Here is a 55,843-nt window from a genome sequence, read left to right as displayed (position 1 = left end):
GTGTTAGCGGCGATATCTGTGGTGTTGGCCGTGGTACGGGTGTCAAGGTCTAGCTATTGGCGGTGTCGATAGCGTTCTGCTTAGCGGTATCAGTATATGATTTACTGTCAGCTGTGCTGTTTGCGATATCTTGAGATAAACCAGTTGCAACATCGTCTACGTGATTGCTCAAATCGTTAATAGAACTGGTGTTAGCGGCGATATCTGTGGTGTTGGCCGTGGTACGGGTGTCAAGGTCTGCGATGTCAGAAGCGTTATCGGCAATAGCGCTGGTGTTGGCTGAAATTGCTGCTGTGTTGGTTGCGACTTCCCCTTCCAGGGTTTGAGTGGCAGCTGTCACTGCATCATCAACATATTTCTCGGTTGCATTATCGTCAGGCCCAGCAAAAACAACACCCGGTAATAACGCGCATGAAACAACAATAGTAAGCGCACTACGTTTAAAATTCATAATTGATAATCTCCGTATATATATTATTGTGAAATAACAAGGCATGAGATAGGGTTACTCTAATGCTATACATCCTTGTTGATATGTTTATTAAGACTTCTGCACCTAATTCCATGCAGATTATAATTTTATGGGTTGTTAGTTCAATTGTATTATTTATTGAGGATATGATTATTTTTATTTTTTTGTTTTTAAAAACAATGGGTAGCGCATTTTTATTAAGAATTTCCTTGTTGTTTTTTTAGGATTTACGCCCAAAAACTAGATGCGGTTATATAAAACTCAAATAGTTATTGTTTTGATGAATTTATTTATTTCGTGAATTTTCTTTGCGCATTATATGTTGGTGGTGTATTTATTGTTGACTGTATAATAAGTTGGTCTGAATATGAATGTTATGTGTATATATTTGTCTTGATATATACAACTAGAAGGGAAGGTATGTGAGGTAATTGGATCTATATTAAAGGCTCTGGTATAAAACTGGATTGCACCCCAAAAGTTGGACGCTCCATTTTTTATGGCAAATCCAAAATATTCCCTCGGAACCAGAGAGGTTGTAGTCAGATGCTACCTCTCCGGTAATGATGGGACACGAAGAACCGCAGAATGCTTTGGAGTTAGAATAACGTCAGTTCCTCGCTTGGTCAGAGCCTTGCAATTACACGGTATTGACGGTGTTACCTAAAAACGACAATGATTCTCCTGAATTTCGGAAAACCGTTGTCCCGTACTGGGTTAATGTGTACAAATTCTAAGACCAGAAAGGACTTCTGAGTATAAAACGCGGCTGGGGCAAACCAATGTCAAAACAATCAATAACATCTCCACTTATCGATGCGGGATTGGAAAAGCTCTATCCCGAAGAATTACGGGCTGAACTCCGTTATTTGCAATATCCATTGCTACACCTACGAGCGGATGAGCTTTAAATTACAAAGCCTGAGCCCGGTAGGATACCGAACCCAGGCCCTGAAAGCTGCTGCCCCACTTTATGAGCGCAGACTATAACCCTGAACCTTTTGTTACGCTTCGTTTTCCGCCAGTTCACGCAGATACTGGAAGATCTGACGGGAAGATTTTGGCGGTTTGTTGCCCGCTTTTTCTTTCCTGGCGTTACGCACCAGCGAACGCAGTTGCTGACGGTCGGCGTCAGGCCACAGGTTCATCACTTCTTCGATGGCTTCATCGCTACCGTCAACCATACGGTCACGCAGTTGCTCCAGCTTATGGAAGACAACAACCTGTTGGTTATGACGGTTTTTCAGCTTGTCCAGCGCCTGACGGATAGGATCAACGTCGCGCTGGCGCAACATTTTGCCAATCAGCTGCAGCTGGCGGCGGCGTCCTTCCATCTTAATACGCTGGGCCAGCTCAATGGCGGCACGTAAATCCGCATCGAGCGGGATTTTATCCAGCGCGTTTTTCCCCAGTTCTACCAGTTCCACACCCAGGCGTTTTAGCTCCTCGGCGTCACGTTTAATTTCACTTTTACTGACCCAGATAATTTCATCGTCTTCGTCTTCGATGTCATCACCGGGAACGTCGTCGAGCCAGTCTTCGGGCTGCTTAGTCATGTCAGGCTCCTTAAAAAAAGAGGCTAATGTTACCAGTTAAGATGCGCACTGAAAAACGGTTCTCTGTTAGACTTCAGAGAAACTCTCTCTACATTATGGCATTTGCGATGAAAGTAATCTCACAAGTTGAAACGCAGCGTAAGATTCTGGAAGAAGCGGTCTCGACGGCACTGGAATTAGCGTCAGGTCAGTCGGATGGCGCGGAAGTCGCTGTAAGCAAGACCACGGGTATTAGCGTCAGCACCCGTTATGGTGAAGTGGAGAACGTAGAATTCAATAGCGATGGCGCGTTGGGGATTACGGTTTATCACCAGAACCGTAAGGGCAGCGCATCGTCCACTGATTTAAGCCCACAGGCGATAGCGCGCACCGTGCAGGCCGCGCTGGATATCGCCCGTTACACTTCACCTGATCCGTGCGCAGGCGTGGCTGATAAAGACCTGCTGGCCTTTGATGCACCCGATTTAGACCTGTTCCATCCGGCGGAAGTCACGCCTGATGAAGCTATCGAACTGGCGGCGCGCGCTGAACAGGCAGCGTTGCAGGCGGACAAACGCATCACCAATACCGAAGGCGGCAGCTTTAACAGCCACTATGGCATCAAAGTGTTTGGTAACAGCCATGGCATGTTGCAGGGCTACTGCTCTACGCGTCACTCTCTTTCCAGCTGCGTGATCGCGGAAGAAAATGGCGATATGGAACGCGATTATGCCTACACCATTGGCCGTGCGATGGGCGATCTGCAAACGCCGGAATGGGTGGGGGCCGACTGTGCGCGCCGCACGTTATCGCGCCTGTCGCCGCGTAAGCTCTCCACCATGAAAGCACCGGTTATTTTCGCCAATGAAGTGGCGACTGGGCTGTTTGGACACCTCGTCGGCGCCATTGCGGGTGGCTCGGTATATCGTAAATCGACCTTCCTGTTGGACTCGCTGGGCAAACAAATTTTGCCGGAATGGCTGACCATTGAAGAACATCCGCACCTGCGCAAAGGGCTGGCTTCTTCGCCGTTCGACAGCGAAGGCGTGCGTACGGAACGCCGTGACATTATTAAAGATGGCGTGCTGACCCAGTGGTTGCTGACCAACTACTCTGCGCGTAAGCTGGGGCTGAAGAGCACCGGCCATGCTGGCGGAATTCACAACTGGCGAATTCCGGGGCAGGGGCTAAGCTTCGAGCAGTTGCTCAAAGAGATGGGTACCGGCCTGGTGGTGACTGAGCTGATGGGGCAGGGCGTGAGCGGTATTACCGGAGATTACTCGCGCGGCGCGGCGGGCTTCTGGGTTGAAAATGGCGAAATTCAGTACCCGGTGAGCGAAATTACCATCGCCGGTAACTTAAAAGATATGTGGCGAAATATCGTCACCGTCGGTAATGATATTGAAACCCGCAGCAATATACAGTGTGGTTCGGTACTGTTACCGGAGATGAAGATCGCCGGGCAGTAATACCCGTCATACTTCAAGCTGCAGCTCGAATGATTTAGGGTATCCGGCGTTATTTTTTAATAATAAAAAGGAAGTGAGCAATGCGTAAACACCTGTTAGCGATCGTCGCGGCTTCAACGCTGGTTCTTGGTTCTTCTGCCTTTGCCGCCGATCTTGAAGACGACATGGGGATCCTCAACGACAACCTGAAGATCGTTGAAAAAACGGATAACGCGACCGAGCTAAAAGATGCGTTAACCAAAATGCGTACAGCTGCGCTGGATGCACAAAAAGGAACGCCTCCGAAGCTGGAAAGCAAATCCCCTGATAGCCCGGAGATGAAAGATTTTCGTCACGGTTTTGACACGCTGATCGGCCAGATCGACGGTGCGCTGAAACTGGCGAATGAAGGTAAAGTCTCAGAGGCGAAAGCCGCAGCGGAAGAGCTAAAAACCACCCGCAACGCTTACCATAAGAAGTATCGTTAATTTATGTATCCGGCCTGCGCAACCGTAGGCCGGATAAGACGCGACAGCGTCGCCCCCCGGCACCACTCTCACCCATAAGTAAACGTTATCCCCATCACATTATTTAACTTTTAACGCCAACCCGTTTTTCCTGCCGCTTGCGGTTTCCCTGCTATCTCGTGCGATCTCCATCACGTTATCCAAGGGGAAAATAACCAATCCCGCCCTTTTTGCGGCACAGATCACTATCGCTGCATCCCTTTCCACTTCGAAGTGGAAAACAACTCGCTACAAACTTTTAACCTCCACCACTACTTTACCCTCAGAGCCATTAGTGGGGTAAGACGAGTGAATAACGGAGCTGTAATGAATGACATGGGGGAATCGGTGGAACTGGCCGACCGCATGCTGGCGCAGGTGTATGCCTTGCTGCGTGAACGCCACATTATTCCCAACGCAGTACAGGAACAGATGCTGACATCGCACGTTCGCGCCATGGCGCACCGTTCGCTCACGGGTGAACCGCTACCTGAAGTCGATGCCAGCTTATTTGATGAAATATCTGCTGAATCAATGGCGCTTGCCCGCGACGTCGTCGCCGAGTTTGGCAATCTTCCTGAGGAAGAGGCCTGGCTGCTGTCGGTGCACTTCGAAGTCGCGAAAGACAACCTTTAAGGAGCAAAAGATGGAACAGATTACCGTAGTGATTGGCGATCGTCTGGGTAAAGGCCAGAAAGTGGCGGCAGGCGTTGAGAAAGCGGGTGGCCGTGCGGTTGTGGTACCGGGCGTTGCCGCTGATATGAAGCTGGGCGATGTGATGAAAGCGGAAAACGCCACCTTTGGCATCTCGTTCTGCGGCAGTGGCGGTGCGGGGGCTATCACTGCACAGACCAAATACGGCTACAAGGCGAAATATGGAATGCGCTCAGTTGAAGAGGGCGTGACCGCCATCAACGAAGGTTGCAACGTGTTGGGGTTCGGCTTTATGGACAAAGAAGAGCTCGGCGAGCGCCTGGTACAGGCGTGGCAAAAGAAATACGGCGCTTAAGTATGAAAGAGCAATTCACCACCACGGTGAGAGTCACTGGCAAGGGCGAAGCCAAAGCGCGCGCCTTTGCCGATGCCCTGAACCACGTTCAGGCGGCGGTGATGAAAGCGTCGCCGCATATCTTACTGCGTATTGAGCCACAGGATGTGCAGGTTGTTCAAGCGCGTGAATCGGTGCGCAAAGAGGCGTTTCTGTTCCTCTTTTTACGCCGGGAAAGACGCACCTTCAGCGTGGAGCTGGATGTGACTGTTAACGTGACTGCCATCAATCTCGACAAGGTGGATTTCGTTACGCAACGCTGATTCTTTATTAAAAGGCATAATTATGTTCCTGATAATATTAATAAAATCGCTCATTATCGGCGGCCTGGTTGGCGTTGGTGTCGGCGCTGGGGCTGCACGCATGTTTCATGCGCCTACCACTCAAGGGATGGGCGCGTTTCGTACTCTGGGAGAACTGAATTCCTGCGAAGGGGATCCGGCTTCTCACTTCTCGTTCGGCCTGGGCTTCTTCTTTAACGCCTGGGCTTCCTCCGTTGCGGCAGGGGCGTTCACGCAGGACGTCGACCATCGCATCATCCCCAACTGGGGCGCCGCCGCGCTGATGATTAAAAATCGTAACGTCGGTGAAACGCTGCACGATCCTAAGCGTATGGCGATTGCCTGCGGCGTTATCGGGATGATTGTCGTGACCTTCCTGAACCTCACTGCGTCATCGGTACCGGAAGCGTTGCAAGTTACTGCCGTCAAGGTGCTGGTGCCCGCGGCTAACCTGCTGGTTAACACCGTGATGCCGGTGATCTTCTGGCTGGCGGCGATTGATGCGGGTAAGAAATCCGGCTTCTGGGCCACCGTCTTTGGCGGCGCGGCGCAGCTGATTATGGGCAACGCCGTCCCGGGGCTGGTCCTTGGCATTCTGATCGGTAAAGGCGTTGAAGAGAGCGGCTGGAACCACGTCACGAAAGTGATGATGGTGGCTATCGTCGCGCTGTTCGTCCTGAGCGGCTTCTTCCGCGGCTTCGACATGAAGATGATCGAATCCTTCCATCTGACCGTGCCTAACTGGCTGGAACTGATCCACAACTCGCTCAGCGGCAAATAACGGAGGCCATCATGGAACAGAATAAAGGTTTTTGGTTTGCCGACTGGTCGTTCCCGATCTTCGTTGGCCTGCTCTCTTCCGGCGTCTTTGCCGGAACGCACATGTACTACCTGTATGGTATTGGCGCATTTAACGAAGTGGCGTTTGTGGCGATGCTTAAAGCGGGAATGGACACCGGCTCCTACGGCGCGGTAGCGGCTTTTGGCGCAAGTTTCCTGTTTGCCCGCATCATTGAAGGTTCGTTGGTGGGGATTTTGGACATTGGCGGGGCGATTCAGACCGGTGTTGGGCTAGGCGTTCCGGCGCTGTTATTGGGCGCGGGCATTATTTTCCCGGTCGCCAATTTTGCCGCCTCACTGGTCACCGGTCTGGTGATTGGTCTGGCGATTGGCTACATCATCATTCTGGCGCGTAAGTTCACCATCAACCAGAGCGACTCAACCTACGGTGCGGACGTCATGATGGGGGCCGGTAACGCCTCCGGCCGCTTCCTCGGACCGTTGATTATCCTCAGCGCCATGACGGCTTCTATTCCTATCGGGATCGGTTCTCTGGCGGGCGCGCTGCTGTTTTATCTGTGGCAAAAACCGATTACCGGCGGGGCGATCCTCGGCGCAATGATCCTCGGGTCCATCTTCCCGATTGCTATTAGCTAACTGTTGATTTGCAGGCCGGATAAGGCGGTTACGCCGCCATCCGGCAAAGGAGAGAGCGATGTTTGATTTACTCCTGCGCCGTGCGCGTCTGGTTGACGATACGCTGAGCGATATTGCGCTCAGGGACGGCAAAATCGCGGCGTTGGGCGACGTTGATGGCCCGGCGCTGAAAACTATCGAGCTGGGCGGTGAGTGCTACGTCAGCGCAGGCTGGATTGATTCCCACGTCCACTGTTATCCCAAATCCCCGATTTATCATGACCAACCCGACAGCGTCGGCATTGCCACCGGCGTCACTACGGTGGTGGATGCGGGCAGTACTGGCGCTGATGATATTGACGATTTTTACACGCTGACGCGCGATGCCGCCACCGAGGTGTATGCGCTGCTGAATATCTCCCGCGTTGGGCTTATTGCCCAAAACGAACTGGCTAACATGGCCAATATCGACGCCGATGCGGTGCAGCAGGCGGTGAAACGCCACCCCGATTTTATCGTCGGCCTGAAGGCGCGCATGAGCAGCAGCGTAGTCGGTGAAAACGGCATCACGCCGCTGGAGCGCGCCAAAGCGATGCAGGCGCAGAACGGCGACCTGCCGCTGATGGTGCATATCGGCAACAACCCGCCGGATCTGGATGAGATTGCCGAACGCCTGATGGCGGGCGACATCATCACCCACTGCTACAACGGCAAGCCAAACCGCATTCTGACACCGGAAGGTGAGCTGCGTGCATCGGTGACACGGGCGATTTCGCGCGGGGTTCGTCTGGACGTTGGGCACGGTACAGCCAGCCTCAGCTTTGCGGTGGCGAAACGCGCTATCGAACTGGGTATTCTGCCGCACACCATCAGTTCCGATATTTACTGTCGCAACCGCATCAGTGGCCCGGTGCATTCCTTGGCGAATGTGATGTCGAAGTTTCTCGCTATTGGCATGTCGCTACCGCAGGTCATTGAATGCGTAACCGCCAATGCCGCCGATGGTCTGCGTCTGATAAACAAGGGCCGACTGCAGGCGGGGCTGGATGCCGATCTGACCCTCTTTACGCTTAAGCGCCAGCCTGGCGTGCTGGTAGATGCCGAAAACGACAGCCTGCAGGCTGAACAACTGCTGGTGCCGCTTGCCGCAATACGTGCGGGCAAGGGCTATATGACCGAACAAGGGAGCGCGGAACATGCCTTCGATTTTTGAGAAGTACGATTTAAAACAGGTGATTAATACATCAGGCCGCATGACGGCGCTCGGCGTTTCCACGCCACGACCGGAAGTGATTCAGGCTGCAATGGCGGGGATGAATCAATACTTTGAGATGAAAGACCTGGTCAACAAAACCGGTGACTACATCGCGAAGTTACTGGATGTGGAAGGGGCAACCGTCGTTTCCTGTGCCTCGGCAGGGATTGCCCAGTCGGTGGCGGCGGTGCTGGTTAAAGACAGTGACTGGCTATTGGAAAACCTGCATGTGACGCCTGTCGATAACAACGAAATCGTACTGCCCAAAGGCCACAACGTTAACTTCGGCGCCCCGGTTGGCACGATGGTGGCGCTCGGTGGCGGCAAGTTAGTGGAAGCGGGCTATGCCAACGAATGTTCGGCGGCGCAGCTGGCTGCGGCTATTACACCGCGCACGGCGGCGATTCTGTATATCAAATCGCACCACTGTGTACAGAAAAGTATGCTTAGCGTGGAGCAGGCTGCGGTGGTTGCGCGTACGCATAATCTGCCGCTGATCGTGGATGCGGCGGCGGAAGAGGATTTGCAGTGCTACTACCGTGTCGGCGCGGACCTGGTCATTTACAGCGGTGCGAAGGCGATCGAAGGGCCAACCAGCGGTCTGGTGATTGGCAAAACGCAGTATGTTGAATGGGTCAAGCGCCAGACGGCGGGCATTGGCCGGGCAATGAAGGTCGGCAAAGAAGGCATCCTCGGTTTGACCTGCGCTATCGAACTGTACCTAAGCGCGCAGAAAGAGAGCGGTGCGGAGATGGTAGAAAAAATGACGCCGTTTATAGAGGCGTTGAATGCCCTGAATGGCGTGAGCGCTCGTGTTGTGTGGGACAGCGCAGGGCGTGACATCGCGCGCACGGAAATTAAGTTTGACGAAGCGGTAACCGGGATCGCCACCGGCGAACTGGTTGATGCGCTGAAGCAGGGGGAGTACGCGATTTACTTCCGTGGTTACAAAGCCAACGAAGGCATTATCGAGGCGGATGTGCGCAGCGTCGATCGTGCGCAGCTGGAGATTGTGGCCCGTCGAATTGGCGAAGTGATTTTGCAGGAGAAAAAAGCATGAAACTGACCCCTAACTTTTATCGCGATCGCGTCTGTCTGAATGTACTGGCCGGCTCCAAAGAAAATGCCCGGGATATTTACGCGGCGGCGGAAGGACACGTGCTGGTTGGCGTGTTGTCAAAAAATTACCCGGATGTCGCAAGTGCGGTAGCGGATATGCGTGAATACGCAGCCCTTATCGACAATGCGCTCTCCGTGGGGCTGGGGGCGGGCGATCCGAACCAGTCGGCGATGGTCAGCGAAATTTCCCGCCAGGTGCAGCCTCAGCATGTTAATCAGGTGTTTACCGGTGTGGCAACCAGCCGTGCGCTGCTGGGCCAGCAGGAGACAGTGGTCAACGGTCTGGTCTCGCCAACCGGCACGCCGGGCAGGGTGAAAATCTCCACGGGTCCATTGAGCAGCCAGACGCCGGACGGTATTGTGCCGGTAGAAACTGCGATTGCGTTGCTCAAAGACATGGGCGGTAGCTCAATTAAATACTTCCCGATGGGCGGCCTGAAGTGCCGTGACGAGTATATTGCGGTTGCGCAGGCCTGTGCCCGTTATGACTTCTGGCTGGAGCCAACCGGCGGGATCGATTTGGATAATTTCACTGAAATCCTGCAGATCGCCCTCGATGCCGGAGTGAGCAAAATCATTCCTCACATCTATAGTTCGATTATTGATAAGGTGAGTGGTAACACCCGCCCGGACGACGTACGTCAACTGCTGGCGATGACCCGGGCCTGCGTAGGCTAACTGAAAGATGAGGAAACTGACGTGCGATTCCCCAACCAACGTTTAGCGCAGCTGTTTGGCATGCTGCAAAACGAAGCGCTTCCACAGGACGAGCTGGCGCAGCGGTTGTCGGTTTCTACACGCACCGTACGTGCGGATATTACCGCGCTAAACGCGCTGCTTACTCAGTATGGTGCGCAGTTTGTTCTCAGCAGGGGCAGCGGTTATCAGCTCAAAATTGACGACCCGGCAAGCTTTCACACCCTGCAAACGCAGCAGCCCAATACGTTGCTGCGTATCCCGCGGACCAGCCAGGAACGGATACACTGGCTGGTGGTGCGTTTTCTGACGTCGGCCTTTTCACTGAAGCTTGAAGATTTAGCTGATGAATGGTTTATCAGTCGTGCGACGCTGCAAAACGATATGGCTGAAGTCCGTGAACATCTGCAACGTTATCATCTGACGCTGGAAACGCGTCCCCGTCACGGCATGAAGCTGTTCGGCAGCGAGATGGCGATCCGCGCCTGTTTGACCGATCTGCTATGGACGCTGGCGCAGCAGGATCCGCAGCATCCGTTAGTGACGCAAGAGGCGCTTAATGCCGGGATACCTGAGCAACTACAGCCGGTTTTAGAGGATATTTTTGCCCGTTTTCATATTCGTCTGACCGATGAGGGCGAGCTGTTTCTGCGCTTGTACTGTGCGGTGGCTATCCGGCGGATTAGCGAAGGGTATCCACTGCCTGAGTTTGCCGCTGAAGAAACTGAACAGGCGGTGTGCCTGGCGGCAAGAGAGATAGCGGGGATTTTGCACCAACTGGCAGACAAGCCGCTTTCCGTGTATGAAGAAAACTGGCTTCAGGTACACATTGCCGCCCGTCAGGTACAGGGGATTGCGCCCAGCGCCATTAATGCCGATGATGACGAAGCGCTGGTCAATTACATCCTGCGTTTTATCAACAGTCAGTACAACTACAACCTGTTGAATGATAAACAGTTACATGCTGACCTGCTGACACATATTAGGACGATGATCACCCGGGTGCGTTACCAGATAATGATCCCCAATCCGTTGCTGGAAAATATTAAACAGCACTACCCGATGGCATGGGATATGACGCTGGCCGCCGTCTCGGGATGGGGAAAATATACGCCGTACAGCATCAGTGAAAATGAAATTGGCTTCCTCGTGCTGCATATCGGCGTTGGGCTTGAGCGTAGTTACAACATCGGTTACCAGCGTCAACCGCGTGTGCTGTTGGTCTGTGATGCGGGAAATGCGATGGTGCGGATGATTGAAGCGGTGCTGGCGCGTAAGTATCCACAGATAGAAATCGTCGATACCGTAACGCTGCGCGACTACGAACAGCGGGAGTGCATCAGCGAAGATTTTGTCATCTCTACCGCGCGGATCGGTGAAAAAGATAAGCCTGTAGTGATGATTGCGCCGTTTCCTACCGATTATCAACTGGAGCAAATCGGCAAACTGGTGCTGGTGGACCGAACCCGTCCGTGGATGCTGAACAAGTTTTTCGACGCTGCCCACTTTCGTGTTATCGACGGCACCATGGATCAGCAAACGCTGTTCAAAACGTTATGCCACCAGTTGCAGGATGAAGGTTTTGTCGACGCGGAGTTTCTTGATTCGGTTGTTGAACGCGAGGCCATTGTCAGCACCATGTTGGGCGACAGCATTGCCCTGCCGCATGCGCTCGGCTTGCTGGCAAAGAAAACGGTGGTCTACACCATCCTCGCCCCGCAGGGTATTGCCTGGGGCGATGAAACGGCACACGTGATTTTCTTGCTCGCCATTAGTAAAAGCGAATATGAAGAGGCGATGGCCATTTACGATATTTTCGTCACCTTCCTGCGCGAGCGCGCGATGACCAGACTCTGCGCGTGTCGGAATTTCACTGAGTTCAAAGCGGTTGCGATGGAGTGCGTGAGTCGTTTTTGAGAGGCGTTTTCCAGAATTCGATGTAATGTGAATGTAATGCTAAACTGCATTACACATTCGATTCTACTGGAGGCATAATGGCCACGCTGAACGTCCGTCTGGATGAAAAACTCAAAAATGAGGCTTATGCCGTGCTGGAAAAACTGAACATTACGCCAACGGAAGCCGTGCGATTACTGTTTCAGTACGTCGCGGAAACGGGGCGAATGCCAGTGAAAACCGTTACCGTTAGCGACAGTGAAGATGCACTGATTCAGACAGTCCGGGAGAGGCTGGCCAGCCCGCAAAAGGGAATCAAGGTTAGTCTGGATGACTTATGAACTGGAATTCGACCCGAGAGCCTTAAAAGAGTGGCATAAACTGGGTGATACGGTGAAGGCTCAGTTTAAGAAGAAGTTGGCCGACGTGTTGTTGAACCCCAGAATTGACTCTGCCCGTTTAAACGCTCTTCCAGATTGCTATAAAATTAAGCTCAAGTCGTCCGGCTATCGTCTGGTGTACCAGGTTCGGGATGAGGTTGTGATCGTGTTTGTTGTCGCGGTCGGCAAGCGAGAACATTCAGCCGTTTATCACGATGCAAACAAACGGCTTTAGCGATTAACGCAAATGATGTACAACCTGGTTGCTGCTGCCGCGCCAGATTAGCGCCGGGTCTTTAAGATCCTGCACAAATTTGCCATCGACCAGCACGTTGATGAGATCCACCACCTGCATTTGCGCGGCGTTGAGTTCATCAAGCTTGTAACCGGTCCACACCCAGATATCTTTTCCCGGACACTCAGCGCGAATACGCTGTACCAATTGCAGGATATCCGGCACGTTTTGCGGATGCAGCGGATCGCCGCCGGACAGCGAAATACCCTGGCGAGGGATCCGCGTGTCGTTCAGATCGGCAACGATCTTGTCTTCCATCTCTTTGGTAAATGGCAGACCGGAGTTTAACCGCCATGTGCTTTTGTTATAGCAACCGGGGCATTCGTGCACGCACCCTGAAACAAACAGGGTGCAGCGGGTTCCTGGGCCGTTAACGATATCGACGGGATAATATTGATGAAACCTCATTTTTGCTTCTCATCCGCTTATCAATTCGCGCCATAGCTGCGTTAGCTGCATTCGTGTGCCCGAGTCACTTACTTATGTAAGCTCCCCGGGACCCACTCATTTGCTGCCTTGCTATGACGTGAATTGCGTTGCGGAAAAAATGGCCCGAAAAGCATCGCATTGCCGGGCAATAATACTGTCGAAATTAACCTATCTGCCCATTACCTAAATGCTTAACGCGGCGCTTCACTTCTTCCTGCTTACCGGCGTTAAACGGACGGGCGTCCGGGCTGCCTAAGTAACCGCATACGCGACGGGTGACCGATACGCGCGCGGCGTCGTGGTTACCACATTTCGGGCAGGTGAAGCCTTTGCTGGTGCATTCGAACTCACCGGTAAAGCCACATTCGTAGCACTCATCGATTGGCGTGTTGGTCCCGTAATACGGCACGTGCTGGTAGCTGTAATCCCACACGTCTTCCAGCGCTTTCAGGTTGTGCTGAATATTCGGGTACTCGCCGTAGCAAATGAAGCCTCCGCTTGCCAGCGGCGGGTACGGCGCTTCGAAATCGATTTTGTCGTACGGGTTTACCTTCTTCTCTACATCAAGGTGGAAGCTGTTGGTGTAGTAACCTTTGTCGGTTACGCCTGGCACCACACCAAATTCGGCGGTATCGAGACGACAGAAACGGTCACACAGGTTTTCACTGGGTGTGCTGTACAGGCTGAAACCGTAGCCGGTCTCGTCTTTCCACTGATCAACAGCCTGACGCAGACGTTCGACAATGGCGATACCTTTGGCGCGCAGCTCTTCGCTGTCGTACAGGTGCTTATCACCAAACAGCGCGTTGATGGTCTCGTGAATGCCGATGTAACCCAGAGAGATGGATGCGCGGCCATTTTTAAAGATTTCAGACACATCATCGTCCGCTTTCAGGCGAACACCGCAGGCACCTTCCATATACAGGATTGGCGCAACGCGTGCTTTCACACCTTCCAGACGTGCGATACGGGTCATCAGCGCTTTACGTGCCAGAATCAGACGGTCGTCGAGCAGTTTCCAGAAGGTGGCTTCGTCACCATGGGCTTCCAGCGCGATGCGTGGCAGGTTCAGGCTAATAACGCCAAGGTTGTTACGTCCGTCGTGAACCTGTTCGCCGTTCTCGTTTTCCCACACGCCGAGGAAGCTACGGCAGCCCATTGGGGTTTTGAACGAACCGGTGACTTTCACTACCTGATCGTAGTTCAGGATATCCGGGTACATACGCTTGCTTGCGCATTCCAGCGCCAGCTGTTTAATGTCGTAGTTTGGATCGCCAAACTTGTGGTTCAGACCGTCACGAATCGCGAATACCAGTTTCGGGAAGACGGCTGTTTTACGGTTTTTACCCAGTCCCGCGATGCGGTTACGCAGAATGGATTGCTGGATCAAACGGGATTCCCAGCTGGTCCCCAGGCCAAAACCAAAGGTGACGAATGGCGTCTGACCATTAGCGGTATGCAGGGTATTCACTTCATACTCAAGGGACTGGAATGCGTCGTAGCACTCTTTCTCGGTACGGGAATGTGCATAACCGTCAGCGTCCGGGATCTGCCACTCTTCAGCGGTTTTACGGTGTTTATTAAAGCTCTCGGTCACGAAGGGCGCGAGGACTTCATCAATACGGTTAATGGTGGTGCCGCCATAAATATGGCTGGCAACCTGCGCAATGATTTGTGCTGTGACGGCGGTTGCGGTCGAGATGGATTTTGGCGGCTCAATCTCCGCGTTACCCATCTTAAAGCCCTGTGTCAGCATACCTTTCAGGTCGATCAGCATGCAGTTAAACATCGGGAAGAACGGCGAGTAGTCGAGGTCGTGATAGTGAATATCACCACGCTCGTGTGCCTGGACGACATCACGCGGCAGCAGGTGTTGGCGTGCATAATGTTTGGCGACGATACCCGCCAGCAGGTCACGCTGGGTCGGGATCACTTTGCTGTCTTTGTTGGCATTTTCATTCAGCAGAGCAGAGTTGGTTTGCTCAACCAGACCACGAATTTCCTGGTTCAGACGGCCACGTTTTTCACGCTGTATATCACGGTCGTGGCGATATTCGATGTACGCACGGGCGAGTTGTTTGTACGGACCAGACATCAGTTGGTTTTCTACCGCGGTCTGGATCTCGTTGATATCGACCTGGCTGCGCTCATTCATCTGACTGCTAACGACTTCTGCGACGGTGGCACAGTAATCTGCGTCATCGACTCCCGCTGCTTTAGCTGCACGCAGAATGGCTTCTTTGATGCGCTCTGATTTAAACGGCACTTTACAGCCATCTCGTTTCATCACATGCGGTGTCATGATCACTCCATATTTATAAGAACAGGTTATCCACAGAGGTTGGGGAAGCGGCCATGGGTTTATTCATCTATCAGGCCAATGACTTCCCGCAATCCCGACCCACTTTATCCACAATTCCACCGCTAACCGGGGAAATGTCGTTGTAGCAATTGTAGTCGATTAATACAACATATTGGGTCGGCGTGCATTTTAAGTTCTATATGTAGTGATTTGCATCAAGGATGTTTACGATTTATTTGATGTAGCGCAAAGTAAAAACTGGAGCGTACAGATGACGGGCACTGTAGCCGATTGTAAATTGTGGCAAGAAAAATCTGATTAATTATTCAACAAAAACAGGAAGGTAAGGCAGACATCTTCGGTGAAGCCCGGTCGCGCCATACGTACCGGGCTCAAAGCCAATTGCAAGCTATTTTTGCAGCCACCAGATGGCTTCAAAAGGACGTAATGTCATATCGCCTGGCTGGCTGGCGACCTCAGCGTAGTTGTGCATCATCACCTGCCAGTTTCCCTGGGTGTTGGCGGGTTGCCAGGGCTGGAAGGTGTCGCTCAGGTTGGCAATGACCAGAAGCCGTTGCCCTTGCCACTCGCGCTGATAACACCACATGTGCGGGCTGTCAGGTAGCAGATCCTGGTAATCACCCCAGGTGAGAATCGGCTCCGCTTTACGCAAGGCGATCAGCTTCTGATAGGTATAGAACACCGAGTCGTCATCATTCAGCGCCGCTGCGACATTGATATCCGCTGCGTTGTTGCACAGATTGATCCATGGCTCACCCTGCGTGAAGCCTGCGTGTTTGCTGGCATCCCATTGCATCGGCGTGCGGCTGTTATCACGGGATTTACTGGCCAGAATCGCCAGTAATTCGTCGGCATCGCGTCCCTGCGCATTCAGCTCAGCGAACATGTTATGGCTTTCTACGTCGCGATAATCGGTTATCTGGCGGAAGTGTGGGTTGGTCATGCCAATCTCTTCCCCCTGATAGATATAAGGCGTGCCCTGCATACCGTGCAGCACCATGGCCAGCATTTTAGCGGCAGGAACGCGGTATTTCTCTTCATCGCCGAAACGCGAAACGATACGTGGCTGATCGTGATTACACCAGAACAGCGCGTTCCAGGCGATGTTGTGCATGCCTTGCTGCCAGTGGCGGAACAGGGTTTTTAGCGCCACATAGTCGGGTTTTGCTAACGTCCATTTCTCTCCATTGGGGTAATCCACTTTCAGATGGTGGAAGTTAAAGGTCATCGACAGCTCACTACCATCCTGGGCGGCATATTGCTGGCAATGTTCCAGCGTAGTGGATGACATTTCTCCCACCGTCATCAGATTGCGTGGAGTAAAGACATCGCGGTTCATCTCACGCAAAAATTCATGTGCGCGTGGACCGTCGGTATAAAAACGGCGGCCATCACCGTCTGGATCGTTCGGGAAGTCCTGATCTTTAGAGATAAGATTCACCACGTCGAGACGCAGACCGTCCACGCCGCGATCGGCCCAGAACTCGCACACTTTTTTCAGTTCAGCGCGAACCGCCGGGTTTTCCCAGTTCAGATCGGCCTGCTCCGGGGCAAAGAGGTGCAGGTAATACTGCTCGCTTTCGGCGTGCCAGCTCCAGGCGCTGCCGCCAAATTTGGAGCGCCAGTTGTTCGGGCTGGCCTCTGACGTGCCATCGCGCCAGAAATAAAACTGACGATACGGGCTGTTTTTATCCAGAGCTTCACGAAACCAGGCATGCTGGGTTGAGGTATGGTTAAACACCATATCGAGAATAATGCGGATGCCACGTGCCTTCGCCTGCGCGACCAGTTCGTCAAAGTCTGCAAGCGTACCGTAGGCCGGATCGACGGACATATAGTTAGCGACGTCATAGCCGTTATCAACTTGCGGTGAAATGTAGAATGGCGTCAGCCAGATAGCATCGACCCCCAGTTTTTGCAGGTAGTCGAGACGCTGTGTTACACCGCGCAAATCACCGGTACCGCTACCGGTGGTGTCCTGAAAACTCTTGGGATAAATTTGATAGATAACGCCGTTTTGCCACCAGTGTGGAATATTCATTGCTGTTTCCTGGAGATACGATGGGGCGCAACTGCGCCCCGAAGAAAAGTCAGACAATCTGTAAGGTGCCCTGACGGTATTTACGCTGGTAGATGAACGAGGTCAGTACCATCGGGATAACAATTGAAATCACCATCGCCAGACCAAATACCTGCCAGTACGTTGGCTGGATGGAGAGGATGCCTGGCAAGCCGCCGACGCCAATGCCGTTTGCCATCACGCCGTTCAGGCCGCACAACAGCCCGGCAAGGCCCGAACCAATCATTGCGCACAGCATCGGGAAGCGATATTTCAGATTGATGCCGTACATCGCGGGTTCAGTTACCCCCAGATAGGCGGAGATCGCAGCAGGAACGGAGATTTCACGCTCATTGTGTTTACGGCTGGAGATAATGATGCCGACCACCGCAGAGGCCTGAGCGATGTTAGACAGCGCAATCAGCGGCCATACCGGTGTGCCGCCCATGCTCTGGATCATCTGCATGTCGATAGCCAGCGTGGTCTGATGTACACCGGTGATCACCAGCGGGGCATACAGGAAGCCGAACAATGCTGCGCCAATCGGGGCAAAGCTGCCGGTCAGCAGATGGCGGACGGCAAACGCCACACCGTCGCCGATCATGCGGCCAAATGGACCGATAAAGGCATGGGCGAGGAACACCGCCAGGATCAGCGAACATACCGGGACGATGACCAGGTACAGATAATCCGGGACGATGCGTTTCATCCGCGTTTCAATAAAGCCGAGCGCCAGGCCCGCCAGCAGCGCCGGAATAACCTGCGCCTGGTAGCCCACTTTCTCGATACTGAACAGGCCGAAGTTCCACACTTCCGGTACCTGCTGGCCGAGCAAATAGGCGTTCATCAGTTGCGGAGAAACCAGCGTGACGCCCAGCACGATGCCGAGGATCGGCGTACCGCCCATTTTCTTCACCGCAGACCAACAAATCCCCACCGGCAGATAGAAGAAGATCGCTTCGCCAATCAGCCACAGGAAGTCGTAGAGCGTTTTGAGCGAGGGATGCATCTGCGCCAGCGTCTGCCCGTTGCTCATCGGCACATCGCCGATGACGTTACGAAAACCTAAGATCAAACCACCGCTGATCAGCGCAGGGAGCAGTGGGAAGAAAATCTCCGCGAAGTGAGAAATCAGCTGCTCGTGCCACTTCATGTTCTGCCGTGCCGCTTTCTTTGCCTGCTCTTTGTCGGCACTGGCTTGTCCGGTGGTCGCCAACAGCGCCTTGTAGTAATCACCTACCTCAGTGCCAATCACCACCTGAAATTGCCCGGCGTTGGTGAAGCAGCCTTTGACCATCGGTAGCTGTTCGATCTCTTTCGGTCTGGCATTCGCGGGGTGATTCAACACAAAACGCAGGCGCGTAATGCAGTGACTCACCGTGGCGATATTGTCGCGCCCGCCAACCAGCTCTATCAGTCGGTCGATATCCGCTTGTTTTACTTTGCTCATGATGACGTGTGTTCCCCGTAGGTCGGATTAGACGCTTTCGCGACGTCATCCGGCAGCTGTCTCGTTGTTGGTGCCAGAGTATATCTTCGGTGAATATTTAAAAATGGGAACGTTCCCGAAACGCAGCGAAGATCACAAATTAGTGCTCAGAAAGCGATCAGGAGAGGGTGGCGGGAATGACGATTTGCCGCAGTTCGCTGCGGCCGTTGATCTGTTCGATCAGCTGTAACGCCGCTTGCCGTCCGGCTTCAGCGTAGCCGGGATCGACGGTGATGATCTCCGGATGGAGGAATTTCATCAGCGGCGTATTACCGACGCTCGCCAGTTGCAGGTTGTCGATTCGCTGTTCCTGCAGATATTTGCTGACGCCAAGGGCAAGCGTGTCCGTTGCACAGACTAACGCGGTGGTTTCCGGGGTGATGACATCGGCGGCATGCTCATAGCCCTGCTTCATGGCAAGACCAGGCAGAGCAGCGACAGGATGCAGCTTATGTTTCTTGCAGAAGGTCAGATAGGCCTCATGACGGCGCTTACCGGTGGTGACGTCGCTATGGGGGACGCCAAGGAAACTGATATGACGATGTTCGCGATCGTACAGACGCTGCATCAGGGTATGAATGGCACCTTCGTCGTCATAACAGACGGAGGCAAAGCCTTTGGCATCCCTGGCCAGCAGCACCAGCGAGTCCTGCCAGGAGGTGAGCATGGTTTCTGTTACGCCGGTAAAACCAAACAGCACCACCCCATCAATGTTACGACGTTTGAGCATTCCCAGATGTTCTTCTACCAGTTCAGGTGAGAACTGGCTTTCCATCATAATCGGATCGTAACCCTGCTCATAGAAGGCGGGCAGCATGGTCTGCACCGCGAGGTTTTCTGAAAGAGAGTCCAGACGTGTGACGATAATCGCCACAACTTTGTCGCTTTGCCCACGCATGGCACGTGCGGAGCGGGAAGGGGAGAAACCGTGCTGATTCATCACTGCTTCAACACGTTCACGGGTGCGTTCGCTAACGCCGCTTTCGTTGTTGAGCACGCGGGAAACCGTTGATTTCCCCACGCCGCTTAAGCGGGCGATGTCTTTAATAGTCAGCCGATTTTGCATCCTGTTTTCCCGTTGCGCACTTTTTCAGTTATATCAAAGAGAGTAACTTTACTCATGTGGAGTGCAATGGGCAAAGTCTGCTTTAAACCGTTCACCCTTCAGGCGATGTGTATACGTTTGGTTTAGTTTCCGTGCTGTATCATACCGCCATAATTGTCACAAACCTTATGGTTTTCTGCGTATAATCCGCAGCGCAAATCATTCACTTACCGGAGGCTATATGGATCCCGATCCCACCCCTCTCCCTAAATGGAGAACCCCCCTTCTCCGGTAAGCCTGTCTTCACTGTCTTACCGGAGCTGTAAGACAGTGACGTTCTGACGTCCCTGTTGTGATTTTAAAATTGCCACCAGGCAAGGCTTTGCCACGCCTGAAGGATTTACTGCGCCCGCTTATACTGGTGCAGAGGGACTGCCTATGTTCAAAAATATTACCCGCCAGCTGTTTGCCCGGCTTAACCGCCATTTGCCGCATCGTTTGGTGCATCGCGATCCGTTGCCTAATGCGCAGACCGTTGCCAGCACGCCGATCCCACCGTCACTCAGTGAACATTGCCTGAAGATGGCGCTGATGGATGAAGAGGCGCTGTGGAAAACGTTTGATGCGCATCCGGAAGGATTGAATGCCGCAGAAGTGGAGAGCGCCCGCGAAAAGCATGGCGAAAACCAATTGCCGACGCAAAAGCCGTCGCCGTGGTGGGTACATCTGTGGGTCTGCTACCGCAACCCGTTTAATATTCTGCTGACTATTCTGGGCGGCATTTCTTATGCCACCGAAGATCTGTTTGCTGCGGGCGTCATCGCCTTGATGGTGTGTATCTCTACGCTGCTGAATTTTGTGCAGGAGGCGCGTTCCACCAAAGCGGCGGATGCGCTGAAAGCGATGGTCAGCAATACCGCAACCGTCCTGCGTGTCATCAACGAAAAAGGAGAGAACGGCTGGGTTGAACTGCCGATCGATCAGCTGGTTCCTGGCGATATTATTAAGCTGGCAGCCGGCGATATGATCCCGGCCGATTTACGTATCGTCCAGGCGCGCGATCTGTTTGTGGCGCAGGCTTCGCTGACCGGTGAGTCTTTGCCGGTAGAGAAAGTGGCGACCAGCCGTGACCCGCAACAAAGCAACCCGCTGGAGTGCGATACCCTGTGTTTTATGGGCACCAACGTGGTGAGCGGAACGGCACAGGCCATTGTCATTGCCACCGGGGCGAACACTTGGTTTGGACAACTGGCAGGCCGCGTCAGCGAGCAGGAAAGTGAGCAGAATGCCTTCCAGAAAGGGATCAGCCGCGTCAGCATGTTGCTGATTCGCTTTATGCTGGTGATGGCGCCCATTGTGCTCATCATCAACGGCTACACCAAAGGTGACTGGTGGGAAGCGGCGCTGTTTGCGCTGTCTGTGGCGGTGGGGCTGACGCCAGAAATGCTGCCAATGATCGTCACCTCAACGCTGGCGCGCGGGGCGGTGAAGCTGTCCAAACAGAAGGTTATCGTCAAACACCTCGATGCCATCCAGAACTTTGGCGCGATGGATATTCTGTGCACCGATAAAACCGGTACCCTGACTCAGGATAAAATAGTGCTGGAGAATCATACCGATATCTCCGGTAAGCCCAGCGAACATGTCCTGCATTCCGCGTGGCTAAACAGCCATTACCAGACCGGGCTGAAGAATCTGCTGGATACGGCGGTTCTCGAGGGTGTGGATGAAGAATCTGCCCGTCAGCTCTCTACCCGCTGGCAGAAAATTGATGAAATCCCGTTTGATTTTGAGCGTCGTCGGATGTCGGTGGTGGTCGCTGAAGAAACCGATGTGCATCAACTGGTGTGCAAAGGCGCGTTGCAGGAGATCCTCAGCGTTTGCACCCAGGTGCGCCATAACGGGGAAATTGTCCCTCTGGATGAGAACATGCTGCGCCGGGTGAAACGCGTTACCGATACGCTGAACCGCCAGGGGCTGCGCGTGGTGGCGGTGGCGACGAAATACCTGCCTGCGCGTGAGGGCGATTACCAACGTATTGATGAGTCAGACCTGATCCTTGAAGGCTATATCGCCTTCCTCGATCCGCCGAAAGAAACGACCGCCCCGGCGCTGAAAGCCCTGAAAGCCAGCGGTATTACGGTGAAAATTCTCACCGGTGACAGCGAGCTGGTGGCGGCGAAAGTGTGTCATGAAGTGGGTCTGGATGCTGGTGATGTGGTGATCGGCAGCAGCATTGAAGGGTTAAGCGACGACGAGCTGGCAAAACTGGCTCAGCGTACCACGCTATTTGCCCGCCTGACGCCAATGCACAAAGAGCGCATTGTCACACTGCTCAAGCGTGAAGGTCACGTAGTGGGCTTTATGGGCGATGGTATCAACGATGCCCCGGCGTTGCGCGCGGCGGACATTGGTATTTCCGTTGATGGTGCGGTTGATATTGCGCGTGAAGCGGCAGACATCATCCTGCTGGAAAAGAGCCTGATGGTGCTGGAAGAAGGGGTGATCGAAGGGCGTCGTACCTTCTCAAACATGTTGAAGTACATCAAAATGACGGCCAGTTCCAACTTTGGCAACGTGTTTAGCGTGCTGGTGGCGAGCGCATTTCTGCCGTTCCTGCCGATGTTACCGCTGCACTTACTGATTCAGAACCTGCTGTACGATGTATCCCAGGTGGCGATCCCGTTTGATAACGTTGATGAAGAGCAGATTAAAAAGCCGCAGCGCTGGAACCCTGCCGAGTTGGGACGCTTTATGATTTTCTTTGGACCGATCAGCTCTATCTTCGACATTCTGACATTTTGCCTGATGTGGTTCGTTTTCCATGCCAATACGCCAGAACATCAGACGTTGTTCCAGTCAGGCTGGTTCGTGGTCGGTCTGCTGTCGCAAACGCTGATTGTGCATATGATCCGTACCCGTCGCGTGCCGTTTATCCAGAGCCGCGCCGCATGGCCGTTGATGCTGATGACGCTGGTGGTAATGGTGGTGGGCATTGCGTTACCGTTCTCACCGCTGGCCAGCTACCTGCAATTGCAGGCACTGCCGCTGAGCTACTTCCCGTGGCTGATTGCGATTCTGGCAGGCTACATGACATTAACCCAGTTAGTGAAAGGTTTTTATAGCCGTCGTTACGGCTGGCAATAACCGCTACACGTCTCAACAGGATGGTGTTAACACCATCCTGCATTTCTCTTCTTCATTCGAAGATATTCCTCCGTAATATTGCTGTTTTATTTTTATTGAAATACTAACGCGGCTAATTAGTATAAAACCGCGTCCTTTGCGTTGCTTTTTTATCAGGAAAACGATCTGCGTTGCAAAAATGAAACAGCGTGCTAAAAATTATAGAGCTTAGTTTTTTTTTGTGAAGGTAGTCATCGAAATAAATTGTTACACCAGTTAGTCTGCACCGGTAACGTCGTTAAGAAAGTTTCTCGCTGCCCATTTTTAATTCCGGCAGTCATTTGCTCTGCAAGCTATTCCTGTTAATGGATATTATGAACTTCTGGAGAAGGACAAATGAAACTGACAAAAAACCTGATAAGTCTGTGTATTGGCGCATCGGTATTACTGGCCAGCCATTCAACGTTGGCACAAACCTTCCGCGCCGCAGACGTGCATCCGGCTGATTACCCGAACGTGGTGGCAGTGAAACACATGGGGGAAAAGCTCAGCGCGGCGACCGATGGTCGTCTGGAAATTAAAACATTTCCCGGTGGTGTGTTAGGCGATGAAAAACAGATGATTGAACAGGCGCAATTAGGCGCTATCGATATTATTCGCGTCTCGATGACACCTGTCGCTGCTATCCTCCCTGAAATTAACGTCTTTACCCTGCCGTATATTTTCCGTGATGAAGACCATCTGCATAAGGTTCTCGACGGCATGATCGGCCAGGAAATTGGCGACCGTCTGACGGCAAGTAACAAATCACGGCTGGTGTTTTTGGGCTGGATGGATGCGGGGACGCGTAACCTGATCACTAAAAATCCGGTGGTGAAACCGGAAGATTTACACGGTATGAAAATCCGCGTGCAAGGAAGTCCGATAGCGCTGGATACCCTGAAAGCGATGGGCGCTAACTCCGTTGTCATGGGCGTCAGCGAAGTCTTTAGCGGCATGCAGACCGGCGTTATTGATGGCACGGAAAATAACCCGCCAACGTTTGTTGCGCATAACTATTTGCCGGTCGTGAAAAACTATACCTGGAGCAGACACTTTATTATTCCTGAGCTTTTTCTGTTCTCGAAAGCCAAATGGGATAAGTTGAAAAAAGAAGATCAGGATCTCATTATTAAACTCGCTAAAGAAGCCCAGGTAGAGCAACGCAAACTTTGGCAGGATTATAATGCGAAATCACTGGAAACCATGAAAGCCAACGGCGTTCAGTTCCACGATATTGATACGGACTATTTCTATAAAGCCACGCAGTCAGTGCGGGATAATTACGGTAAAGACCACCAGGATTTGATCAAACGTATTCAGGATGTGAAGTAATTCATCAGGTGGAGGATATCAACCCTCCGCCTGAATCATTTGATTAATTCGAGGTGATGATTATGGGTGAATGCTATTCATCGGTAATGGATTTTCTTTATCGGGTCTCAATGTGGATTGCCGGTGTGGCATTATTGGTGATGGTTGCCATTATACCGATTGGGATATTCGCACGTTATGTCCTGAACAATGCCCTGTCATGGCCAGAACCCGTTGCTATTCTCTGCATGGTGACATTCACCTTTATTGGTGCTGCGGTAAGTTATCGCGCAGGCTCACATATCGCAGTGAGTATGGTCACTGACCGTCTGGGCGAAAGCGCCCGTCGTTATTGCTTTATTGCCGCGGATATCATGCTGGCGGCGATAAGCCTGTTTATCCTTTGGTACGGAACCAATCTGTGTCTTGAGCTGTGGGATCAACCCGTTGCGGAATTCCCGCTTTTAAGCGCCGGGCAAAACTATCTTCCGCTGCCAATTGGCTCTGCTATCACGCTGCTGTTTATCGCAGAAAAGATTTTCCGTGGTCCGCAGTACCAGCGTCCCGTTGTCATGCTGGGATCGACCAGCTAATTACCGCCCCCATTTCATTAAGGAAAGCAGATGGATGCATTTATTCTCGTCTTTACGCTTGGCATTATGCTGGCGATTGGGGTACCGGTAGCGTACGCGGTAGGGATTAGCGCCATCATTGGTGCCTGGTACATTGATATCCCACTGGAAGCGGTGATGATCCAACTGACCAGCGGCGTGAACAAGTTCTCCCTGCTGGCGATCCCCTTCTTTATTCTGGCTGGCGCGATCATGGCCGAAGGCGGAATTGCGCGGCGACTGGTGAACTTTGCCTATATTTTCGTTGGCTTTATTCGCGGCGGGCTGTCGCTGGTCAACATTGTGGCGTCGACCTTTTTTGGCGCCATTTCCGGATCGTCCGTGGCCGATACCGCATCCATCGGTTCGGTGATGATCCCGGAGATGGATAAAAAAGGTTACCCTCGCGACTTTGCCGCGGCGGTGACCGCCAGCGGCTCGGTACAGGCAATCCTTACGCCGCCCAGCCATAACTCGGTCATTTATTCGCTGGCAACCGGCGGTACGGTATCTATTGCCGCGCTGTTTATCGCCGGGATCCTGCCGGGTCTGCTGTTAAGCTTCAGCCTGATGGTGATGTGCGTGGCGTTTGCGCACAAGCGCGGTTATCCAAAAGGGGAACGCGTGCCGTTTCGCCAGGCGCTGAAGATTTTCGTCGATACGCTGTGGGGATTGATGACGGTGGTGATCATCATGGGGGGGATCCTGTCGGGCATCTTTACCGCGACTGAGTCTGCGGCGATTGCCTGCCTGTGGGCCTTCTTCGTCACCATGTTTATCTATCGCGACTATAAATGGTCTGAGCTGCCGAAGCTGATGTTCCGCACGGTGAAAACCGTCACTATCGTGATGATCCTGATTGGTTTTGCTGCCGCGTTTGGCGCTGTCATGACCTACATGCAGTTGCCGATGCGCATCACCGACGCGTTCACCAGTATCTCGGATAACAAATACGTCATCCTGATGTGCATTAACATCATGCTGCTGCTGATTGGTACGCTGATGGATATGGCGCCGCTGATCCTGATTTTGACGCCGGTTCTGCTGCCGGTGACCAACGCGCTCGGTATTGATCCGGTTCATTTCGGCATGATCATGCTGGTGAACCTGGGGATCGGGTTGATTACGCCGCCGGTAGGGTCGGTGCTGTTTGTTGCCAGTGCGGTGAGTAAGCAGAAGATTGAACAAGTGGTGAAGGCGATGCTGCCGTTCTACCTCGTCCTGTTCCTGGTGCTGATGTTGGTAACGTACATTCCGGCGATTTCGCTGTTCCTGCCGAAACTGTTTGGTGTGCTGTGATAAATGCCCGGTGGCGCTCGCGCTTACCGGGCCTGCAAATTACGCTTCCGTCGGCCGGATAAGGCGAAACCGCCATCTGGCACAAGGAAACTTAGCGACGAACGGCGATCGCTTCAATCTCGATTTTCACGTCTTTCGGCAGACGAGCAACTTCCACGCAAGAACGCGCCGGGAAAGTCGCGTTGTGCTCAGTGAAGAACGCTTCGTAGGTGGCGTTGACGGTTGCGAAATCGTTCAGGTCTTTAACGAAAACGGTCGTTTTTACGATATCGCCCACTTTCAGGCCTGCTGCTTCAACGATAGCTTTTACGTTTTCCAGCGACTGACGCGCCTGAGCGGACACGTCTTCCGCTACGGCACCGGTTTTCGGATCGACCGGAATCTGACCGGAAGTGATTACCATGCTACCCAGGTCAACGCCCTGAACGTATGGGCCGATTGCTGCTGGTGCATTTTCCGTCGCGATAGTCTTGCTCATGATTTCTCCTGAATTACAGCGGTAATAGAATGTTCCCGGCCATTATAGGGAGCCGGGATCTCATAACCAACCCCAATTAGTTGGCCAGCACCACATAATGCGAAAACTCTTTTTCACAGTATTTGCATTTGAGTGCGATGTCATCAGCGCGCTTTTTCACTGCAAAACTGGACGATACTGGTTCAGCATGGCTGATGCAGTTGCTGTTCGGGCAAACCAGCACGTTGTCGATACGCTCCGGCAGGCTCGGGCGTGATTTACCCACCACGTCATAATCGTCAATGCGGTTCACCGTTGCCTGCGGGGCATACAGGGAGAGCTGGTTTACCTGCTCGTCGGTCAGGAAGGTGTTTTCAATTTTAATCAGGTCCTTACGGCCCATTTCGCCTGACGGCAGGTTCAGGCCAATGGTGATGCGTTGGTCGGTTTCCGTCAGTTTGAACAGCGTCAGCAGTTTAAAACCAACCTGTGCGGGAATATGGTCAATCACGGTGCCACGTTTGATGGCTTCAACCTGCAGTTTGTTATCGTGTGTCATCTCTTTTTCTCCCTTACAGTGCCAGTTCGCTATTCAGTACCAGTGCCAGTAACGCCTGGCGGGCGAAGATGCCGTTGCCAGCCTGCTGGAAATACCAGGCGTGCGGCGTCTTATCGACGTCGGTGGTGATCTCATCAATACGCGGCAGCGGATGCAGCACCTTCATGTTCGCTCTGGCGCCGTTCAGGTCGCTGGCGCGCAGGACGAACTGTGCTTTCACGTTGGCGTATTCGGACGGGTCCAGACGCTCTTTTTGTACGCGGGTCATGTAGAGAATATCAACCTCTGCCATCACCTCTTCGATAGTGCCGTGCAGGCTCCAGGCGATACCTTTTTCGTTCAGCATATCCAGAATGTATTGCGGCATGGCCAGCGCGTCCGGGGCGATGAAGTAGAAGCGGTTACCTTCGAACTTCGCCAGCGCCTGGGTCAGGGAGTGGACGGTACGGCCATATTTCAGATCACCCACCATGGCGATGTGCAGATTGTCCAGGCGGCCCTGGGTTTCCTGAATGGTAAACAGATCCAGCAGCGTTTGAGTTGGATGCTGATTGGAGCCGTCGCCGGCGTTCAGCACCGGCACGTTACCGGAGAACTCCGTTGCCAGACGCGCGGCGCCTTCCTGCGGATGGCGCATGACAATGGCGTCGACATAGGTGCTGATGACGGAAATGGTATCGGCCAGGGTTTCGCCTTTTTTGCCCAGCGACGTGTTGCTGCTGTCAGAAAACCCCACCACGCTGGCGCCCAGGCGGTGCATCGAGGTTTCAAAGGATAAACGGGTGCGGGTTGACGCCTCAAAGAAGCAGCTGGCAATCACCTTATGCTTTAACAGCTCCGGCTGCGGGTTAGCTTTTAATTTCGCCGCCGTCGCGAGGACCAGATTGAGGTCGTCGCGGCTGAGGTCGTTTATGGAAATGATGTGTTTTTGATAGAGCGGGTTAGCCATGTTTATCTCCTGACGCCTGGGCAAAAAAAAAGCCCCTCAATTGAGGGGCTCGGAATGGATGATCAACGGAAAGAAAAACGGCAGGCCAGCGTCCTTTTTCAGACGCGGTAAGACAAAATGTCGTACACACTGAACCATACATCCTCCCGGCAAATTGTCCGCGATTATACTCAGCTCCGTTATGGGATCAAGCGGAAAATGCACAATTTATTCACCGCAAACGGTTCTTATGAATTTTAATTCATTTTAAATAGATAGTTAATCTGCTTGTGCACCAGCCCCGTTCGCTGCACGACGCGCGGCGCAACCCAGACAATACTGCTGCCAGCGATGACACCCAGAATCTCGGGTAACGCGTGGTAATCGAGGATTCTGGCAACGGCACGGCCATAACCTGCTGCCGTGTGAATGAGGATAAACTCGCTATTGTGTTCCACGCTGACCACCATTTCAGCAATTGATCGGGCAGCATCAGGAGCGGGTCGTGATTGCGGATTTACAGAATAAATTTTTTGCCCTTTTGTATTTCTTATTTTTATCGCCCCGAGCAGTTTCAGCAGACGGGATACCGTGGACTGGCTAATTCCGGTAAAACCATGGTGTTGTAGATCGCGGCGAAGCGCTTCCTGGGAAAGGTAGCTTTTTTCAGTAATCAGGCGCTGACAAATCGCCAGTTGTTTCTGCTCTTTGGTCGAGTAATCATCGAGTTCCTTCATAAATACACCCTAAATTTATCATTTGTATCAATGTGATGGCGAAATTCACCACATTTGCAGTATCAATAACGGCTCAAATGGGCGGTTGTGCAGAAAAACGAGAGCGCGCTCAAAAAAAGCCGTCGGGATCCGACGGCTAAAAGGGCTACAGCATCGCGCCGATACTCAGGACGGCCATGTTCAGTAACGTCAAAATGAGCAGGAGCGGTGCGACCCATTTCAGGTATCGCACGTAAGGAACGCGGGCGATGGCCAACCCGCCCATCACAACTGCTGAGGTGGGCGTAATCAGATTCACAATGCCGGAAGCGGATTGATACGCGGTGACGACCAGATCCCTGGGGACATGCGCGAAGTCGGCCAGCGGGGCCATAATGGGCATGGTGAGGACCGCCAGGCCCGAAGAGGAAGGGACCAGGAAAGAGAGCAAAACTTCCAGCCAGTAGGTCACATTGATGAAAATAGTGGTGGAAAGTCCGGAGACGACATTTTCCGCGCTGTGCAGAATAGTATGGGTGATCATGCCGTTATCCATCACCACCACGATGCCGCGTGCAATACCGATAATTAGCGCGACGCCAAGCAGGTCACGTGCCCCGTCAATGAATGTGCCAGTAAATTCCTCCTCACTCATGCGGGCGATAACGCCGACGATAATCGCAGATGCCAGAAAAACCCCAGAAATTTCTGCCATCCACCAACCGAGCACCGCCACCCCATAGATCATCACCGCAAAGGCAGCGGCGAAAATCAGCAGGATCCATTTACGCGTTGCTGTGAATTCAAGATTGGCATTGGCGCGACTACCGAGAAAATGGACGCGGTTTTCCTCCATTTTATCTGCCACGATGGAAAGTTCAGGATGGCTGCGAACTTTCCGTGCATAGCGCATGACCCACACCACGCAGATAACATAGCCGACGACCAGCAGCAGAATGCGCATCAGCATGCCCTGGGTGAAGGGGATCCCGGCGGCGTTAGCCGCGATAACCGTTGCGAAAGGGTTGATTGTCGAGCCGAGTGTGCCAATGCCCGCGCCGAGCAGAACGGTAGCGGCGGCAACCAACGGATCAAAGCGTGCGGCCATCATTACCGGAACCAGCAATGTGTAGAAAGGGAGTGACTCCTCTGCCATCCCGTAAATCGTACCTCCAGCGGCGAACAGTCCCATCAGAATGGGGATCATCCACTCCTCTTTACCGTTCAGCCTGACCGTCACGCGCTCGATACCTGCATCGATGGCGCCTGTTTTGTTTACCACGCCGAGAAACCCACCAATAATCAGGACAAACAACGCCACATCAATGGCGCCTGCGGTATAGGTTTCGTGGTTGTAAAGACCGTCAATTGGCGCCAGCAGTACAGCGGTAAAACCTTGCGGATGTGCCTCTGTCGGGGCATAAGTACCGGCAACCGGCACTTCTTTGCCCAGAGTGGCATTCATCGCCATCTGGTATTTCCCTGCCGGGACTATCCAGGTCATAACCGCGACGAGTGCAATGAGAATAAACAGGATGGTATATGCGCTGGGAAATTTGAATTTGCCCATGATGTTCTCCGGATAGCTTGAGCATATGCCGTCTGGCGACATATGCCCGCTGGGGTTAGTCGCCGAGGGTCGCTACCATTACCGCTTTAATGGTATGCATCCGGTTCTCAGCTTCGTCGAAGACGATGGAATGTGCTGACTCAAAAACCTCTTCCGTGACTTCAAGCCCTTTCAGGCCGTAGGCCACTTCAATTTCACGTCCAACTTTTGTGTGCTCGTTATGGAAGGCGGGCAGACAGTGCATAAATTTCACATTGGGGTTACCGGTTGCGTTGATGACCCGCTGGTTAATCTGATAGGGGGTCATCAGACTTACGCGTTCTGCCCAGGCTTCTTTGGGTTCGCCCATCGAGACCCAGACATCGGTGTAGAGGAAATCGACGTCGTAAACGCCTTCCTCGACATCCTCTGTGAGCGTAATACGTGCGCCAGTCACGCTGGCGATTTCACGGCATTCGGCAACCAGCGCCTCGTCCGGCCAGAAGGATTTAGGTGCGACCAGACGGATATCCATCCCCATTTTCGCTGCGCCTACCATCAGCGAGTTGCCCATGTTATTGCGGGCGTCGCCGAGATAAGCGAAGCTCAGCTCCGGCAAGGTTTTACCCGGCGCGTGTTCCAGCATGGTCATCAGATCCGCGAGGATCTGCGTAGGGTGAAATTCGTTGGTCAGCCCGTTCCATACCGGAACCCCGGCGAACTGCCCCAGCTCTTCCACAATCTCCTGACCGTATCCGCGGTACTCAATGCCGTCGTACATGCGGCCTAGCACGCGGGCGGTATCTTTCATTGATTCTTTGTGACCGATCTGCGATCCGCTTGGACCGAGGTAGGTTACCTGTGCGCCCTGATCGAAAGCGCCAACTTCAAAGGCGCAGCGGGTACGGGTTGAGGTTTTTTCGAAGATCAGCGCGATATTTTTACCCACCAGCGTCTGTCTTTCGCGCCCGGCTTTTTTGGCCGTTTTTAACTCGATAGCCAGATCGATCAGGTACTGGATTTCCGTTGGGGCGTAGTCAAGCAGTTTGAGAAAATTGCGATTTTTCAGGTTAACAGTCATGAAAATGTCCTTGTGTAGGCCGGATAAAGCGCCGTCGCTATCCGGCAAAAAAGCCCTACGCGTTTGCGTCGGTGGTTTCGAGCCGAATGAGCGTGCCTTTGTCGCCGGCGAGGATGGCCGGGCCGTCAGCCAATGAGCCGATGCCTGCTATTGCGTGACAGCGAGAGACAAATTCTGCGCAGGCGGTGACTTTGGGGCCCATTGAACCGGCGTCGAATTGCATTTCGCCGAGCAGTTCCGGCGTGACCTGGGCCAGCGGGCGCTGGGTAGGTTTGCCCCAGTCGAGGTACACGGCGTCGGCGTCGGTCAGGATCAGCAGCGCATCGGCGTGGATTTGGCTGGCGAGCAGGGCGGCGGAGAGATCTTTGTCGATCACCGCTTCAATACCGTGGTAGCCATCGGCTTTTTCCACCACCGGTACACCGCCGCCGCCGTTGCAGATAACCAAATGATCGCGGGCGATCAATGTGCGAATAGCGTCACTTTCAACGATACGTTTGGGTTGTGGAGAGGGCACAACGCGGCGGAACGCTTTGCCATCAGCTTTGAAAACCCAGCCTTTTTCCGCCTGCAAGGCGCTGGCCTGGGAGGCGTCGTAAATCGGCCCGATATATTTGGTAGGATTGCTGAAAGCCGGATCGTGAGCATCGACTTCAACCTGAGTCAGCAGCACACTAATTTCACGCTGTGGAAGCTGGTTTTTCAGCGCCTGTTGCAGCATATAGCCAATCATTCCCTGACTTTCCGCGCCGAGAATGTCGAGCGGATAGGGGGTGACGCTGGCATACGCGCTGTTTTGCAACGCCAAAAGCCCAACCTGGGGACCATTGCCGTGTACCAGGATCACGCGCCACTGCTGCGTGAGCTGAGCGATAGTCTTTGCCGCTAATTCAATATTCGTGCGTTGGATGTCAGCTTCCAGCGGCTCGCCGCGTTTAAGCAATGCATTGCCGCCCAGAGCTACAACCAGGGTAGGTTTGTTTTCCATGACTTTTCCTTAAATACCGTCGCGTTCCAGTGGGCAGCTCATACAGCGTGCGCCGCCGCGTCCGCGTCCAAGTTCGTCGCCAGGAATGGGTAAAACGGTGATGCCTGCTTTGTCGTATTTCTCGTTGGTCCAGATGTTGCGCTCGTAGCCCACGACTACGCCGGGGCGTAGCGTCAGGACGTTGTTGGCGTCATTCCACTGTTCGCGTTCAGCTTCGAAGGCATCGCCGCCGGTGGTGATCAGACGAATGTGGTCGAGGCCAAGCGCTTTCTCGAGAGCATGGAGCAGCGTAGTTTCCGGCGTCCTTTTCAGGCCGCCGCGCCCGTCAGGTGTCAGGGTCCAGCACTGCACATCAGGACGCACGACTTCCGGGTAGACGGAGAAGGTATCGATATCGATGTGGGTCATTACGGTATCGAGATGCATGCAGGAGCGATGTTTAGGCAGTTCGACCGCGATGACGCGTTCTGCCTGGCGATGGTTGAATAGCGACTGGGCAAGGAACTCGATTCCCTGCGGCGTTGTACGTTCCGACATACCGATGAGAACCGCGCCGCGACCAATGACCAGCACATCTCCACCTTCTAATGTGGCGTGGTCGTAATTAATATTTTCATCGCCGAAATATTTAATAAATTCACCATCGGCAAATTGGGGGTGCCAACGGTAGATCGCCCGCAGGTTATTGGTTTCTCGTTGCCGCGCAGTTTTTGCCATCGGATTAATGGATACACCGTTATATATCCAGCATGAAGTGTCTCGGGTAAATAAGTGGTTGGGTAATGGCTTCATAATGAAGTCATTAATATCGTGAGTATCGACTACCATATTTTTGATTGAGGCAGGAATTTCTCCGTAGGTCAGCCCGCCGCTCAAATGCCGGGCAAGTTCCCGATGCTGCATATCTGCAAGCCAGGCGCGAATATCCGTGGCGAAAGCGGGGCCAAGGCGATAATCAGAGATTTGTGTGTCCAGCAGCCAGCTTTTGGCATCGGGGATATCCAGGGTTTGTGTCAATAAATCAGTGAGTAACAGAACCTCAATTCCCTGTTCGCGCAACGTGTTGGCGAATATGTCATGCTCTTCTCCTGCACGCTCTACCGAAAGAACATCATCAAAAAGCAGTTCCTGACAATTTGATGGCGTCAGCCTTTTTAAACTGAGGTTAGGGCGGTGTAGCATCACGCTACGTAATTGACCGATTTCAGACCCGACATAATGCTTTTCCATCATTATTCCTTCAATACTATTTTAAAAAATAAAGAGGAGATGCCTGCAAATAATATTTGTTGCAGTCATGGTTTTTCAGCTGATTTCATAATCTATATTTAGATTTTATTTGATGAGGAAATGTGATTTATTTCACAGTCGGGTTGGTATTTGGCTTTTGTTGCTTAATTTATGATATGGCTCTGAGAATTAAAAAAATAAAAATACGAATAATTGAATCACTACGCGGGAATATGTCTTGTTATTTATTGGTGTTAATTTTATGTACATATTTAAAAGTGCTTCGATATAAATAATCTATTGATTTATTTATGCTTTTTTCTGTGTGATGAATTATTATGCGAATCTATGATTTTATTATTTGTGCGGTAAAGTTTATTGCAAAATAAATATGACGATAAAGACGGATAATGAACGAGGCGTGAACTGTGATCGAACGCTGGTTTTTATAATAAAGTATTTAATAACAATGGTTTACTGGTGATAGTGAAAAAGGGGTGCCGAAAGTTATGCAGAGTTTATGCATAACCTGTTGCTGAGAGTTAGCAATTATTTAACATCATCAGCGATAAACATGCGTTGACGCAAAATATCAGCAAATAGCAGTGGTATGGCAGGCGGTTTTTTCGTATAACAACCAAAATGAAACATTGTTTTAATTAAGGGGTTTGAGATGATTGTCGGCAATATTCACAACCTGGATGCCTGGCTGCCGGAAGAGCTGCATCAGGCGATTGAACACATCAAAGCGCACGTGACCGATGCGACGGAAAAGGGTAAGCATGACATCGACGGCGATCGCCTGTTTTATCTGATTGCAGAAGATATGACAGAGCCGTTTGCCCAGCGTCGCGCTGAGTATCACGCCCGTTATCTGGATATTCAGATCCTGCTCAAAGGTCAGGAAGGCATGACCTTCAGCACCCAGCCTGCGGGCGCGCCGGAAACCGACTGGCTGGCGGACAAAGATATCGCCTTCGTGGCGGAAGGGGTACAGGAGAAAACGGTGGTGCTGAACGAAGGTGACTTCGTGGTGTTCTATCCGGGCGAAGTGCATAAACCGCTGTGCGCGGTGGGGGCGCCGGCACTGGTGCGCAAAGCCGTAGTGAAAATGCGGGTGGCATAAGCGTCCTTGCCGGGTGCGGCTTCGTCTTACCCGGCCTACGGGAGCACGGTTGTAGGCCGGATACGATGCTTAGCATCGCCATCCGGCATATGCCCTCATTTCGCCAGTGTCGCCACCATCACCGCTTTGATGGTGTGCATCCGGTTCTCCGCTTGAGAGAATACGATGCTGGCGGGGGATTCAAAGACCTCATCGGTCACTTCCATACCGCCGTGCAGACCGTATTCCTGCGCCATTTGTTTGCCAAGCGTGGTTTGATCGTCATGAAACGCGGGCAGGCAGTGCAGGAACTTCGCCTGCGGATTGCCGGTCAACGCCATCATCGCGCTATTGACCTGATAGTTACGCAGCAGCGCAATGCGCTCGGCCCACTTCTCTTTTGCTTCGCCCATTGACACCCAGACGTCGGTATAGATGAAATCTGCACCTTTTACACCTGTGGCAACGTCTTCGGTCAACGTAATATTGCCGCCATTTTTCTGCGCCAGCGCTTTGCATTCCGCGACCAGGCTTTCCTCTGGCCAGCAGGCTTGTGGGGCAACCAGGCGCAGATCCAGCCCGGTTAACGCGGCGGCTTCCAGCATAGAGTTACCCATATTGTTACGGGCATCGCCGGTGTAGACCAGCGTCATCTCATTAAATGCTTTACCCGGCAGATGTTCCTGCATAGTTAACAGATCCGCCAGCAACTGGGTGGGGTGAAATTCGTTGGTTAACCCGTTCCATACCGGCACCCCGGCAAATTCTGCCAGCGTTTCCACAACGTCCTGACCATGACCCCGATACTGAATACCGTCGTACATGCGGCCAAGCACGCGGGCGGTATCTTTGATCGACTCTTTATGACCTATCTGGCTACCGCTTGGGCCGAGATACGTCACGCGAGCGCCCTGATCGTATGCGGCAACTTCGAAAGAGCAACGGGTACGGGTTGAGTCTTTTTCGAAGATGAGCGCAATATTTTTGCCGGTGAGCTGAGCGACCTCTGTACCGTTTTTCTTATCTGCCTTCAGCTGCGCGGCGAGCTGGAGCAGTGACGTGAGTTCAGCAGAGGTGAAATCGAGCAATTTCAAAAAGTGCTTCTGATAAAACGCAGACATGGTTCCCTCGCATGGCTTAAGCCATTTATTGAATTAAAATTCAATTTATATGGATGTTTATTCATTTGCAACCTTGTTTAACAAATCTTTCCTGGAAAGGTGGAGGCAATGTCAGCGGTATGTGACAATAAGAGTATCGGCAGGACATTATGAGGAACGAGCCATGGCCAACCCGGAACTACTGGAAGAACAGCGTGAAGAAACGCGCTTGATTATTGAAGAGTTACTCGAAGATGGCAGCGATCCAGACGCGCTGTACACCATCGAGCATCACCTTTCCGCGGACGACTTTGAAACCCTGGAAAAAGCGGCTGTAGAAGCCTTCAAGCTGGGTTATGAAGTGACCGAGCCGGAAGAGCTGGAAGTGGAAGAAGGCGACACGGTTATTTGCTGTGACATCCTGAGCGAATGTGCTCTGAATGCCGAGTTGATTGACGCTCAGGTTGAGCAACTGATGAACCTGGCTGAAAAATATGATGTGGAATACGACGGTTGGGGCACCTATTTCGAAGACCCGAACGGCGAAGAAGGTGAAGACGGCGACGATGAAGACTTCGTCGACGAAGATGATGACGGCGTGCGTCACTAAGTCATCTGCTGACCTACGGCAGTGTTTGCTGCCGTAGGGCAAGGACAACGTATGGATTACCCGCAAATACTCTCCCCAATCCTCAATTTTCTGCACTGCAAAACACCCCAGGCATGGCTTGATAAAGCGCAGGACCCGGCGAATCTTCCCCTGTTACTGACCGATCACCTCGTCTGCGAGCTGAAAGCGGCGCAAACAGCGATGCTGTTGGTGCGTAAATATGTTGCTGACAAAGCCGGTTCACAGGCGTTGCTGGACTGGCTGAAACCCTACGAGGCCTTCGCGTTCAGAGAGGGAGAGGAACCTGACTTTATTGCACTGAATAAACAGATCAGCAAAAGCGTGATGCCGCAGACCGACGATCCGTGGGGGCGCAAGCTTATCGACAGCATGGTGTTGCTGATCAAAGAAGAGCTGCATCACTTCTGGCAGGTGCGCGAGGCGATGATGAGCCGCAACATCCCCTACATCAAAATTACCGCCAGCCGTTACGCCAAAGGCATGCTCAAAGAGGTACGCACCCACGAGCCATTAACGCTGATTGATAAGCTCATTTGCGGGGCTTACATTGAGGCGCGCTCCTGTGAACGGTTCGCGGCGCTGGCACCGTACCTGGATGAGGATTTACAGGCGTTTTATCTGTCGCTGCTGCGATCAGAAGCGCGCCATTATCAGGATTACCTGGCGCTGGCACAGCAGATTTCAACCGATGACATCAGCGCCCGGGTGCGATTCTTTGGTGAAGTGGAAGCATCGCTGATCCTGTCTCCTGATGATGAATTCCGCTTTCACAGCGGCGTTCCCGCGTAATACGCTGTCCCGGCGCGGCTCGCCATGATTGCCGCGCCATCTCTCCTCTTCCTGATACCTGCAGATAAATTCTGGTGGCTGGAAAACCATTGTCTCTACCGTAATAATCAGAACACACAACGGGGAAATATATCCCCGACATGCATATTGATTTGAATAAGGATGGTTAATGAACTGGGCACACGTACTGTTGGCGGGCTATATCGGGGCGGTGATTGCTATCGTCGTCGGCATGTTTCGCAAAAAAGGCTGGGTAGGCAAGATCTCCGGCGCGGTGATTTTTGTGGTCGCGATTATTGCATGGAATATTTTTGATGTGCACTACCTGATCCCGCGTGAAAGCCCGGAATATGGACTGACCGAAGAGCAGAAGTTTGACAAGGCGATGCGCGCCAATCCGGTGTTTCAGGTGATTAGGGAGCAGGAGCCTGCGCTAACACAAAAAATCATCACCCAGGCCGTGCAGATGAAGAACGAGGGCAAAAGCGAGCAGCAGGTTATCGACGCCATACAACCGCAAATCCTTCAGCTACAGATGGCACGTTTGCAGCAAGCACCTGATGCTAACGTCATTGAGTATATGAAGATTAACCTCGAGCAGATTGCCGCGGTGGAAAAGGTGGGTGATGACGAATGTTTCCGTTTCCTGTTTCCGGCGGTGAAAGGGGGCATTAACCCGGTACATCTTGTCCCGCGTGAGATTATGAGTCGGCGGATGGTGGGCGATATGGGAATGATGCGCGCCGCCTATGGCCCGGATAAACATACGGTGACGGCCGAAGAAAAACAGCTGGCGCTGCAGGATTTACAAGCGATCAGCCCCGGACTGGTACAGCGCTATGGAGATGACATTCAGATTATGGCCGACCCGAATAAAGGGATTGGCAAAGAGAAGATCGCCTGTGAGATTGTGCAGGATCTCTGGACTCAGGTCCTGAAGCTGCCAACAGCTCGTGCGGCTGGCGTAATTCGTCTGATGCTTTCAGCTGAGATGCAGTAAGGCCGACATGGCCCCTCGGCGTGAAGTCAGAGGGGCTTTAACATCCTTACTTCGCAATCGACGTGGCCGGTGCAGCCAAGCGCTTCGCTGATGTGCTCAAACCCTAAATGTTCATACAAACGAATAGCTTCAGTCAGAAACGCGGTCGTTTCCAGATAGCACTGCTTAAAACCCTGCTCGCGGGCGTGATCCAGCGCCATCAGCGCCAGCTTTTTCGCCAGCCCCTGACCGCGCACGCTCGACAAAAAGTACATCTTTTGCAGCTCGCAAATGTCCGGCTCGCTACAGCCTAACGGCGCGACGCCGCCGCCGCCCACCACCTGACCATTCTGCTCAACCACCCAGTAGGCCGCGCCCGGCTGGCTGTACACCTGGAACAGCTCATCCAGATTCGGATCGGCCACCGTGTAACCTTTATCGGCGGTCAGGCCGTATTCGGCGGAGACCTGGCGGATCACACAGGCAATGGCGGGGTTATCGTCGGCAGCAATGCGACGCAGCGTCGCCGAGACAGGCGTAATGACACTCATAGCGAACTCATGACATAAAAGTGAGACATATGCAGTTAATACCACTGCGAAGAGGGGAAGTGCAAGCGAGGATAATTCAACACAGGTCGGATGCGCTCCGCTTATCCAACCTGTGTTGGCGGTACCTGTAGGCCGGATAAGCGTAGCGCCATCCGGCAAACGTACAGGCACGATTTTTACAGCGCGGCGATGACCGCCTGCTGCTCAATCAGCTTCGCTTTGGCTTCGGCGTAACCGTCCAGTTTCTCACGCTCTTTGGCGATCACGGCTTCCGGTGCGCGAGCGACAAAACCTTCGTTGGAAAGCTTGCCTTCGATACGGGCAATCTCACCTTCGATTTTCGTCACTTCTTTCGCCAGACGCGCCAGTTCATCTTCTTTGTTGATGAGGCCAGCCATCGGGATCAGCAGCTCGGCGCCGTCGATGATTTTGGTCACGGAGACCGGGCCTTTGTCATCGGCTGGCAGCACGGTAATGCTTTCCAGACGTGCCAGGTTCAGCAGGAAGCTACGGTTGTCGTTCACGCGACGCATCGCGTCAGCGCTGCAACCGCGCAGCAACAGCTCCAGCGGTTTGCCCGGGGCGATGTTCATTTCCGCACGGATGTTACGTACGGCAACAATCGCCTGTTTCAGCCATTCGGTATCAGCAAGCGCGGCTTCATCAACCTGTGCAGCGTTATATTCCGGGAACGGCTGCAGCATGATGGTGTCAGCGGTGTTGCCGCAAATCACTTTCACGCGCTGCCAGATGGTTTCGGTGATGAACGGAATAATCGGGTGCGCCAGACGCAGCAGACCTTCCAGCACGGTAACCAGCGTATTACGGGTGCCGCGCAGTTCAGACTCGGAACCACCGGTCATTACCGGCTTAGTCAGCTCCAGATACCAGTCACAGAACTGGTTCCAGGTGAACTCGTACAGGATGCCCGCGGCGATGTCGAAGCGGAAGTTATCCAGCGCTTCGCGGTACGCTTTGACGGTCTGGTTGAATTCAGCCAGGATCCAGCGGTCCGCCAGAGACAGGGTCATTTCGCCGCCGTTGAAGCCGCAATCCTGCTCTTCGGTGTTCATCAGCACGAAGCGGCTGGCGTTCCACAGCTTGTTACAGAAGTTACGGTAACCTTCCAGACGCTTCATATCCCAGTTGATGTCGCGACCGGTAGAGGCCAGCGCCGCCAGGGTGAAACGCAGGGCGTCGGTACCGTGCGGCTCGATGCCGTCCGGGAACTGTTTCTCGGTACGCTTGGCAATTTTCTCAGCCAGCTGCGGCTGCATCATGTTGCCGGTACGTTTTTCCAGCAGATCTGCCAGGGAGATACCGTCGACCATATCCAGCGGGTCGATAACGTTACCTTTGGACTTGGACATCTTCTGGCCTTCGTCGTCACGAATCAGACCGGTCATGTAGACGGTCTTAAACGGCACCTGCGGCTTGCCGTTTTCATCTTTGATGAAGTGCATGGTCATCATGATCATGCGGGCAATCCAGAAGAAGATGATGTCAAAGCCGGAAACCATCACGCTGGTTGGGTGGAACTGACGCAGCGCGTCGGTATTTTCCGGCCAGCCGAGGGTAGAGAAGGTCCACAGCGCGGAGGAGAACCAGGTATCCAGAACGTCTTCGTCCTGACGCAGCGCAACGTCGGCGCCGAGGTTGTTTTCCTGACGCACTTCGTCTTCGGTGCGGCCAACGTAGACGTTGCCGTCGTTGTCATACCATGCCGGGATACGGTGACCCCACCACAGCTGACGGGAGATACACCAGTCCTGAATGTCGCGCATCCAGGAGAAGTACATGTTTTCGTACTGCTTCGGTACGAACTGGATGTCGCCGTTCTCAACCGCTTCAACCGCCGGTTTCGCCAGCACGTCGGCACGGACGTACCACTGGTCGGTCAGCATCGGTTCGATAACCACGCCGCCACGGTCGCCGTAAGGAACGGTCAGGTCGTGCGGTTTAATTTCTTCCAGCAGGCCCAGCGCATCAACGGCCGCAACCACGGCTTTACGCGCGGCAAAGCGTTCCAGCTTCTGGAACTCAGCCGGAATTTCATTGGAATAAACGTCGGATTCTTCACCTTTGGTGTCGTACACTTCCGCGGTTTCGCGAATATCACCATCAAAGGTCAAAATGTTGATCATCGGCAGGCCGTGACGTTTCCCGACTTCATAGTCGTTAAAGTCGTGTGCCGGAGTGATCTTCACGCAGCCGGTGCCTTTTTCCATATCGGCGTGTTCATCACCGACGATCGGAATGCGGCGGTTAACCAGCGGCAGAATGACGAATTTGCCAATCAGATCTTTATAGCGCGGATCTTCCGGGTTCACAGCCACGCCGGTATCACCCAGTACGGTTTCTGGACGAGTAGTGGCAACGACCAGGTAATCTTTACCGTCTGCGGTTTTCGCGCCGTCGGCCAGCGGATAACGGATGTGCCACATGGAGCCTTTAGACTCGCGGTTTTCCACTTCCAGGTCAGAGATAGCGGTGCGCAGTTTCGGGTCCCAGTTCACCAGGCGCTTGCCACGGTAAATCAGGTCTTCTTTGTACAGGCGAACGAAGACTTCTTTCACGGCATTGGAAAGACCTTCATCCATAGTGAAGCGCTCGCGCTCCCAGTCAACAGAGTTGCCCAGGCGGCGCATCTGACGGGTAATGGTGCCGCCGGATTCCGCTTTCCACTGCCAAATTTTATCGATAAACGCTTCGCGACCGTAGTCGTGGCGAGTTTTACCTTCTTCAGCGGCAATCTTACGCTCAACCACCATTTGGGTGGCGATACCCGCGTGGTCGGTACCGGCCTGCCACAGGGTGTTTTTACCCTGCATGCGCTGGTAGCGAATCATGGTGTCCATGATGGTTTGCTGGAAAGCATGACCCATATGCAAACTGCCGGTGACGTTCGGCGGCGGGATCATGATGCAGAAGGACTCTTTGCTTTCATCGCCGTTAGGTTTGAAATAGCCCTGCTTTTCCCAGTGCTCGTAAAGCGGCTGTTCGATATCTTGTGGGTTGTATGTCTTTTCCATTATTTCCAGGTTGCCGTATTCAGGTTAAAACCAGCCACGCGGTAAGCTTTGTAGCGATCGCGTGCCGATTGTTTCAAAGAATCTTCGTAAGGAACGAAGTCTATCACTTCTGTGAAAGCGGTGGCAAAATCTGCAAAGCCAACGCGCAAACTGATGAGCAGGTCGCGCGGGCTGCTGTTGCGTTTCTCCGGCCAGGCTATTTCTACCGGCGCGCCGCCTCTGGGGCCTTCACCCGCCAGATTATGCGGCACAAAACTCTCTGCCGGTCTTGCCCACAATGCTTCATCCAGGCGTATGGCCTGTTTTTCATCTTCGCAGGCGATCAATACGCGCTTGCCCGCGCGCCAACGTTCTGCGGCAATTTCACACACCAGTTGCTCAACGGCGCTTAAGCCATCGACGGTGTTGTCATTGTCCAGAATATAGAACGTTGCGTTTCTCATAATATGGGGCTTCTTGTGGTGGATTTAAATGCGTAGCCATGATGCACACCGTAGGTCTGATTAGGCGCATTAGCGCCACCATCAGGCGTTTTGCCGGATGGCGCTGCGCTTATCCGGCCTACGGGGCAATCTCAAACTTACTCTTCGCCGTTAAAACCCGCGCGATTGAGCAGGAACTGCGACAGCAACGCCACCGGACGACCGGTTGCGCCTTTGGCTTTCCCTGAACGCCATGCGGTACCGGCGATGTCCAGGTGCGCCCAGTTGTACTTACGGGTAAAGCGTGACAGGAAACAACCTGCGGTAATCGCGCCACCAGGACGTCCACCGATGTTCGCCATATCCGCGAAGTTGGACTCTAACTGCTCCTGGTATTCATCACCCAGCGGTAATCGCCACGCACGGTCGCCCGCTTGTTCGGACGCGCCGATCAGCTCGTGCGCCAGCGGGTTATGGTTCGACATCAGGCCGGTAATGTGATGACCTAGGGCAATCACGCACGCGCCGGTCAGGGTGGCGACGTCAATAACGGCTTCGGGCTCAAAGCGCTCGACGTAGGTTAACACGTCGCACAGCACCAGACGGCCTTCGGCGTCGGTGTTGAGTACTTCAACGGTCTGCCCTGACATGGTGGTCAGCACGTCGCCCGGACGATACGCGCGGCCGCCCGGCATGTTTTCACAACCCGCCAGCACGCCGACGACGTTGATGGGCAACTGAAGCTCCGCCACCATGCGCATCACGCCGTACACTGCCGCAGCGCCGCACATGTCGTATTTCATCTCATCCATGCCTTCGGCTGGTTTGATGGAAATACCGCCGGAGTCAAAGGTCAGCCCTTTGCCGACCAGCACAATCGGACGCGCATCTTCAGACGGATTACCTTTGTACTCGATAACCGACATCAGCGACTCGTTCTGCGAGCCGTGGCCGACCGCCAGATAAGAGTGCATGCCCAGCTCTTTCATCTGCTGTTCGCCGATCACGCGGGTCACAACATTTTTGCTGTAGCTGTCTGCCAACTGACGCGCCTGAGAGGCCAGGTAGGCGGCGTTACAAATGTTCGGCGGCATGTTGCCGAGGTCTTTCGCCGCTTTGATACCGGCCGCAATGGCCAGACCGTGCTGAATCGCGCGCTCACCGCTGGTCAGTTCGCGGCGGGTCGGTACGTTGAACACCATCTTACGCAGCGGGCGACGCGGCTCGCTTTTATTGGTCTTCAACTGATCAAAGCTGTACAGCGTTTCCTGTGCCGTCTCAACGGCCTGGCGCACTTTCCAGTAGTTATTACGGCCTTTGACATGCAGCTCAGTCAGGAAGCAAACGGCTTCCATCGAACCGGTATCATTCAGCGTATTGATGGTTTTCTGAATGACCTGCTTGTACTGGCGCTCATCAAGTTCACGCTCTTTGCCACACCCAATGAGGAGAATTCGCTCCGACAGAACGTTAGGAACATGGTGCAGCAACAGGGTTTGACCCGGTTTGCCTTCCAGTTCGCCACGACGCAGCAGTGCGCTGATGTACCCGTCGCTGATCTTGTCGAGCTGCTCTGCAATCGGAGAGAGGCGGCGTGGTTCAAAGACACCCACGACGATGCACGCACTCCGCTGTTTCTCCGGGCTACCGCTTTTTACACTGAACTCCATGCACTACGCTCCTGAATCTTAAAGACAACGGCGGTGGCTACGGATAGAATTGCAAGCTTTCGTAACTCATACCCGCTGTTGCGGTGACTTCGTGTTAATCTTAACGTTATTACGGCATTGGCACGTCAGAACAATTTCTGAGAGGTGGATCCGTTGAGTATAATGATCTTAGCGACGATTTCGACGACTCAAGAGAATAAATGACGTTTAAGCCATGAAACAAGCTAAATTCCGGCAAAAGACGGGTTTTTACGGGCGTATTTAAAGTGATAATCATAAGATATCTGGTTCGGGAAACGCTCAAAAGCCAACTGGCGATCCTATTCATCCTGCTTTTGATCTTCTTTTGTCAAAAGTTGGTCAGGATCCTGGGTGCGGCGGTTGACGGTGATATCCCGGCAAATCTGGTGCTCTCGCTGCTGGGGCTGGGCGTGCCAGAAATGGCGCAACTTATCTTGCCCTTAAGCCTGTTCCTTGGGCTGCTAATGACGCTGGGCAAACTGTATACCGAAAGTGAAATTACGGTCATGCACGCCTGCGGGCTGAGCAAGGCTGTGCTGGTAAAAGCGGCGATGGTGCTGGCGTTGTTCACCAGTATCGTTGCGGCAGTCAACGTAATGTGGGCTGGACCATGGTCCTCCAGACATCAGGACGAAGTGCTGGCGGAAGCGAAAGCGAACCCCGGCATGGCGGCGCTTGCTCAAGGGCAATTCCAGCAGGCAACGAACGGCGGTTCGGTGCTGTTTATCGAAAGCGTTGACGGTAGCAGCTTCAAAGATGTGTTCCTCGCGCAAATCCGCCCGAAAGGCAACGCCCGTCCTTCGGTGGTGGTGGCTGATTCCGGACATCTGACTCAGTTGCGTGACGGCTCTCAGGTCGTGGTGCTGAACAAAGGGACGCGCTTTGAAGGGACCGCGCTGCTGCGTGATTTCCGCATTACCGATTTCCAGGACTACCAGGCAATTATTGGCCATCAGGCCGTGGCGCTGGACCCCAACGATACCGACCAGATGAACATGCGCACGCTGTGGAATACCGACAACGATCGGGCCCGTGCGGAGCTGCACTGGCGTATCACATTGGTATTCACCGTATTTATGATGGCGCTGATGGTTGTCCCACTGAGCGTGGTTAACCCGCGTCAGGGGCGCGTACTGTCCATGCTGCCAGCCATGCTGCTCTATTTGCTGTTCTTCCTGGTGCAGACGTCGCTGAAGTCGAACGGCGGGAAAGGTAAGCTGGACCCGGTGTTCTGGATGTGGGTGGTTAACCTGGCCTATCTGGCACTGGCGATTGTGCTTAACCTCTGGGATACGGTGCCGATGCGTCGCTTGCGTGCCCGTTTTATGCGTAAAGGAGCGGTATAATGCAGCCCTTTGGTGTACTTGACCGCTATATCGGTAAAACCATTTTTACCACCATCATGATGACGTTGTTCATGCTGGTGTCGCTCTCCGGGATCATCAAGTTTGTCGACCAGCTGAAAAAAGCCGGGCAGGGGAGCTACGATGCAATGGGCGCCGGGCTGTATACCCTGCTTAGCGCACCGAAAGATATCCAAATCTTCTTCCCGATGGCGGCACTGCTCGGCGCGTTGCTGGGGCTGGGCATGCTGGCTCAGCGCAGTGAGCTGGTGGTGATGCAGGCGTCCGGTTTTACCCGTATGCAGGTGGCGCTGTCGGTGATGAAAACCGCGATTCCGCTGGTGCTGCTGACGATGGCCATTGGTGAATGGGTGGCGCCGCAGGGTGAACAGATGGCACGTAACTACCGTGCGCAGCAGATGTACGGCGGTTCGCTGCTGTCTACCCAGCAAGGGCTGTGGGCGAAAGACGGCGACAGCTTTGTTTACATCGAGCGGGTGAAAGGCGACGCCGAATTAGGCGGGATTAGCATCTATTCCTTTAACGACAAGCGCCGTCTGCAGTCGGTACGTTATGCCGCAAGCGCGACGTTTGACCCGGAGCAGAAGGTCTGGCGTTTGTCGCAGGTGGATGAATCTAACCTGACCGATCCGAAGCAAATCACCGGCTCGCAAACGGTGAGCGGGACGTGGAAAACCAACCTTACGCCGGACAAGCTCGGTGTGGTGGCACTGGACCCGGATGCGCTGTCGATTAGCGGCCTGCATAATTACGTGAAATACCTGAAGTCGAGCGGCCAGGACGCCGGACGCTATCAGCTCAATATGTGGAGCAAAGTCTTCCAGCCGCTGTCTGTGGCGGTCATGATGCTGATGGCGCTGTCGTTTATCTTTGGCCCGCTGCGTAGCGTCCCGATGGGCGTGCGCGTGGTGACGGGGATTAGCTTTGGCTTTGTGTTCTATGTGCTGGACCAAATCTTTGGCCCGCTGACGCTGGTATACGGCATTCCGCCGATTATCGGCGCGCTGCTGCCAAGTGCCAGCTTCCTGCTGATTAGTCTGTGGCTGATGCTGCGTAGGTCGTAATCACAGTAAAGCGCAGTGCCTGATGGCGCTGCGCTTATCAGGTCTACCTGGGCCCGTAGGCCGGATAAGGCGTTTACGCCTCCATCCGGCACAGCAACACGGACACTAGCGTTTTCTCCCGCCCATCAAACTCCCCAACATCCCCCGGATTATCTGATTGGTGACCTGTCGCGCCGCGCTTTTCGCTACGCTTTGTACCACGCCATCGCGCTTGCCGCCGCGTGGTCCGGTGCTGCCAAACAGAATATCCTTCAACCCGCCGAGAATACCGCTGTCCACCTCGACTGCTTTACCGTTGGCGGGAGGCGTATTTTGCTGCCCGGTGCTGGCCTGCACGCCTTGCTGCAAACGTTCATAGGCGGATTCACGGTCGACCTCTTCCTCATATTTGCCGTACAGCGAGGAGTGATTAATTAGCCCGTTGCGTTCGTCATCCGTCACCGGTCCCATCCGTGAACACGGTGCAATCACCATCGCTCGCTCAACCACCGACGGGCTGCCTTTGGCGTCCAGAAACGAGATTAGCGCCTCGCCGGTGCCCAGCTCCTGAATGGCTTTTTCGGTATCAAATGCCGGATTGGCGCGCATAGTTTGCGCCGCGGTTTTCACCGCTTTCTGATCTTTCGGCGTGAAGGCGCGCAGGGCGTGCTGCACACGGTTGCCCAACTGGCCGAGTACGTTGTCCGGAATATCCGACGGGTTTTGCGAGACGAACCACACGCCGACCCCTTTCGAGCGGATCAGGCGGATGACCTGCTCGATCTTATCCAGCAGCACCTGCGGGGCATCATTGAACAGCAAATGCGCTTCATCGAAGAAGAACACCAGTTTTGGCTTCTCCAGATCGCCCGCTTCCGGCAATTGTTCGTACAGTTCGGAGAGCATCCACAGCAGGCTGGCGGCGTACAGTTTGGGCATCTGGTAGAGCTTCTCGGCGCTGAGGATGTTGATCATCCCTTTGCCGCTGGCATCGGTACGCATCCAGTCTTTGATGTCCAGCATCGGCTCGCCAAAGAAGTGCGCCGCGCCCTGCTGCTCCAGCGACAGCAGTCCGCGCTGGATAGCCCCGACCGAGGCGCTGCTGATGTTGCCGTACTGGTTCTGGAAGGATTTAGCGTTATCGCCAATGTACTGGGTAATGGCCCGCAGGTCTTTGAAATCGAGCAGCAACAGACCCTGGTCATCGGCAATGCGGAAGATAATATCCAGCACGCCGGACTGTACATCGTTGAGATTCAGCAAGCGGGCCAGCAGCAGCGGGCCGAGGTCAGATACCGTGGCCCGCACGGGGTGACCTTTTTCGCCGAAGATATCCCACACCGTGACCGGATTAGCATGCGGTTGCCAGTCGGTAATGCCGATATTTTTCAGGCGGGCGAGCAGCTTTTCAGAGGCTTGTCCTTCCTCGGCTACGCCGGTTAAGTCACCTTTCACATCGGCCATAAAGACCGGCACGCCAATCTCGGACAACGATTCGGCCAGCTTCTGTAGCGTGACGGTTTTACCGGTCCCGGTTGCGCCGGTAATCAGCCCGTGACGGTTGGCCATACCTGGCAGTAAAAACAGTTCGGTGTCCGGCGTGCGGGCAATTAGCAGGGGTGCGCTCATTGAGATTTCCTCCATTTATCCTGCCTGGAGTATAGGCAATGTCCATCAAAGAGAGTATGCGATGGCGAGAGAAAATGACTTAAAGCGTATTGCCGTGGTAAATCTGATACCCCAAATCCACGGTGTTGTGGTTATGGTCGTTGTTCTTGATTTTGCTCAGCAACATCTGTGCCGCCATACGGCCAATGTCGAAACGCGGAGTGATCACGCTGGCGAGGCTGGGGATCATCTGTCGGCCCATTTCCAGCCCGTGAAAACCCGCAATCGAGATCTGCTCCGGAACGGCCAGTTCGCGCTCGCGACACAGCAGCAGCGCGCCCATCGCGATGTCGTCGTTGGTGCAAAATACACCGTCTACATCCGGATGTGCGGTGAGTGCGTCGCGCATCATCTGGGTACCGAGATGGATGGACGAAATAGAGCGCGGATTGACGCGCAGCGGTTCCAGACCCCGGCGGGTCATGGCGTCACAGTAGCCACGATAGCGTTGTTCATCGCGGATATCGTCTTTCGAACCGAGGTAGAGGATTTTGCGGCGCTGGCGTTTATCCAGCATGGTGCTGACCATATCAAATGCCGCCTGACGGTTATCGAACCCGACTTCCATGTCCAGACGATCGCCCTGGATATCCATCAGCTCGACCACCGGTATGTTGGCAGAGCGCAGAAATTTTACCGTGCGCAGGGTGTGGTATTTCTCGGAAAGAATAATGCCGTCGATATTGTATGACAGCAGGTTGATCACCGACTCTTCCTCGGATTCCCGGTCATAGTTATAGTTGGCGATCAGCGTCTGATAGTTATGGTCCGAGGTGACCGACTCAATACCGGCCAGAATGTCAGCGAACAGCTGGTTTTGAAACGAGGGGATCAGCACGCCGAGCGTATAGCTTTGCGCGTTCAGCAGCATCGCGGGCGCGCGGTTAGGGATGTAATTAATCTCCTCCATAATTTGCGCGATGCGTTCACCGGTTTCCTTTGCGACCTTTTTCGGCGAGCGAATGTAGCGGCTCACCGTCATTTTGGTCACACCCGCCAGCGTGGCGATGTCTTGCAAAGAAATTCTGTGGTTCCTCATTTTCTCTCCTGAGCCGGGGAGCGCGGACTGATGCTCCCCGGTAATACCGTATTAATGCAGGATGGCGTTCAGCGCCAGAACGCCCAGCAGACCCATGATGGAAATCAGCGTTTCCATCACCGTCCAGGTACGCAACGTTTCGCCTACGCTGAGATTAAAATAGCCTTTAAACAGCCAGAATCCGGGATCGTTAACGTGGGAGGCAATTACGCTGCCCGCGCCGGTAGCCAGCACCATCAGCGCCGGGTCGGCGTGGGTGACGTTAATAATCGGCAGCACCACGCCTGCGGTGGTGATCGCCGCCACGGTCGCAGAACCGAGCGCGATGCGCAGCAACGCGGCGACCGTCCAGCACATCAGCAGCGGAGAGAGCGACGTACCGGTCATCAGGTGCGAGATATATTGCCCCACGCCGCTGTCGACCAGAACCTGCTTAAACGCACCGCCCCCGGCGATGATAAACACAATCATCGCAATCGCGCCGATAGAGTCGCCAATGATATCCATAATTTGCTCGATCGTACGTCCGTTACGTCGACCAAGGGTAAAAATGGCGAGCACGATAGCGATAAACAACGCGACCGCAGGGTTGCCGATAAACTCAAAGAATACCCGCACGCTGTTGGTTTTCGGCAGCGTAATTTCACATACCGCGGCGACCGCCATCAGTATGACCGGGATTACCGCCGCAAAGATACTGTTCCAGAACGACGGCATCTCTTCTTCGGTGAACAAATGCGGGTTGAATAACCCCTCCGGCGGCGCTTTCTCAAAGCGGGTCAGCAGCTTAGAAAACAGCGGCCCGGCGACAATCACCGTCGGGATAGTAATAATAAATCCGTACAGCAGGGTGGTGCCGAGATTGGCCTCGAAAATGGTGGCAATCGCGGTAGGCCCCGGATGCGGCGGCAGAAAACAGTGGGTCACGGACAGTGCGGCGACCATCGGCACGCCAACATACAGCAGCGGCAGGCCGGAGGAGGCCACCACCGTAAATACCAGCGGCAGCAGCAGAACAAAGCCGACTTCGAAGAACATCGCCAGACCGACAACCAGACCGGTGATCACCAGCGCCCATTGCACGCGTTTTTTACCGAACGTGTCAATCAGCGTGGTGGCGATGCGCTGGGCCGCGCCGGTATCGGAAATCAGCTTACCGAGCATCGCGCCGAACCCGAGGATCATCGCCAGCCCGCCGAGCGTCCCGCCGATCCCATTTTGTATAGAGTGTAAAACGGCCTGTGCATCCATCCCTTCGGCAAAACCGACGACCGCCGCCACCAGGACCAGGGCAATAAAGCCGTTAACTTTAAAGCCAATCATCAGGACCAGGAGCAGCGCGACGCCTGCCGCAATTATTATTAATGGCATAATCGTTTCTCTTATATCCCCGTCATCCTTCAGGTTACAGGCGTGTTGGCTGCAACTCGAATGATTCAGGGGGGAGCCAAAAATGCAGCGCCTGGGCGCTGCGTGATGTTGCGTTGTGTGGTATCAGACGGCGACCAGCATGCCGCCATCGACAAACAGCAGGTGCCCGTTAACAAAATCGGATGCTTTGGAAGAGAGGAAGACCGCTGCGCCAATCAGCTCCTGCGGATCGCCCCAGCGGGCGGCTGGCGTACGTTTGCACAGCCAGGAGGTGAAGGCTTCATCCTCGACCAGCGCTTTGGTCATTTCGGTTTTGAAGTAGCCCGGCGCGATACCGTTGACCTGGATATTGTGGCGAGCCAGCTCAACGCACATCCCACGGGTGAGCATTTTCACTGCGCCTTTCGAGGCGGCGTACGGCGTGATGGTGTCGCGCCCCAGTTCGCTCTGCATGGAGCAGATGTTGATGACCTTCCCGGCCTGACGTTCCACCATGCGACGCGTGACCGCCTGCGCGACCAGGAACACCGCCGTCTGGTTAACAGCGATTACATCGTTCCAGTCCTGTTCCGGGAACTCGGTAAACGGATGGCGGCGCTGAATACCGGCGTTATTCACCAGCACATCAATTTGGCCAATGTCTTTTTCGATATGGTCAATGGCGGCATCAATATCTTGTTTCTGCGTAACATTAAAAGGTGCAGCAACGGCGCGGATCCCTTCCTGCTGCAGTTTGGCGACGGCGGCCTCCGCGCGCTCTGGCGTAATATCATTGACGATAATCTGTGCGCCATATTTGCCCAGTCCGGTCGCCAGTAAATAACCAATACCCTGGGCCGAACCGGTGATCAGAATGTTTTTGCCGTCCAGTGAAAAAAGATCGTTCATCATGTTATTCCTTATTTTGTTTCTGCAAAAACGAGCTGGACTTTCGCCGCCTGGGTTTTATCCCCGGCGAAGATCAGCGCCTGTTCAAGCTCGGTAAACGGATATTCGGCGCTGAGTAATGGCAGCGGATCGATAACGTTATTCGCCAGCCACGACACCGCGGTGTTGAACTCGGTGGTAAAGCGGAACGAGCCTTTGAGCGCGATCTCTTTGCCGATCAGCATCATCATCGGGAAGTCCGGCACCGCGCCGCCCATGCCGACCTGCACCATCACGCCTTTTGCGCGGGTGACTTCCAGACAGGTGGTGATTGAGGACGGATGACCGGAGACTTCGAAGCTAACGTCAAAGTAGCCTTTCTCTTTTTTCCACTCGTCGAGTGAGTCCTGCTGCGGATTAATCAGCGTGTCGGCACCCATCTGCTGGGCAAGCGACAGCGAGCGCGGGCTGATATCAGCACAGACAATCTCTGCCGCGCCGAGCGTTTTCACCGCGCTGACGATCAGACAGCCAATCGGCCCCACGCCGGAGATAAACACGCGTTTACCCTGCAGGTCGCCTGCTTCATGTGCGGCGTGGATCGCGACCGCCAGCGGTTCGGCAAAGGCCATCACTTTTTCATCGGCCTCTTGCGGGTACGGGATACACTGCGCGGTATCGACGGTTTTAAAGCGGGTAAAACCGCCGTCGACATGGGGGAAATACATGGCGCTGCCAAAAAAGCGCATTTCCGTGCACTGGTTTTCTTCGTGCTGCAAACAGTATTTACAGTGGCCACACGGTTTCGACGGATTAATCGCCACCGACTGACCTTCATGTAATTCTTTTGAATCGCTGTGCACCACTTTACCAATAACTTCATGGCCTAAAATCATTGGCGCTTTAACGGTAAAATTACCGACTTTTCCTTCCTGATAATAATGTAAATCGGAACCGCAAATTCCCCCGCGGGTAATTTGTACCAGTGTTCCTTTATTATTCCATTCAATGTTTTGGTCGGTAATGGCAACAGTTTTCTTACCCGCGACAACGCAGGATTGGGTTTTGACTTGCATAAATGCCTCACTGGTCAGGTAGTAACCTCGGCAGCATTTAAACGGTTTTGATTGTTATTATTTGTGACGCAGGTCACGCTGGAAAATTGTTACACTACAATGTTACGCATAACGTGATGCGCCTTATAAATCTCATCAGCGGCGCTGAAAAAGCGTGAAATTCCCAATGTGGAAAGCGTAGTATCGCGCCATGGAATATGAATCTGGAGTTTTTTCGATGGCCGGGGAAAGTTATATTTTGATGGGTGTTTCAGGTAGCGGTAAATCTTTAATTGGCAGTAAAATTGCCGCGGTATTATCGGCAAAATTCATTGATGGTGATGATCTCCATCCCGCTAAAAATATTGATAAAATGTCTGAAGGCATTCCATTAACCGATGAAGACCGATTGCCGTGGTTAGCGCGATTAAATGATGCCTCATACAGTTTATATAAAAAGAATGAGACCGGGTTTATTGTCTGCTCGTCATTAAAAAAACAGTATCGCGATATATTGCGTCAGGGTAGCCCGAATGTGCATTTCCTGTGGCTGGACGGCGACTACGAGACTATTCTGGCGCGCATGCAGCGTCGGGCAGGGCATTTTATGCCGGTGGGATTACTCAAAAGCCAGTTCGATGCGCTGGAGTGCCCGCAGGAGGATGAACGCGATATTGCCCGCATCGACGTTAACCATGACATCGAGCATGTGACGGAACAGTGCCGCCAGGCGGTGCTCGCGTTTCGTCACGGGCAATAGGCCCAGCCCCTTGCGGGACTGAGCCCGGCATCAGAAGTCGGCTTTCAGCACCACGCGGTAGCGGGCCTTGCCGTCACGCACGTGCTGGATTGCTTCATTAATTTGCGACATTGGGTACAGCTCGGTGGTAGGTGACACCTTGCTGCGCCCGGCAAACTTCATCAGCTTGCGCAGCTCGAACGGCGTACCGGTTGCCGAACCGGAGATGCTGCGATCGCCGGCAATTAAGGTGAATGCCGGCACCGGCAGTGGTTTCATCACCGCGCCGACGGTATGGAAGTTCCCGCCGTAGGCCAGCGCTTCAAAATAGGGCTGCCAGTCGAGATCGACGTTAACCGTATTAATGATGAGATCGTACTGGCCCGCCAGCGCTTTTAGCGCATCCGGATCGCGGCTGTTGACCACTTTATCCGCCCCCATCGCCAGCACTTCCTGCTTTTTCGCCGGATTGGAACTGAACGCGGTGACTTCACAACCCATCGCGTGTAACAGCTTAATGGCGATATGCCCCAGGCCGCCGATGCCGATCACCCCAACGCGGCTGGTGGCAGTAATATGGTGCATCAGCAGCGGTTTGAACACCGTGATACCGCCGCACAGCAAGGGACCGGCTGCCGCCAGATCGATACTCTCCGGCAGCGGGATCACCCACTGCCAGTCGGCCCGTAGCTTCTCGGCAAAGCCGCCGCGATTAAGAATAGTGGGAACAGAACCTTCCAGACAGTTGATCTGATTACCGCTGATACAGGCATCGCAGTGCCCGCAGCTGCGCGCCGTCCAGCCAATGCCGACGCGCTGGCCCACTTTCAGACCTTTATCCTGCGCCGCGCTGCCAAGCGCCGCCACGCGACCAATCACCTCATGCCCGGCAACCAGCGGATACTGAGAGAATCCCCATTCGTTGTCGATCATCGACAAATCGGAATGGCAGATACCGCAGTAATCGACCTGCACTTCGACATCTTCCGGTTTAAGCTCGCCCGCATCGTATTCATAGAGTTCGAGTTCGCTGCCCGCCGCTTTTGCGGCGTAGCTTTTTATCATCGACATCGTGTTTCCCTCAGTGTGGTGTTGAACTGGAAGTGTAGAGCATGAGGAAACGGGACGCTTCGCAGAAGGGGGGATTAAGGCGGTTATTGCGTGGGCTAAACCGTGATGCTGATTGCAGCTACGAAAGGTAATGCTGAAATTTTCAACACTTAGCGAGCCAGACACACGCTGGTGCTTGCATGGTGGCGCATGACAGGTATAATCCACAACGTTTTCCGCATCCCTTCCGTGCCGGAGTGGCGAAATCGGTAGACGCAGTTGATTCAAAATCAACCGTAGAAATACGTGCCGGTTCGAGTCCGGCCTTCGGCACCAAAAACGATTGTGATAATCGGAAAACCTACAACAATCAATACGTTGTACAATGAAGCTGGACGTTGACGGCAACTACAAAATGGCCGCATCTCCGGCTTTTTTTGTTTACAAAGCCTCGGGCCGGATCTTTTCACTCACTTCCTGTTTTGTCAATCTCTCTCCACGCAACTTCTGAGCATCTCGACATTGTGTTCAATATAGCTGAGCGTCACCTTAATATCGCGGTGGCCGAGTAGTTTCTGCGTGACATACAAATTTTGCTCCGGTTTCTGCATCAATTCTGTGGCAACAGTATGACGGTAGCGATGTGATGAGAAACGGCTGTGGCAGGCATCGCTGAGTTTGGCAAAGAAATAACTCACCTGATTTTCTGTCATCGGTTTACCCTGGCGCAGCGTCCGCCGACTGAAACGATTGATGTTGAACAACTGATCGTCAGTCCGCATTCCCTTTGTTTTCGCTTCTTCAAGCATCCGCTCCAGATAGGGCCGTAACCGGGAGGCGATAGGAACAACGTGTTCATCATGGTTTTTACTGCCTTCGCTTTGAATAAACAGCGTGTCATGGACCAAATCGATATCCCTGACCCGCAGGTGAATAAGCTGATTCAGCCGGATAGCGGTGTAGTTGAAGGTTTCGACCACGGTCAGCCAAAACCATGCCGGATATAAAGGCGAACGATAGCCGCGCTGCATTTTCTCCCGTTCGATAAACTGGTTCAGCACTTTTCGGGAAGCGAGGATTTGCTCGCGGGTCAGGGTTTTCTTTTTCTTACGAGATTCCCGTAGTGATGTTTTCTGGAATGGATTGATGAACTGCTCCAGTAATCCTTGTTCAATCGCGAAGTTATATAAAGCCCGCATATGGCGCATATAGTGATTCCAGCTCACGGGTTTGATACAGCGCACATTTAACAGGTAATGACGCCACTCCAGTACCATATGTGGTGTGACTTCGGCGGGCAGTACGTTGCGCCAGTGAGTAAACTGGTTTACCGCCGTGCAATAGCAACTCTGGGTATCAGGGCGCAGCAGACGGGCAAAAAAATACTCTTCCAGGATCTGTTCAAAGGTCATTTGAGTGACTTCCTTCATTGAGCAAGAGATGAGGGTTATTAAAGGGAACGTCATCTCCAAAAAGCGGCGTGGGATCGTCAAGCAGATATCCCTTCAGACGTGAACAACGGCGTGGGCCGACAACGGCGCAGTGCCAGATGTTGAGGCCGTTTTTTTGTTTTCGGTGAAGATTCAGGTTCTGGAACTTCTTCTGTACCTCCCGCCAGTATTCTTCAGGGGCATTCTGACCACAGGTGCTAAGCCAGAGTTTGAAAATACCGGGCGTCACCAGAAACACCGATCCGGCGACGGTATGGATCCGGGCGTTAGGTTCATTGACTTCCAGATGTTGAGCCTGAACATTACG

56 protein-coding genes and 1 tRNA gene (1 of these 57 running past the window's edge) are annotated in these 55,843 nt (G+C 53.5%); 28 read left to right on the top strand and 29 right to left on the bottom strand.

Annotated elements, in window-relative coordinates; all coding sequences use genetic code 11:
* Positions 1-49 precede the first annotated feature (49 nt).
* Positions 50-451 carry a hypothetical protein gene (locus tag FDX19_RS19215; RefSeq protein WP_137383958.1) on the bottom strand — a complete coding sequence of 134 codons (402 nt, stop codon included), beginning with the start codon at positions 449-451 and terminating at the stop codon, positions 50-52.
* Positions 452-1,288: 837 nt separating this feature from the next.
* Between FDX19_RS19215 and FDX19_RS25715 the strand changes: the two genes are divergently transcribed.
* Positions 1,289-1,462: an IS3 family transposase gene (locus tag FDX19_RS25715; protein ID WP_368666078.1), complete on the top strand. Its 174-nt coding sequence runs from the start codon at positions 1,289-1,291 to the stop codon at positions 1,460-1,462.
* A 14-nt stretch (positions 1,463-1,476) separates the two neighbouring features.
* Here FDX19_RS25715 and yjgA read toward each other — a convergent pair whose 3' ends face one another.
* A complete protein-coding gene (gene yjgA / locus FDX19_RS19210) occupies positions 1,477-2,028 on the bottom strand; it encodes a ribosome biogenesis factor YjgA (protein ID WP_137383957.1) in 552 nt (183 codons plus the stop codon).
* Between the two features lie 95 nt (positions 2,029-2,123).
* Between yjgA and pmbA the strand changes: the two genes are divergently transcribed.
* The 13 genes from pmbA (at position 2,124) to FDX19_RS19145 (ending at position 12,287) form a co-directional block, all read left to right on the top strand.
* On the top strand, positions 2,124-3,476 hold the full coding sequence (pmbA, locus tag FDX19_RS19205; RefSeq protein ID WP_137383956.1) for a metalloprotease PmbA: 1,353 nt from the start codon (positions 2,124-2,126) through the stop codon (positions 3,474-3,476).
* 80 nt (positions 3,477-3,556) lie between these two features.
* On the top strand, positions 3,557-3,943 hold the full coding sequence (gene cybC / locus FDX19_RS19200) for a cytochrome b562 (protein ID WP_005134218.1): 387 nt from the start codon (positions 3,557-3,559) through the stop codon (positions 3,941-3,943).
* Between the two features lie 345 nt (positions 3,944-4,288).
* Positions 4,289-4,597 (top strand): glycine dehydrogenase, encoded by a 309-nt coding sequence (locus FDX19_RS19195; protein WP_137383955.1) that lies wholly within the window; start codon positions 4,289-4,291, stop codon positions 4,595-4,597.
* A gap of 10 nt (positions 4,598-4,607) precedes the next feature.
* Positions 4,608-4,970: an SFCGS family glycine-rich protein gene (locus FDX19_RS19190; RefSeq protein ID WP_137383954.1), complete on the top strand. Its 363-nt coding sequence runs from the start codon at positions 4,608-4,610 to the stop codon at positions 4,968-4,970.
* Positions 4,971-4,972: 2 nt separating this feature from the next.
* Positions 4,973-5,272: a DUF4312 family protein gene (locus FDX19_RS19185; protein ID WP_016151468.1), complete on the top strand. Its 300-nt coding sequence runs from the start codon at positions 4,973-4,975 to the stop codon at positions 5,270-5,272.
* A 22-nt stretch (positions 5,273-5,294) separates the two neighbouring features.
* Positions 5,295-6,071: a DUF4311 domain-containing protein gene (locus FDX19_RS19180; RefSeq protein ID WP_043018215.1), complete on the top strand. Its 777-nt coding sequence runs from the start codon at positions 5,295-5,297 to the stop codon at positions 6,069-6,071.
* 11 nt (positions 6,072-6,082) lie between these two features.
* A complete protein-coding gene (locus tag FDX19_RS19175) occupies positions 6,083-6,727 on the top strand; it encodes a DUF4310 family protein (RefSeq protein WP_003830379.1) in 645 nt (214 codons plus the stop codon).
* Positions 6,728-6,785: 58 nt separating this feature from the next.
* On the top strand, positions 6,786-7,919 hold the full coding sequence (locus tag FDX19_RS19170; protein WP_137383953.1) for an amidohydrolase/deacetylase family metallohydrolase: 1,134 nt from the start codon (positions 6,786-6,788) through the stop codon (positions 7,917-7,919).
* Positions 7,903-9,021, top strand: a complete 1,119-nt coding sequence (locus FDX19_RS19165; RefSeq protein ID WP_137383952.1) for a DgaE family pyridoxal phosphate-dependent ammonia lyase — start codon at positions 7,903-7,905, stop codon at positions 9,019-9,021. Before FDX19_RS19170 ends, FDX19_RS19165 begins: the two co-directional genes overlap by 17 nt.
* Entirely contained in the window at positions 9,018-9,758 is a 741-nt protein-coding gene (locus FDX19_RS19160; protein WP_137383951.1) for a KDGP aldolase family protein, read from the top strand. Before FDX19_RS19165 ends, FDX19_RS19160 begins: the two co-directional genes overlap by 4 nt.
* Positions 9,759-9,779: 21 nt before the next feature.
* Positions 9,780-11,693, top strand: coding sequence for a BglG family transcription antiterminator (locus tag FDX19_RS19155; RefSeq protein WP_137383950.1), 1,914 nt, complete (start codon positions 9,780-9,782; stop codon positions 11,691-11,693).
* A gap of 77 nt (positions 11,694-11,770) precedes the next feature.
* Positions 11,771-12,013, top strand: a complete 243-nt coding sequence (locus tag FDX19_RS19150) for a type II toxin-antitoxin system RelB/DinJ family antitoxin (protein WP_137383949.1) — start codon at positions 11,771-11,773, stop codon at positions 12,011-12,013.
* Positions 12,003-12,287, top strand: a complete 285-nt coding sequence (locus tag FDX19_RS19145; RefSeq protein WP_137383948.1) for a type II toxin-antitoxin system RelE/ParE family toxin — start codon at positions 12,003-12,005, stop codon at positions 12,285-12,287. Before FDX19_RS19150 ends, FDX19_RS19145 begins: the two co-directional genes overlap by 11 nt.
* A 3-nt stretch (positions 12,288-12,290) precedes the next feature.
* On the opposite strand, the gene nrdG is transcribed toward FDX19_RS19145, so the two are convergent.
* The 5 genes from nrdG to treR form a co-directional block, all read right to left on the bottom strand.
* Positions 12,291-12,755, bottom strand: a complete 465-nt coding sequence (gene nrdG, locus FDX19_RS19140; protein ID WP_137383947.1) for an anaerobic ribonucleoside-triphosphate reductase-activating protein — start codon at positions 12,753-12,755, stop codon at positions 12,291-12,293.
* A 184-nt stretch (positions 12,756-12,939) separates the two neighbouring features.
* The gene (gene nrdD / locus FDX19_RS19135; RefSeq protein WP_137383946.1) at positions 12,940-15,078 is read right to left on the bottom strand and encodes an anaerobic ribonucleoside-triphosphate reductase; all 2,139 of its coding nucleotides are present in this window, start codon (positions 15,076-15,078) and stop codon (positions 12,940-12,942) included.
* Between the two features lie 409 nt (positions 15,079-15,487).
* Complete coding sequence (treC, locus tag FDX19_RS19130; protein WP_137383945.1) at positions 15,488-17,140, bottom strand: alpha,alpha-phosphotrehalase; 1,653 nt, start codon at positions 17,138-17,140, stop codon at positions 15,488-15,490.
* Between the two features lie 49 nt (positions 17,141-17,189).
* Positions 17,190-18,608, bottom strand: a complete 1,419-nt coding sequence (gene treB / locus FDX19_RS19125) for a PTS trehalose transporter subunit IIBC (protein WP_137383944.1) — start codon at positions 18,606-18,608, stop codon at positions 17,190-17,192.
* A 157-nt stretch (positions 18,609-18,765) separates the two neighbouring features.
* Positions 18,766-19,713, bottom strand: coding sequence for a trehalose operon repressor TreR (treR, locus tag FDX19_RS19120; RefSeq protein WP_137383943.1), 948 nt, complete (start codon positions 19,711-19,713; stop codon positions 18,766-18,768).
* A gap of 417 nt (positions 19,714-20,130) precedes the next feature.
* Between treR and mgtA the strand changes: the two genes are divergently transcribed.
* The 4 genes from mgtA (at position 20,131) to FDX19_RS19100 (ending at position 26,081) form a co-directional block, all read left to right on the top strand.
* Positions 20,131-22,839: a magnesium-translocating P-type ATPase gene (mgtA, locus tag FDX19_RS19115; RefSeq protein WP_137383942.1), complete on the top strand. Its 2,709-nt coding sequence runs from the start codon at positions 20,131-20,133 to the stop codon at positions 22,837-22,839.
* A 375-nt stretch (positions 22,840-23,214) separates the two neighbouring features.
* Positions 23,215-24,192, top strand: a complete 978-nt coding sequence (locus FDX19_RS19110) for a TRAP transporter substrate-binding protein (RefSeq protein WP_137383941.1) — start codon at positions 23,215-23,217, stop codon at positions 24,190-24,192.
* 62 nt (positions 24,193-24,254) lie between these two features.
* Positions 24,255-24,764 (top strand): TRAP transporter small permease, encoded by a 510-nt coding sequence (locus FDX19_RS19105; protein ID WP_137383940.1) that lies wholly within the window; start codon positions 24,255-24,257, stop codon positions 24,762-24,764.
* Between the two features lie 30 nt (positions 24,765-24,794).
* Positions 24,795-26,081 carry a TRAP transporter large permease gene (locus FDX19_RS19100; protein ID WP_137383939.1) on the top strand — a complete coding sequence of 429 codons (1,287 nt, stop codon included), beginning with the start codon at positions 24,795-24,797 and terminating at the stop codon, positions 26,079-26,081.
* A 91-nt stretch (positions 26,082-26,172) separates the two neighbouring features.
* Here the strand turns inward: FDX19_RS19100 and ridA are convergent, their stop codons facing one another.
* From ridA to pyrL, 4 genes are all read right to left on the bottom strand, one after another.
* Positions 26,173-26,559 carry a 2-iminobutanoate/2-iminopropanoate deaminase gene (gene ridA / locus FDX19_RS19095; RefSeq protein ID WP_000047544.1) on the bottom strand — a complete coding sequence of 129 codons (387 nt, stop codon included), beginning with the start codon at positions 26,557-26,559 and terminating at the stop codon, positions 26,173-26,175.
* A 76-nt stretch (positions 26,560-26,635) separates the two neighbouring features.
* Positions 26,636-27,097: an aspartate carbamoyltransferase regulatory subunit gene (gene pyrI, locus FDX19_RS19090; protein ID WP_003025816.1), complete on the bottom strand. Its 462-nt coding sequence runs from the start codon at positions 27,095-27,097 to the stop codon at positions 26,636-26,638.
* Between the two features lie 13 nt (positions 27,098-27,110).
* A complete protein-coding gene (pyrB, locus tag FDX19_RS19085; RefSeq protein WP_003025818.1) occupies positions 27,111-28,046 on the bottom strand; it encodes an aspartate carbamoyltransferase in 936 nt (311 codons plus the stop codon).
* A 36-nt stretch (positions 28,047-28,082) separates the two neighbouring features.
* Positions 28,083-28,184: a pyr operon leader peptide gene (pyrL, locus tag FDX19_RS19075; protein WP_016155570.1), complete on the bottom strand. Its 102-nt coding sequence runs from the start codon at positions 28,182-28,184 to the stop codon at positions 28,083-28,085.
* On the opposite strand from pyrL, the gene FDX19_RS19070 reads away from it, so the two are divergent.
* Entirely contained in the window at positions 28,164-28,286 is a 123-nt protein-coding gene (locus FDX19_RS19070; RefSeq protein WP_085951582.1) for a hypothetical protein, read from the top strand. The two genes, pyrL and FDX19_RS19070, sit on opposite strands and share 21 nt — an antisense overlap.
* Here FDX19_RS19070 and FDX19_RS19065 read toward each other — a convergent pair.
* The 5 genes from FDX19_RS19065 to arcA form a co-directional block, all read right to left on the bottom strand.
* Complete coding sequence (locus tag FDX19_RS19065) at positions 28,283-28,762, bottom strand: arginine repressor (protein WP_137383938.1); 480 nt, start codon at positions 28,760-28,762, stop codon at positions 28,283-28,285. The genes FDX19_RS19070 and FDX19_RS19065 overlap by 4 nt on opposite strands.
* A 145-nt stretch (positions 28,763-28,907) precedes the next feature.
* Entirely contained in the window at positions 28,908-30,311 is a 1,404-nt protein-coding gene (locus FDX19_RS19060; protein ID WP_137383937.1) for a YfcC family protein, read from the bottom strand.
* A 55-nt stretch (positions 30,312-30,366) separates the two neighbouring features.
* Positions 30,367-31,371 carry an ornithine carbamoyltransferase gene (argF, locus tag FDX19_RS19055; protein WP_137383936.1) on the bottom strand — a complete coding sequence of 335 codons (1,005 nt, stop codon included), beginning with the start codon at positions 31,369-31,371 and terminating at the stop codon, positions 30,367-30,369.
* Positions 31,372-31,426: 55 nt separating this feature from the next.
* Entirely contained in the window at positions 31,427-32,359 is a 933-nt protein-coding gene (gene arcC, locus FDX19_RS19050; RefSeq protein ID WP_137383935.1) for a carbamate kinase, read from the bottom strand.
* Positions 32,360-32,368: 9 nt separating this feature from the next.
* Positions 32,369-33,589 carry an arginine deiminase gene (gene arcA, locus FDX19_RS19045; RefSeq protein WP_137384031.1) on the bottom strand — a complete coding sequence of 407 codons (1,221 nt, stop codon included), beginning with the start codon at positions 33,587-33,589 and terminating at the stop codon, positions 32,369-32,371.
* 673 nt (positions 33,590-34,262) lie between these two features.
* Here arcA and FDX19_RS19040 point away from each other — a divergent pair.
* Positions 34,263-34,715 (top strand): YhcH/YjgK/YiaL family protein, encoded by a 453-nt coding sequence (locus FDX19_RS19040; protein WP_137383934.1) that lies wholly within the window; start codon positions 34,263-34,265, stop codon positions 34,713-34,715.
* A 95-nt stretch (positions 34,716-34,810) separates the two neighbouring features.
* Here FDX19_RS19040 and argF (FDX19_RS19035) read toward each other — a convergent pair whose 3' ends face one another.
* Positions 34,811-35,815, bottom strand: a complete 1,005-nt coding sequence (gene argF / locus FDX19_RS19035; RefSeq protein ID WP_137383933.1) for an ornithine carbamoyltransferase — start codon at positions 35,813-35,815, stop codon at positions 34,811-34,813.
* Positions 35,816-35,978: 163 nt separating this feature from the next.
* On the opposite strand from argF (FDX19_RS19035), the gene rraB reads away from it, so the two are divergent.
* The 3 genes from rraB to FDX19_RS19020 all read left to right on the top strand — a co-directional run bounded on the left by rraB (position 35,979) and on the right by FDX19_RS19020 (position 38,214).
* A complete protein-coding gene (gene rraB / locus FDX19_RS19030; protein WP_137383932.1) occupies positions 35,979-36,404 on the top strand; it encodes a ribonuclease E inhibitor RraB in 426 nt (141 codons plus the stop codon).
* Between the two features lie 51 nt (positions 36,405-36,455).
* Positions 36,456-37,214, top strand: coding sequence for a tRNA isopentenyl-2-thiomethyl-A-37 hydroxylase MiaE (gene miaE / locus FDX19_RS19025; protein WP_137383931.1), 759 nt, complete (start codon positions 36,456-36,458; stop codon positions 37,212-37,214).
* Between the two features lie 169 nt (positions 37,215-37,383).
* The gene (locus FDX19_RS19020) at positions 37,384-38,214 is read left to right on the top strand and encodes a topoisomerase II (protein ID WP_137383930.1); all 831 of its coding nucleotides are present in this window, start codon (positions 37,384-37,386) and stop codon (positions 38,212-38,214) included.
* A gap of 26 nt (positions 38,215-38,240) precedes the next feature.
* Here FDX19_RS19020 and FDX19_RS19015 read toward each other — a convergent pair whose 3' ends face one another.
* From FDX19_RS19015 to pepA, 4 genes are all read right to left on the bottom strand, one after another.
* Positions 38,241-38,744: a GNAT family N-acetyltransferase gene (locus FDX19_RS19015; RefSeq protein WP_137383929.1), complete on the bottom strand. Its 504-nt coding sequence runs from the start codon at positions 38,742-38,744 to the stop codon at positions 38,241-38,243.
* Between the two features lie 176 nt (positions 38,745-38,920).
* A complete protein-coding gene (locus FDX19_RS19010) occupies positions 38,921-41,776 on the bottom strand; it encodes a valine--tRNA ligase (RefSeq protein WP_137383928.1) in 2,856 nt (951 codons plus the stop codon).
* The gene (gene holC, locus FDX19_RS19005) at positions 41,776-42,219 is read right to left on the bottom strand and encodes a DNA polymerase III subunit chi (RefSeq protein WP_137383927.1); all 444 of its coding nucleotides are present in this window, start codon (positions 42,217-42,219) and stop codon (positions 41,776-41,778) included. The genes FDX19_RS19010 and holC overlap by 1 nt, the downstream gene beginning before the upstream one ends.
* A gap of 137 nt (positions 42,220-42,356) precedes the next feature.
* Positions 42,357-43,868: a leucyl aminopeptidase gene (pepA, locus tag FDX19_RS18995; RefSeq protein ID WP_003025870.1), complete on the bottom strand. Its 1,512-nt coding sequence runs from the start codon at positions 43,866-43,868 to the stop codon at positions 42,357-42,359.
* A 153-nt stretch (positions 43,869-44,021) separates the two neighbouring features.
* Here pepA and FDX19_RS25355 point away from each other — a divergent pair, with 153 nt between their 5' ends.
* The 3 genes from FDX19_RS25355 to lptG all read left to right on the top strand — a co-directional run bounded on the left by FDX19_RS25355 (position 44,022) and on the right by lptG (position 46,317).
* Positions 44,022-44,072 carry a hypothetical protein gene (locus tag FDX19_RS25355; RefSeq protein WP_212723231.1) on the top strand — a complete coding sequence of 17 codons (51 nt, stop codon included), beginning with the start codon at positions 44,022-44,024 and terminating at the stop codon, positions 44,070-44,072.
* A 62-nt stretch (positions 44,073-44,134) separates the two neighbouring features.
* Positions 44,135-45,235 (top strand): LPS export ABC transporter permease LptF, encoded by a 1,101-nt coding sequence (gene lptF / locus FDX19_RS18990; RefSeq protein ID WP_137383925.1) that lies wholly within the window; start codon positions 44,135-44,137, stop codon positions 45,233-45,235.
* Entirely contained in the window at positions 45,235-46,317 is a 1,083-nt protein-coding gene (gene lptG, locus FDX19_RS18985) for an LPS export ABC transporter permease LptG (protein WP_137383924.1), read from the top strand. The genes lptF and lptG overlap by 1 nt, the downstream gene beginning before the upstream one ends.
* Positions 46,318-46,422: 105 nt before the next feature.
* On the opposite strand, the gene FDX19_RS18980 is transcribed toward lptG, so the two are convergent.
* The 5 genes from FDX19_RS18980 to idnD all read right to left on the bottom strand — a co-directional run bounded on the left by FDX19_RS18980 (position 46,423) and on the right by idnD (position 52,317).
* Positions 46,423-47,925 (bottom strand): helicase HerA-like C-terminal domain-containing protein, encoded by a 1,503-nt coding sequence (locus FDX19_RS18980; protein WP_137383923.1) that lies wholly within the window; start codon positions 47,923-47,925, stop codon positions 46,423-46,425.
* 79 nt (positions 47,926-48,004) lie between these two features.
* Complete coding sequence (locus tag FDX19_RS18975) at positions 48,005-49,003, bottom strand: LacI family DNA-binding transcriptional regulator (RefSeq protein WP_137383922.1); 999 nt, start codon at positions 49,001-49,003, stop codon at positions 48,005-48,007.
* Between the two features lie 51 nt (positions 49,004-49,054).
* Positions 49,055-50,374 (bottom strand): gnt-II system L-idonate transporter, encoded by a 1,320-nt coding sequence (idnT, locus tag FDX19_RS18970; RefSeq protein WP_137383921.1) that lies wholly within the window; start codon positions 50,372-50,374, stop codon positions 49,055-49,057.
* 123 nt (positions 50,375-50,497) lie between these two features.
* Positions 50,498-51,262, bottom strand: a complete 765-nt coding sequence (idnO, locus tag FDX19_RS18965) for a gluconate 5-dehydrogenase (RefSeq protein ID WP_137384030.1) — start codon at positions 51,260-51,262, stop codon at positions 50,498-50,500.
* An 11-nt stretch (positions 51,263-51,273) separates the two neighbouring features.
* Positions 51,274-52,317 (bottom strand): L-idonate 5-dehydrogenase, encoded by a 1,044-nt coding sequence (gene idnD / locus FDX19_RS18960; protein ID WP_137383920.1) that lies wholly within the window; start codon positions 52,315-52,317, stop codon positions 51,274-51,276.
* Positions 52,318-52,534: 217 nt separating this feature from the next.
* Here idnD and idnK point away from each other — a divergent pair, with 217 nt between their 5' ends.
* Positions 52,535-53,056, top strand: coding sequence for a gluconokinase (gene idnK / locus FDX19_RS18955; protein ID WP_137383919.1), 522 nt, complete (start codon positions 52,535-52,537; stop codon positions 53,054-53,056).
* Between the two features lie 30 nt (positions 53,057-53,086).
* On the opposite strand, the gene FDX19_RS18950 is transcribed toward idnK, so the two are convergent.
* Positions 53,087-54,106 (bottom strand): NAD(P)-dependent alcohol dehydrogenase, encoded by a 1,020-nt coding sequence (locus FDX19_RS18950; RefSeq protein ID WP_137383918.1) that lies wholly within the window; start codon positions 54,104-54,106, stop codon positions 53,087-53,089.
* 230 nt (positions 54,107-54,336) lie between these two features.
* On the opposite strand from FDX19_RS18950, the gene FDX19_RS18945 reads away from it, so the two are divergent.
* Positions 54,337-54,421, top strand: a tRNA-Leu gene (locus tag FDX19_RS18945).
* Positions 54,422-54,570: 149 nt separating this feature from the next.
* On the opposite strand, the gene FDX19_RS18940 is transcribed toward FDX19_RS18945, so the two are convergent.
* Positions 54,571-55,497, bottom strand: a complete 927-nt coding sequence (locus FDX19_RS18940) for a site-specific integrase (protein WP_137383917.1) — start codon at positions 55,495-55,497, stop codon at positions 54,571-54,573.
* Positions 55,487-55,843, bottom strand: the end of a protein-coding gene (gene mobH, locus FDX19_RS18935; protein ID WP_137383916.1) for a MobH family relaxase. It continues 1,263 nt past the right edge of the window; only the last 357 of its 1,620 coding nucleotides appear in the window; its start codon lies off the right edge, out of view — the gene reads right to left on this strand; it ends in the stop codon at positions 55,487-55,489. Before mobH ends, FDX19_RS18940 begins: the two co-directional genes overlap by 11 nt.

Origin of the sequence: Citrobacter sp. wls619, assembly GCF_005281345.1 — a bacterium.
Taxonomy (GTDB): domain Bacteria; phylum Pseudomonadota; class Gammaproteobacteria; order Enterobacterales; family Enterobacteriaceae; genus Citrobacter.
The sequence above is the reverse complement of the archived record's forward strand: the minus strand, read 5'-3'. Positions and strand labels throughout refer to the sequence as shown.

Coding starts and splice junctions, on each gene's coding strand:
- FDX19_RS19215 (WP_137383958.1), bottom strand. CDS start 451: ATGAATTTTAAACGTAGTGCGCTTACTATTGTTGTTTCATGCGCGTTA.
- FDX19_RS25715 (WP_368666078.1), top strand. CDS start 1,289: ATGCGGGATTGGAAAAGCTCTATCCCGAAGAATTACGGGCTGAACTCC.
- yjgA (WP_137383957.1), bottom strand. CDS start 2,028: ATGACTAAGCAGCCCGAAGACTGGCTCGACGACGTTCCCGGTGATGAC.
- pmbA (WP_137383956.1), top strand. CDS start 2,124: ATGGCATTTGCGATGAAAGTAATCTCACAAGTTGAAACGCAGCGTAAG.
- cybC (WP_005134218.1), top strand. CDS start 3,557: ATGCGTAAACACCTGTTAGCGATCGTCGCGGCTTCAACGCTGGTTCTT.
- FDX19_RS19195 (WP_137383955.1), top strand. CDS start 4,289: ATGAATGACATGGGGGAATCGGTGGAACTGGCCGACCGCATGCTGGCG.
- FDX19_RS19190 (WP_137383954.1), top strand. CDS start 4,608: ATGGAACAGATTACCGTAGTGATTGGCGATCGTCTGGGTAAAGGCCAG.
- FDX19_RS19185 (WP_016151468.1), top strand. CDS start 4,973: ATGAAAGAGCAATTCACCACCACGGTGAGAGTCACTGGCAAGGGCGAA.
- FDX19_RS19180 (WP_043018215.1), top strand. CDS start 5,295: ATGTTCCTGATAATATTAATAAAATCGCTCATTATCGGCGGCCTGGTT.
- FDX19_RS19175 (WP_003830379.1), top strand. CDS start 6,083: ATGGAACAGAATAAAGGTTTTTGGTTTGCCGACTGGTCGTTCCCGATC.
- FDX19_RS19170 (WP_137383953.1), top strand. CDS start 6,786: ATGTTTGATTTACTCCTGCGCCGTGCGCGTCTGGTTGACGATACGCTG.
- FDX19_RS19165 (WP_137383952.1), top strand. CDS start 7,903: ATGCCTTCGATTTTTGAGAAGTACGATTTAAAACAGGTGATTAATACA.
- FDX19_RS19160 (WP_137383951.1), top strand. CDS start 9,018: ATGAAACTGACCCCTAACTTTTATCGCGATCGCGTCTGTCTGAATGTA.
- FDX19_RS19150 (WP_137383949.1), top strand. CDS start 11,771: ATGGCCACGCTGAACGTCCGTCTGGATGAAAAACTCAAAAATGAGGCT.
- FDX19_RS19145 (WP_137383948.1), top strand. CDS start 12,003: ATGACTTATGAACTGGAATTCGACCCGAGAGCCTTAAAAGAGTGGCAT.
- nrdG (WP_137383947.1), bottom strand. CDS start 12,755: ATGAGGTTTCATCAATATTATCCCGTCGATATCGTTAACGGCCCAGGA.
- nrdD (WP_137383946.1), bottom strand. CDS start 15,078: ATGACACCGCATGTGATGAAACGAGATGGCTGTAAAGTGCCGTTTAAA.
- treC (WP_137383945.1), bottom strand. CDS start 17,140: ATGAATATTCCACACTGGTGGCAAAACGGCGTTATCTATCAAATTTAT.
- treB (WP_137383944.1), bottom strand. CDS start 18,608: ATGAGCAAAGTAAAACAAGCGGATATCGACCGACTGATAGAGCTGGTT.
- treR (WP_137383943.1), bottom strand. CDS start 19,713: ATGCAAAATCGGCTGACTATTAAAGACATCGCCCGCTTAAGCGGCGTG.
- mgtA (WP_137383942.1), top strand. CDS start 20,131: ATGTTCAAAAATATTACCCGCCAGCTGTTTGCCCGGCTTAACCGCCAT.
- FDX19_RS19110 (WP_137383941.1), top strand. CDS start 23,215: ATGAAACTGACAAAAAACCTGATAAGTCTGTGTATTGGCGCATCGGTA.
- FDX19_RS19105 (WP_137383940.1), top strand. CDS start 24,255: ATGGGTGAATGCTATTCATCGGTAATGGATTTTCTTTATCGGGTCTCA.
- FDX19_RS19100 (WP_137383939.1), top strand. CDS start 24,795: ATGGATGCATTTATTCTCGTCTTTACGCTTGGCATTATGCTGGCGATT.
- ridA (WP_000047544.1), bottom strand. CDS start 26,559: ATGAGCAAGACTATCGCGACGGAAAATGCACCAGCAGCAATCGGCCCA.
- pyrI (WP_003025816.1), bottom strand. CDS start 27,097: ATGACACACGATAACAAACTGCAGGTTGAAGCCATCAAACGTGGCACC.
- pyrB (WP_003025818.1), bottom strand. CDS start 28,046: ATGGCTAACCCGCTCTATCAAAAACACATCATTTCCATAAACGACCTC.
- FDX19_RS19070 (WP_085951582.1), top strand. CDS start 28,164: ATGTCGTACACACTGAACCATACATCCTCCCGGCAAATTGTCCGCGAT.
- pyrL (WP_016155570.1), bottom strand. CDS start 28,184: ATGGTTCAGTGTGTACGACATTTTGTCTTACCGCGTCTGAAAAAGGAC.
- FDX19_RS19065 (WP_137383938.1), bottom strand. CDS start 28,762: ATGAAGGAACTCGATGATTACTCGACCAAAGAGCAGAAACAACTGGCG.
- FDX19_RS19060 (WP_137383937.1), bottom strand. CDS start 30,311: ATGGGCAAATTCAAATTTCCCAGCGCATATACCATCCTGTTTATTCTC.
- argF (WP_137383936.1), bottom strand. CDS start 31,371: ATGACTGTTAACCTGAAAAATCGCAATTTTCTCAAACTGCTTGACTAC.
- arcC (WP_137383935.1), bottom strand. CDS start 32,359: ATGGAAAACAAACCTACCCTGGTTGTAGCTCTGGGCGGCAATGCATTG.
- arcA (WP_137384031.1), bottom strand. CDS start 33,589: ATGGAAAAGCATTATGTCGGGTCTGAAATCGGTCAATTACGTAGCGTG.
- FDX19_RS19040 (WP_137383934.1), top strand. CDS start 34,263: ATGATTGTCGGCAATATTCACAACCTGGATGCCTGGCTGCCGGAAGAG.
- argF (WP_137383933.1), bottom strand. CDS start 35,815: ATGTCTGCGTTTTATCAGAAGCACTTTTTGAAATTGCTCGATTTCACC.
- rraB (WP_137383932.1), top strand. CDS start 35,979: ATGGCCAACCCGGAACTACTGGAAGAACAGCGTGAAGAAACGCGCTTG.
- miaE (WP_137383931.1), top strand. CDS start 36,456: ATGGATTACCCGCAAATACTCTCCCCAATCCTCAATTTTCTGCACTGC.
- FDX19_RS19020 (WP_137383930.1), top strand. CDS start 37,384: ATGAACTGGGCACACGTACTGTTGGCGGGCTATATCGGGGCGGTGATT.
- FDX19_RS19015 (WP_137383929.1), bottom strand. CDS start 38,744: ATGAGTGTCATTACGCCTGTCTCGGCGACGCTGCGTCGCATTGCTGCC.
- FDX19_RS19010 (WP_137383928.1), bottom strand. CDS start 41,776: ATGGAAAAGACATACAACCCACAAGATATCGAACAGCCGCTTTACGAG.
- holC (WP_137383927.1), bottom strand. CDS start 42,219: ATGAGAAACGCAACGTTCTATATTCTGGACAATGACAACACCGTCGAT.
- pepA (WP_003025870.1), bottom strand. CDS start 43,868: ATGGAGTTCAGTGTAAAAAGCGGTAGCCCGGAGAAACAGCGGAGTGCG.
- lptG (WP_137383924.1), top strand. CDS start 45,235: ATGCAGCCCTTTGGTGTACTTGACCGCTATATCGGTAAAACCATTTTT.
- FDX19_RS18980 (WP_137383923.1), bottom strand. CDS start 47,925: ATGAGCGCACCCCTGCTAATTGCCCGCACGCCGGACACCGAACTGTTT.
- FDX19_RS18975 (WP_137383922.1), bottom strand. CDS start 49,003: ATGAGGAACCACAGAATTTCTTTGCAAGACATCGCCACGCTGGCGGGT.
- idnT (WP_137383921.1), bottom strand. CDS start 50,374: ATGCCATTAATAATAATTGCGGCAGGCGTCGCGCTGCTCCTGGTCCTG.
- idnO (WP_137384030.1), bottom strand. CDS start 51,262: ATGAACGATCTTTTTTCACTGGACGGCAAAAACATTCTGATCACCGGT.
- idnD (WP_137383920.1), bottom strand. CDS start 52,317: ATGCAAGTCAAAACCCAATCCTGCGTTGTCGCGGGTAAGAAAACTGTT.
- idnK (WP_137383919.1), top strand. CDS start 52,535: ATGGCCGGGGAAAGTTATATTTTGATGGGTGTTTCAGGTAGCGGTAAA.
- FDX19_RS18950 (WP_137383918.1), bottom strand. CDS start 54,106: ATGTCGATGATAAAAAGCTACGCCGCAAAAGCGGCGGGCAGCGAACTC.
- FDX19_RS18940 (WP_137383917.1), bottom strand. CDS start 55,497: ATGACCTTTGAACAGATCCTGGAAGAGTATTTTTTTGCCCGTCTGCTG.